At 67.7% G+C, this 57671-nt stretch carries 50 protein-coding genes; 36 read left to right on the top strand and 14 right to left on the bottom strand.

The genetic code is table 11. The features are described from left to right. Window positions 1-54 precede the first annotated feature (54 nt). The 3 genes from EON91_RS00250 to EON91_RS00240 all read left to right on the top strand — a co-directional run bounded on the left by EON91_RS00250 (window position 55) and on the right by EON91_RS00240 (window position 3574). Window positions 55-1269 carry an MFS transporter gene (locus EON91_RS00250; RefSeq protein WP_292090833.1) on the top strand — a complete coding sequence of 405 codons (1215 nt, stop codon included), beginning with the start codon at window positions 55-57 and terminating at the stop codon, window positions 1267-1269. 69 nt (window positions 1270-1338) lie between these two features. Continuing rightward, the gene (locus tag EON91_RS00245; RefSeq protein ID WP_292090790.1) at window positions 1339-2922 is read left to right on the top strand and encodes a carboxylesterase/lipase family protein; all 1584 of its coding nucleotides are present in this window, start codon (window positions 1339-1341) and stop codon (window positions 2920-2922) included. Between the two features lie 79 nt (window positions 2923-3001). Then, window positions 3002-3574, top strand: a complete 573-nt coding sequence (locus tag EON91_RS00240) for an NADPH-dependent FMN reductase (RefSeq protein WP_292090788.1) — start codon at window positions 3002-3004, stop codon at window positions 3572-3574. A gap of 1 nt (window position 3575) precedes the next feature. Here EON91_RS00240 and EON91_RS00235 read toward each other — a convergent pair whose 3' ends face one another. Together EON91_RS00235 and EON91_RS00230 are read right to left on the bottom strand one after the other, a co-directional pair. Further along, entirely contained in the window at window positions 3576-4250 is a 675-nt protein-coding gene (locus EON91_RS00235) for a TetR/AcrR family transcriptional regulator (protein ID WP_292090786.1), read from the bottom strand. Continuing rightward, on the bottom strand, window positions 4247-5770 hold the full coding sequence (locus EON91_RS00230) for a carboxylesterase family protein (protein ID WP_292090785.1): 1524 nt from the start codon (window positions 5768-5770) through the stop codon (window positions 4247-4249). The genes EON91_RS00235 and EON91_RS00230 overlap by 4 nt, the downstream gene beginning before the upstream one ends. A gap of 193 nt (window positions 5771-5963) precedes the next feature. Between EON91_RS00230 and EON91_RS00225 the strand changes: the two genes are divergently transcribed. The 8 genes from EON91_RS00225 to EON91_RS00190 all read left to right on the top strand — a co-directional run bounded on the left by EON91_RS00225 (window position 5964) and on the right by EON91_RS00190 (window position 18676). Further along, window positions 5964-8216 carry a TonB-dependent receptor gene (locus EON91_RS00225; protein WP_292090783.1) on the top strand — a complete coding sequence of 751 codons (2253 nt, stop codon included), beginning with the start codon at window positions 5964-5966 and terminating at the stop codon, window positions 8214-8216. A gap of 110 nt (window positions 8217-8326) precedes the next feature. Next, on the top strand, window positions 8327-10084 hold the full coding sequence (locus EON91_RS00220; protein WP_292090781.1) for a DUF885 family protein: 1758 nt from the start codon (window positions 8327-8329) through the stop codon (window positions 10082-10084). 112 nt (window positions 10085-10196) lie between these two features. Further along, window positions 10197-10646, top strand: coding sequence for an Lrp/AsnC family transcriptional regulator (locus tag EON91_RS00215; protein WP_292090780.1), 450 nt, complete (start codon window positions 10197-10199; stop codon window positions 10644-10646). 162 nt (window positions 10647-10808) lie between these two features. Then, window positions 10809-11879, top strand: a complete 1071-nt coding sequence (locus EON91_RS00210) for a membrane dipeptidase (RefSeq protein ID WP_292090778.1) — start codon at window positions 10809-10811, stop codon at window positions 11877-11879. A 58-nt stretch (window positions 11880-11937) separates the two neighbouring features. Further along, window positions 11938-12918, top strand: coding sequence for a hypothetical protein (locus EON91_RS00205; protein WP_292090776.1), 981 nt, complete (start codon window positions 11938-11940; stop codon window positions 12916-12918). A gap of 80 nt (window positions 12919-12998) precedes the next feature. Then, window positions 12999-15833, top strand: a complete 2835-nt coding sequence (locus tag EON91_RS00200) for a TonB-dependent receptor (RefSeq protein ID WP_292090775.1) — start codon at window positions 12999-13001, stop codon at window positions 15831-15833. A 139-nt stretch (window positions 15834-15972) separates the two neighbouring features. Next, the gene (locus EON91_RS00195) at window positions 15973-17523 is read left to right on the top strand and encodes an aldehyde dehydrogenase family protein (RefSeq protein WP_292090774.1); all 1551 of its coding nucleotides are present in this window, start codon (window positions 15973-15975) and stop codon (window positions 17521-17523) included. Window positions 17524-17623: 100 nt separating this feature from the next. Next, window positions 17624-18676 (top strand): CaiB/BaiF CoA-transferase family protein, encoded by a 1053-nt coding sequence (locus EON91_RS00190; RefSeq protein ID WP_292090772.1) that lies wholly within the window; start codon window positions 17624-17626, stop codon window positions 18674-18676. Window positions 18677-18902: 226 nt separating this feature from the next. On the opposite strand, the gene EON91_RS00185 is transcribed toward EON91_RS00190, so the two are convergent. Continuing rightward, window positions 18903-19559 carry a response regulator transcription factor gene (locus tag EON91_RS00185; protein WP_292090771.1) on the bottom strand — a complete coding sequence of 219 codons (657 nt, stop codon included), beginning with the start codon at window positions 19557-19559 and terminating at the stop codon, window positions 18903-18905. Window positions 19560-19812: 253 nt separating this feature from the next. Between EON91_RS00185 and EON91_RS00180 the strand changes: the two genes are divergently transcribed. The 12 genes from EON91_RS00180 (at window position 19813) to EON91_RS00125 (ending at window position 31942) form a co-directional block, all read left to right on the top strand. Beyond that, window positions 19813-20334 carry a DUF4402 domain-containing protein gene (locus tag EON91_RS00180; RefSeq protein WP_292090770.1) on the top strand — a complete coding sequence of 174 codons (522 nt, stop codon included), beginning with the start codon at window positions 19813-19815 and terminating at the stop codon, window positions 20332-20334. 106 nt (window positions 20335-20440) lie between these two features. After that, window positions 20441-21277: a hypothetical protein gene (locus EON91_RS00175; protein ID WP_292090769.1), complete on the top strand. Its 837-nt coding sequence runs from the start codon at window positions 20441-20443 to the stop codon at window positions 21275-21277. After that, complete coding sequence (locus EON91_RS00170) at window positions 21274-23988, top strand: hypothetical protein (protein WP_292090768.1); 2715 nt, start codon at window positions 21274-21276, stop codon at window positions 23986-23988. Before EON91_RS00175 ends, EON91_RS00170 begins: the two co-directional genes overlap by 4 nt. Then, window positions 23985-24527: a hypothetical protein gene (locus tag EON91_RS00165; protein WP_292090767.1), complete on the top strand. Its 543-nt coding sequence runs from the start codon at window positions 23985-23987 to the stop codon at window positions 24525-24527. The genes EON91_RS00170 and EON91_RS00165 overlap by 4 nt, the downstream gene beginning before the upstream one ends. Then, window positions 24527-24988: a hypothetical protein gene (locus EON91_RS00160; RefSeq protein WP_292090766.1), complete on the top strand. Its 462-nt coding sequence runs from the start codon at window positions 24527-24529 to the stop codon at window positions 24986-24988. The genes EON91_RS00165 and EON91_RS00160 overlap by 1 nt, the downstream gene beginning before the upstream one ends. A 66-nt stretch (window positions 24989-25054) precedes the next feature. Next, entirely contained in the window at window positions 25055-27541 is a 2487-nt protein-coding gene (locus EON91_RS00155) for a CHASE3 domain-containing protein (protein ID WP_292090764.1), read from the top strand. After that, a complete protein-coding gene (locus EON91_RS00150; protein ID WP_292090763.1) occupies window positions 27541-27927 on the top strand; it encodes a response regulator in 387 nt (128 codons plus the stop codon). The genes EON91_RS00155 and EON91_RS00150 overlap by 1 nt, the downstream gene beginning before the upstream one ends. Next, window positions 27924-28208: an Hpt domain-containing protein gene (locus EON91_RS00145; RefSeq protein WP_292090762.1), complete on the top strand. Its 285-nt coding sequence runs from the start codon at window positions 27924-27926 to the stop codon at window positions 28206-28208. The genes EON91_RS00150 and EON91_RS00145 overlap by 4 nt, the downstream gene beginning before the upstream one ends. A gap of 58 nt (window positions 28209-28266) precedes the next feature. Beyond that, a complete protein-coding gene (locus EON91_RS00140) occupies window positions 28267-29187 on the top strand; it encodes a DUF4232 domain-containing protein (protein WP_292090760.1) in 921 nt (306 codons plus the stop codon). Between the two features lie 63 nt (window positions 29188-29250). Beyond that, the gene (locus tag EON91_RS00135; RefSeq protein WP_292090758.1) at window positions 29251-30444 is read left to right on the top strand and encodes a glycine C-acetyltransferase; all 1194 of its coding nucleotides are present in this window, start codon (window positions 29251-29253) and stop codon (window positions 30442-30444) included. An 8-nt stretch (window positions 30445-30452) separates the two neighbouring features. Continuing rightward, the gene (tdh, locus tag EON91_RS00130; RefSeq protein ID WP_366250125.1) at window positions 30453-31490 is read left to right on the top strand and encodes an L-threonine 3-dehydrogenase; all 1038 of its coding nucleotides are present in this window, start codon (window positions 30453-30455) and stop codon (window positions 31488-31490) included. A gap of 5 nt (window positions 31491-31495) precedes the next feature. Further along, window positions 31496-31942, top strand: coding sequence for an opioid growth factor receptor-related protein (locus tag EON91_RS00125; RefSeq protein ID WP_292090756.1), 447 nt, complete (start codon window positions 31496-31498; stop codon window positions 31940-31942). Here EON91_RS00125 and EON91_RS00120 read toward each other — a convergent pair. From EON91_RS00120 to EON91_RS00110, 3 genes are read right to left on the bottom strand one after another with little or no spacing between them, the layout of a single operon-like run. Continuing rightward, window positions 31924-32337 (bottom strand): hypothetical protein, encoded by a 414-nt coding sequence (locus EON91_RS00120; RefSeq protein WP_292090755.1) that lies wholly within the window; start codon window positions 32335-32337, stop codon window positions 31924-31926. The two genes, EON91_RS00125 and EON91_RS00120, sit on opposite strands and share 19 nt — an antisense overlap. A 52-nt stretch (window positions 32338-32389) precedes the next feature. Then, window positions 32390-33406, bottom strand: a complete 1017-nt coding sequence (locus EON91_RS00115; RefSeq protein WP_292090754.1) for a DNA topoisomerase IB — start codon at window positions 33404-33406, stop codon at window positions 32390-32392. Beyond that, window positions 33403-33762, bottom strand: a complete 360-nt coding sequence (locus EON91_RS00110; protein ID WP_292090753.1) for a hypothetical protein — start codon at window positions 33760-33762, stop codon at window positions 33403-33405. The genes EON91_RS00115 and EON91_RS00110 overlap by 4 nt, the downstream gene beginning before the upstream one ends. Window positions 33763-33873: 111 nt before the next feature. Here EON91_RS00110 and rlmJ point away from each other — a divergent pair, with 111 nt between their 5' ends. After that, window positions 33874-34695, top strand: a complete 822-nt coding sequence (gene rlmJ, locus EON91_RS00105; RefSeq protein ID WP_292090752.1) for a 23S rRNA (adenine(2030)-N(6))-methyltransferase RlmJ — start codon at window positions 33874-33876, stop codon at window positions 34693-34695. Window positions 34696-34928: 233 nt separating this feature from the next. Here the strand turns inward: rlmJ and EON91_RS00100 are convergent, their stop codons facing one another. Continuing rightward, window positions 34929-35294, bottom strand: a complete 366-nt coding sequence (locus EON91_RS00100) for an antibiotic biosynthesis monooxygenase family protein (protein WP_292090751.1) — start codon at window positions 35292-35294, stop codon at window positions 34929-34931. 105 nt (window positions 35295-35399) lie between these two features. Here EON91_RS00100 and EON91_RS00095 point away from each other — a divergent pair, with 105 nt between their 5' ends. Continuing rightward, window positions 35400-36134 (top strand): type 1 glutamine amidotransferase, encoded by a 735-nt coding sequence (locus EON91_RS00095; RefSeq protein WP_292090750.1) that lies wholly within the window; start codon window positions 35400-35402, stop codon window positions 36132-36134. Between the two features lie 49 nt (window positions 36135-36183). Beyond that, window positions 36184-38715, top strand: coding sequence for an ATP-binding protein (locus EON91_RS00090; RefSeq protein ID WP_292090749.1), 2532 nt, complete (start codon window positions 36184-36186; stop codon window positions 38713-38715). A gap of 4 nt (window positions 38716-38719) precedes the next feature. On the opposite strand, the gene hemF is transcribed toward EON91_RS00090, so the two are convergent. Continuing rightward, window positions 38720-39595 carry an oxygen-dependent coproporphyrinogen oxidase gene (gene hemF, locus EON91_RS00085; RefSeq protein ID WP_292090748.1) on the bottom strand — a complete coding sequence of 292 codons (876 nt, stop codon included), beginning with the start codon at window positions 39593-39595 and terminating at the stop codon, window positions 38720-38722. A 124-nt stretch (window positions 39596-39719) separates the two neighbouring features. Between hemF and EON91_RS00080 the strand changes: the two genes are divergently transcribed. Beyond that, window positions 39720-40964, top strand: coding sequence for a dipeptidase (locus tag EON91_RS00080; RefSeq protein WP_292090747.1), 1245 nt, complete (start codon window positions 39720-39722; stop codon window positions 40962-40964). Window positions 40965-41035: 71 nt separating this feature from the next. Here EON91_RS00080 and EON91_RS00075 read toward each other — a convergent pair whose 3' ends face one another. Continuing rightward, window positions 41036-43081, bottom strand: coding sequence for a TonB-dependent receptor (locus EON91_RS00075; protein WP_292090745.1), 2046 nt, complete (start codon window positions 43079-43081; stop codon window positions 41036-41038). A 71-nt stretch (window positions 43082-43152) separates the two neighbouring features. On the opposite strand from EON91_RS00075, the gene EON91_RS00070 reads away from it, so the two are divergent. Next, window positions 43153-43419: a hypothetical protein gene (locus EON91_RS00070; RefSeq protein ID WP_292090744.1), complete on the top strand. Its 267-nt coding sequence runs from the start codon at window positions 43153-43155 to the stop codon at window positions 43417-43419. After that, a complete protein-coding gene (locus tag EON91_RS00065) occupies window positions 43416-44177 on the top strand; it encodes a hypothetical protein (protein WP_292090743.1) in 762 nt (253 codons plus the stop codon). The genes EON91_RS00070 and EON91_RS00065 overlap by 4 nt, the downstream gene beginning before the upstream one ends. Here the strand turns inward: EON91_RS00065 and EON91_RS00060 are convergent. After that, entirely contained in the window at window positions 44144-44626 is a 483-nt protein-coding gene (locus EON91_RS00060; RefSeq protein WP_292090741.1) for a tRNA (cytidine(34)-2'-O)-methyltransferase, read from the bottom strand. The two genes, EON91_RS00065 and EON91_RS00060, sit on opposite strands and share 34 nt — an antisense overlap. A gap of 195 nt (window positions 44627-44821) precedes the next feature. Between EON91_RS00060 and petA the strand changes: the two genes are divergently transcribed. The 7 genes from petA to EON91_RS00025 all read left to right on the top strand — a co-directional run bounded on the left by petA (window position 44822) and on the right by EON91_RS00025 (window position 52242). Further along, the gene (gene petA, locus EON91_RS00055; protein ID WP_292090740.1) at window positions 44822-45364 is read left to right on the top strand and encodes a ubiquinol-cytochrome c reductase iron-sulfur subunit; all 543 of its coding nucleotides are present in this window, start codon (window positions 44822-44824) and stop codon (window positions 45362-45364) included. Between the two features lie 16 nt (window positions 45365-45380). Further along, window positions 45381-46685, top strand: a complete 1305-nt coding sequence (locus tag EON91_RS00050) for a cytochrome b N-terminal domain-containing protein (protein ID WP_292090739.1) — start codon at window positions 45381-45383, stop codon at window positions 46683-46685. A 5-nt stretch (window positions 46686-46690) separates the two neighbouring features. Further along, on the top strand, window positions 46691-47548 hold the full coding sequence (locus EON91_RS00045) for a cytochrome c1 (protein ID WP_292090737.1): 858 nt from the start codon (window positions 46691-46693) through the stop codon (window positions 47546-47548). A gap of 122 nt (window positions 47549-47670) precedes the next feature. Beyond that, window positions 47671-48270, top strand: coding sequence for a DUF1579 domain-containing protein (locus tag EON91_RS00040; RefSeq protein ID WP_292090736.1), 600 nt, complete (start codon window positions 47671-47673; stop codon window positions 48268-48270). 81 nt (window positions 48271-48351) lie between these two features. Next, window positions 48352-49995 carry a M28 family metallopeptidase gene (locus EON91_RS00035; RefSeq protein ID WP_292090735.1) on the top strand — a complete coding sequence of 548 codons (1644 nt, stop codon included), beginning with the start codon at window positions 48352-48354 and terminating at the stop codon, window positions 49993-49995. An 81-nt stretch (window positions 49996-50076) separates the two neighbouring features. Next, window positions 50077-51693, top strand: coding sequence for a M28 family peptidase (locus EON91_RS00030; protein ID WP_292090734.1), 1617 nt, complete (start codon window positions 50077-50079; stop codon window positions 51691-51693). 69 nt (window positions 51694-51762) lie between these two features. Then, complete coding sequence (locus tag EON91_RS00025) at window positions 51763-52242, top strand: hypothetical protein (protein ID WP_292090733.1); 480 nt, start codon at window positions 51763-51765, stop codon at window positions 52240-52242. Between the two features lie 156 nt (window positions 52243-52398). Here the strand turns inward: EON91_RS00025 and ychF are convergent, their stop codons facing one another. The 4 genes from ychF to EON91_RS00005 form a co-directional block, all read right to left on the bottom strand. After that, window positions 52399-53496, bottom strand: a complete 1098-nt coding sequence (ychF, locus tag EON91_RS00020; protein ID WP_292090732.1) for a redox-regulated ATPase YchF — start codon at window positions 53494-53496, stop codon at window positions 52399-52401. Window positions 53497-53599: 103 nt separating this feature from the next. Next, the gene (locus EON91_RS00015) at window positions 53600-54076 is read right to left on the bottom strand and encodes a copper chaperone PCu(A)C (protein WP_292090731.1); all 477 of its coding nucleotides are present in this window, start codon (window positions 54074-54076) and stop codon (window positions 53600-53602) included. 11 nt (window positions 54077-54087) lie between these two features. Then, complete coding sequence (locus EON91_RS00010) at window positions 54088-55428, bottom strand: PepSY domain-containing protein (RefSeq protein ID WP_292090730.1); 1341 nt, start codon at window positions 55426-55428, stop codon at window positions 54088-54090. 52 nt (window positions 55429-55480) lie between these two features. Beyond that, window positions 55481-57544 (bottom strand): TonB-dependent receptor, encoded by a 2064-nt coding sequence (locus EON91_RS00005; protein WP_292090729.1) that lies wholly within the window; start codon window positions 57542-57544, stop codon window positions 55481-55483. Window positions 57545-57671: the final 127 nt, after the last annotated feature.

Raw genomic sequence — 57671 nt, 5'->3', positions numbered from 1 at the left:
GGGCCGCCCATCACGGTGACGGCCCCGTCCCCCGGCAAATACCGCTGGCTGATCATGTGGCTGCTGTTCGCGGCCATGGTCATCAACTACGTCGATCGCCAGATGATCGGCGTGCTGAAGCCGACGCTCGAGGCCGAGTTCGGCTGGACCGAGATGCAGTATGCGGACCTGATCTTCTGGTTCCAGGCCGCCTATGCCGTTTCCTATCTGGCGTTCGGGCGGATCATCGACCGGGTGGGCGCGCGCTGGGGCTTCGGCGCGGCCTTCCTGATCTGGCACATCGGTCACATCTTCACCGCCGGCGCGCGCGAGATGAGCCACTTCATCGCCGCCCGTGTCGTCCTGGGTGTGGGCGAGGGCGGGGGCTTCCCCGGCGGCATCAAGGCCGTGACCGAGTGGTTCCCCAAGAAGGAACGCGCCCTGGCCACCGGGCTGTTCAACGCAGGCACCAATATCGGCGCCATCGTCACGCCGCTGATCGTGCCCGGCATCGTGCTGGCGTTCGGCTGGCAGATGGCCTTCATCATCACCGGCGTTCTGGGCCTGATCTGGCTGCCGATCTGGCTGCTGGTCTATCGCACCCCGCGTGAGCAGAAGCGCCTGAGCCCCACCGAACTGGCCTATATCGAACAGGATCCGGCCGACCCCGTCGAAAAGGTCAAATGGACCAAGCTGCTGACGGTCAAGGAGACCTGGGCCTACGCCCTGGGCAAATTCCTGATCGACCCGATCTGGTGGATGTTCCTGTTCTGGCTGCCGGACTTCCTGGGCCGCACGCACGGTCTGGATCTGCGCACCTTCGGCATCCCGCTGGTCATCATCTATCTGATGAGCGACGTCGGCTCGGTCGGCGGCGGCTGGCTGTCCTCGCGGCTGATGCACCGGGGCATGAGCGTCAACCGCGCGCGCAAGACCACCATGCTGATCTGCGCCCTTCTGGCGGTGCCGGTGATGTTCGCCGCCATGGCCAGCCAGCTGTGGGTCGCGGTTCTGATCATCGGTCTGGCGACGGCGGCGCACCAGGGCTTTTCGGCCAATCTGTACAGCCTGCCGGGCGATGTCTTCCCGCGTTCGGCCGTGGGTTCGGTGGTCGGGATCGGCGGCATGGTCGGCGCCATCGGCGGTATGGCGATGGCCAAATACGCCGGCTACGTGCTCGAAAGCATCGGCACCTACACGCCGATCTTCATCGTCGCCGGTTCGGCCTATCTGATCGCGCTGGTTGTGGTGCATTTCATCACGCCGGACTACGCCCCGGCCAAGGTCTAGGGACCGGTCGGCGGACTATGGGGGCGCTCGTTTCAGGCGGGCGCCCCTTTCCAATTCGGGAGCATAGCCATGCCCACACGCCGTCATGCTCTGTCCGGTCTGGCCGCCACGACAGCCCTGTTGTTGAGCGCCGGCGGCGTCCACGCCGATGCGGCCGCGCTCCGTGTCCGAACCGGCCATGGCCCGGTGATCGGCTTTCGCGACGGCGGCGTGTCGATCTTCAAAGGGGTTCGCTACGGCGCCGACACTGGCGCCCGCCGGTTCCAGCCGCCGGTCCCGCCGACGCCGTGGGATCGCCCGGTCCAGGCCCTGTCCTATGGCGCCGCCTGTCCCCAGAACGGGGATGAGCCGAACCAGGCCGAGGACTGCCTGTTCCTGAACGTCTGGACGCCAGGCGCCGATCGGGCGCGGCGGCCGGTGATGGTCTATATCCACGGCGGCGCCTATGCGACCGGCTCGGGTTCGGACCCGCTGTACGATGGAACGCGGCTGGCCCGGCGCGGCGACGTGGTGGTGGTGACGCTGAACCACCGGTTGAACCTGTTCGGCTACGCCTCGCTGGCGCGGCTGACGCCGGGGTTCGAGGCGTCGGGCAATGTCGGTCAGCTGGACCTGATCCTGGCGCTGCAATGGGTGCGCGACAACATTGCGGCTTTCGGCGGCGATCCCGGCCGGGTCATGCTGTTCGGCCAGTCAGGCGGCGGGGCCAAGATCGCCACCCTGATGGCTACACCCGCCGCGGGCGGCCTGTTCCACGCCGTCGCAACCATGAGCGGCCAGCAGGTCACGGCCTCCGGCCCCGTCAACGCCGAGCGCCGCACCCGCGCCTGGTTGGACGCGCTGAACCTGACGCCTGATCGCGCGGCCGAGGCGGCGGCCCTGCCGGTCGAACGCCTGCTGGAGGCCGCGAAAATACAGGACCCGGTACTGGGCTATGGCGGTTTGTATTTCGGCCCAGTGCTGGATGACCAGGTGCTGCATCGCCATCCCTTCTATCCGGACGCTCCCCCGCAGTCGGCGCATATCCCGATGATCATCGGTAATACGCGGGAAGAGACCCTGGCCTTCATGGGGAACGATCCCCGCAACGCCGGCCTGACCTGGGACACGCTACCCGCGCGCCTGACGCCCGACATCCTGCGCATCGACGTGTCGCCCCAGGCGGTGATCGCCGAGTACCGGCGGCTGCATCCCGACTGGTCTCCTGATCAGGTGCTGATCCACGCCACCACCGCCGCCCGGTCATGGCGCGGCGCGATCATCGAGGCCGAGACCCGGGCCGCGTCTGTCGCCTTGGTCGGGGGCGCGCCGACCTGGGTCTATCAACTGGACTTCCCCGGCGAACTGGCCAACGGCCGTCGCGGCGCCTTTCACACGGCGGACATCCCGCTAGTGTTCGACAATGTCGCGGCCGAGGGCTCGCGGACGCGCGGGCCGGGCGCACAGGAGGTCGCCGACCGGATGGCCGACGCTTTCATCGCCTTGGCGCGGTCGGGCGATCCGAACCATCCGGGCCTGCCGCGCTGGGCGCCCTATGGGCTGGAGCGTCGCCAGACGATGCTGTTCGACGTCGACAGCCGCATGGCCGACGATCCGCGCAGGGACGAGCGCCGCTTCTTCGCGCGCATCCCCTACGTCCAGCCGGGGACTTAGGCCGACGGGGCGCTACCGCCGCCGCAACCTGGACCCTCCGGCGCACGTTTGAGCGCCAGACGCGGAAAGGCGCACCGTCATGACAACCTACAAGGTCGGCTATCTGATCGGCTCACTGGCGAAGGAATCGATCAACCGAAAACTGACGCGCGCCCTGATCAAGCTGGCGCCGGAAAAGCTGCAGTTCCACGAGATCGGCTTTGGTGACCTGCCGATCTACAGCTACGACTACGACGCGGATTTCCCACCCGAGGCGCGGGCGTTCAAGGCCGACATCCAGAAGTCGGACGCCGTCCTGTTCGTGACGCCGGAATACAATCGCTCCATCCCGGGCGGGCTCAAGAACGCGATCGACTGGGCCAGCCGCCCGTATGGCTCCAACGCCTTTGCGCGCAAGCCGGCGGCGGTGATCGGAACCTCGCCGGGCGCCATCGGCACCGCCATCGCCCAGCAGAGCCTGCGCAGCGTGCTGGGGTTCCTCAACGCGCCCCAGATGAATGCGCCCGAGGCCTACATCCAGTTCAAGCCCGGCCTGATCACCGACGACGGCGACGTCACCGTGCCCGCGACCGAGGAATTCCTTCGTCAGTATATGGAGGCGTTCCACCTGTTCATCGCCCGGGTGACCTCGGTCTTGCCGCGCGACGCCTGATCTAGCCGCGGATCGCCTCGAAACCGCCGGCGAAGACGGCCTCCATCGCGTCGCAGATGGCCGCCATCTCTGACGATTTGCACAGGCCGCCGGACAGCACGTCGATCCGTCCCGTCTGCGCCAGCGACAGGGTCAGCGACCCCGACAGCAGGTGATAGAACCAATAGAGCTGCCGGTCCGGCGTCTCGGGCGAAATCCGCTTCAGCACGGCGATGAACCGGTGGATCACCGGGTCGAAATGCTGGTGCATGGTGTCGCCGCCCCAGACCGGCGTGTTGTTCACCTGGGCCACAAGGGCCGCATAGTTCAGCCAGCTGCGATCGCCGCCCTCGAACAGCACGAACAGCGGGCGCAGGAAGGCGTCGATGGCGCCGCCCACCGTCATGGCGTCGCCCCGCTCGCGTTCATAGCGATCCAGGCTGTCCAGCCGCAGCCGGTTCACCACCTCGGCCCGCCGGCCAAAGACGGTCGAGAACAGCCGGTTCTTGTCATCGAAATAATAGTGCAGCAGCGCCGTATCGACGCCCGCTTCCTTGGCCACAGCCTTCAAGGTCACGCCATGCAGGCCGTGGCGCGCGAACAGGCCCTCGGCCACGTCCAGAATGCGGGCGGTGGTCTCTTCGCGGCGCTGGGCCTTGGGCTTGGTGACGCGGGGTTTCGACGCGGTGTCGCTCATCGCCCCTGCATAGCCGAGAATACCCGCCGGGCGCGATCCCGCAAACGCAGTATCGGGATCAACAGGTTCGCCTTGCGCGCGTGGTGGTCCAGCGACGATTTCCACCAGCCCCGCCGCGCCTCGCCGCCGGGCCTGGCGCCGAACACCATCCAGTCGTCAGCCGGGCCCCAGGCGGGCCAGTCCGTGCCCGGATCCCCATCACGGGCGAAGGCGATCCAGCGCGCGTGCAGGGCCGTCGCGACGGCGCGGTCGGCTTTGGTCGCGGGCGGCGGGGCGCCGGGCCTGTCGTCCAGGGTGTCGAAGACAAAGGCGATCTCGGCCCCGTGGTCGGCGCGCCGCACATCCGGATGACGGGCTTCCTCGACGTAGTCGAAGGCGTAGAGCCAGGCCTTCGACCGGCGCGGGCGACCGACCACCCAGCGCGCCGGCGCCGCAAAGCCGAAGTCCCGGAATCCCAGCCGGATCAGGCTCTCTTCGTCGCCCTCCGCTTCGGGATACAGCCGGGCCAGGGCGGCGTTCGGCCTGATCATCTGGCCAAAACGCTTCAGCCCGCCGCCGTAGTTCAGCAGCGAGTCTTCGCCGCTGTTCACGCCCATGATGAAGGGGATGTCGGCGAAGCGGCCGGCGGCGAAGGCGCTGATCGGGTCGCGGTCCAGCAACCTCCCGTCGATCACCGGTCCGAACGCGCCCTCGATCCCGGTCAGGCGTTCGGCCGGCAGGGCGCGCAGCGCCGCCGCGTCGGCGTTCCCCAGCCCCAGCGCCGCAGCGACGGCCACGCCGCGCGCCTCGGCGACCTTAAGCGGGGTTGCGGGCAGCCATCCGCCGCCCGACTGCACGATGGCCTTGTGGAACAGGCCGCGTGCTCGCGGCGCGGTCATCAGCGCCTGAATGTCGATACCGCCCGCCGACTCGCCGAACAGGGTGACGTTCGCGGGATCGCCGCCAAAGGCCGCGATGTTGTCGCGCACCCATTCCAGCGCCGCGATCTGATCCAGCAGGCCGTGGTTGCCCAGCGGCTCGCCGGGCGCCGCCTCGGCCGTCAGGGCAGGGTGGGCGAAGAAACCCAGGTGCCCCAGCCGATAGTTGACGGTGACCAGCAGCACGCCGTCACGCGCAAAGGCCTGACCATTATAAAAGGGCAGGGATCCCGCCCCCATCCGGTTCGATCCGCCGTGCAGCCAAACCATGACCGGCGCGGCCTCGGCGGCATTGCGCGGCGCCCAGACGTTCAGCGTCAGGCAATCCTCGGACGTCGGCTCAGGCGCGCCGCCGATGGCCACGATGTCGGGCACGTCGGCGGGCCCGGCCTGGGGCGGGGCGGGCCCGAAGGCGGCGGCCTCTCGCACGCCTTGCCATGCAGGATAGGGCCGGGGCGCGCGCCAGCGCAGATCACCGACCGGCGGCGCGGCATAGGGCAGGCCCCGGAACACCTTTGCCTCGCCCTCGATGCGTCCGCGCACCTCGCCGCACACGGTGCGCGCCAGTGGATGGTCGCCTGTCGCTGCCGTCGATATGGCCATGACACCCCTCCCGGGGCGATGGCGCCCTCGTTATCGTTCATCAAAGAATGAACAACCTCATCGAGCCTGTCGAGCCGTCGAGGGCAATGATCATTCATGCTTGAATGAATGATGTTGACAGGCGTCGCCATTCGACACACCGTCCGCCCTAACAGTGATCAGCGGCGACCTAACGACCGCGCGGGAGGATGAGATGACCAAGACCACAGGACAGTTGCGTCGTGTTTTGATGGCTGGCGCCATGCTGGTCACGCCGATGGCCGCCGCGCCGGCGTTCGCCCAGGAGGCCCAGCCCACTCAGGCGGACGCGCTTCAGGCCTATGCCGTCGATGAAATCGTCGTCACGGCGCGTCGCCGCGAGGAATCGCTGAAGGACGTGCCGGTCGCCGTCACCGCCGTCAGCAGCGAGCGTCTGGAACAGACCGGCGCGGCCGACATCACCGCCCTGCAGCAACAAACGCCGAACGCCACGGTCCAGATCGCGCGCGGCACCAACTCGACCCTGACCAGCTTCATCCGCGGCGTGGGCCAGCAGGACCCGCTGTGGGGCTTTGAGCCGGGCGTGGGCCTGTACGTCGATGACGTCTATGTGGCCCGTCCTCAGGGCGCGGTGCTGGACATCTTCGACATTGAGCGGCTGGAGGTCCTGCGCGGCCCGCAAGGCACGCTGTATGGCCGCAACACCATCGGTGGCGCGATCAAATACGTCACCAAACGTCTGGCCCAGGATCCGGAGCTGACCCTCAAGGGCGCCTATGGCAGCTACAACCAGATCGACCTGATCGCCTCGGGCTCGGCCCCGATCACCGAGGCGCTGCGCATCGGCGGCGCAGTGGCCCGTTATACCCGCGACGGCTATGGTCAGAACCTGAACACCGGCGCCGAACACTACAACAAGGATGTCACGGCGGCCCGCGTCAGCGTCGAATGGACCCCGAACGACGACCTGTTCTTCCGTCTGTCGGGCGACATCACCCAGGACGATTCCAACGCCCGTCACGGCTACCGGATTCTGGCCCCCAGCCCGGCCGACGTCTATGACACCAACGCCGGGATCGGCGACGACTCCAGCGTCCGCACGCGCGGTCTGTCCTTCACCGGCGAATGGCGGATGAACGACATCGTGACCTTCAAGTCGGTCACCGCCTGGCGCGACGGCGACACCTCGGGCGCGGGCATCGACTTCGACGGCCTGCCCCAGCCGATCCTCGACATCCCCGGCTACTACGCCGACGAACAGCTGACCCAGGAATTCCAGCTGCTGTTCCAGGGCGAGCGCTGGCAGGGCGTGGCTGGCCTGTTCTACATGGACGCCTCGGCCGAGGGCGCCTTTGACACCGTGCTGGGGCTTGTGACCCTGGCCGCGCCGCCGGCCCCGGCGGGCATGACGACCTTTACCGGCGGCAGCGTGGACACGCGCAGCATCGCCGCCTTCGCTGACTTCAGCTACGACGTGACCGATCAGTTCTCGGTCTCGGTCGGCGGCCGCTGGACCCGCGACAAGAAGACGGTCGACCAGCTGCGTCAGGTCTATCTGGGCATCAAGAGCCCGTTCTTCGGCAACGCCGGCGCCATCGCGGCGGGCCCGCCGAATACCGACTACACCGCGTCGGACACCTATGAAGAGTTCACGCCCCGGGTCAGCGCCAGCTACAAATTCACCCCGGACCTGACCGGCTACGCCTCGTACGGGCGCGGGTTCAAGTCGGGCGGTTTCGACATGCGCGGCGACGCCTCGCTGTATCCCGAAACCGTCAACGGTTACGCCCCGGAACTGGTCGACACCTACGAACTGGGCTTGAAGGGCTCGCTGGCCGACGGTCGCATCAACTTCGCCACCGCCCTGTTCAAGTCGGAATACACCGACCAGCAGATCACCTCGCAGATCTTCGTGCCGCCGGCCTCGGTCGCCAGCTTCGTCGACAATGCGGGCTCCAGCGAAATCTGGGGCTGGGAGCTGGAGGCCCAGGCCTGGATCACCCGGAACCTGGCCGCCCGCCTGACGCTCGGTTACCTGGACGCCCGGTTCAACGAGTTCGTCACCCTGAACACCACGACCGGCGTCCGCGAGGACCTGGCCGACGAGCGCGATTTCCAGAACACACCCGACTGGACCGCCAACCTGGCCCTGCCTTACAGCGTCGATCTGGGTCAGGGCCGCGGCTCGGTGATCTTCACCCCGTCCGCCTCGTATCGCGGCGCGACCCAGATGTTCGAGCAGGCCCTGCCGTTGCTCGATCAGGGGGCCTATTGGCTGTACGACGCCACCCTGCTGTGGACCGCCGAAAGCGGGCGCTATCGCATCGGACTGAGCGGTCGCAACCTGTCCGACGAACGCTATCGCGCGGGCGGCTATAATTTCGCAGGCGCGATCACGGGTAACTCGGTGATCGGCTTCTATGGCGCGCCGCGCACGGTGACGCTGAACCTGACGGCCAATTTCTGACTTCCGGCCACTGGCGGAGATGGAGCCCCGGCTTCATCTCCGCCGTCTTTATCGACATTCCACCCCCAAGCGGGCAATCCATCCTTTCGGAGACTGCGAAGGGGTGAGCGATGACCAAGACAATCTGGCGCGGCGGCGCCGCCTGCGTGGCGGCCCTGATGCTGGCCACAGCCGCCCCGACGTCGGCCCAACCCTCTGATCCAGGCCTGACCTCGGCCGTCGCGGCCTATGAGGCCATCGCCCTGCCGCTGGAGGATCCGGCCTCTGTCGGCGCCCAGTGGACTTTGCCGGATGTCACCCCCGCCGCCATCGCCGCGCGCCAGGCCGGCTACGCCCGCGTCCGCGCCGATCTGGACCGCGTCGACCCCGCCGCCCTGTCGGCCTCCGAGCGGCTGACCCGCGAACTCCTGATCTGGACGCTGGACGAAAAGCTGGCCGGCGCCGCCTTCGATGAGGAGCGCCTGCCGTTCAGCAGCGACGGCGGTTTCGACACCACCCTGCTGTACCGCGCCGACGCCGCCCGTATCGCGAACGAAGCGGACGCCCGCCGCTGGATCGCTCTGCTGGATCAGGTGCCGGCCTGGTACGCCGCCAATATCGCCAATGCCAGGCGCGGGGTTCAGACCGGCTTCGTCCAGCCGATGGTGACGACCAAGGGCGTGCTGGCCCGCGCCCGCCGCGCCGCCGAAACGCCGATGGCCGACGATCCCCTGCTGGCCCCGCTGAAAGCCTTGCCCGCCGGCATTCCCGCCGCCCGCCAGGCCACGCTGTTGCAAGAGGGGCAGGCCGCTATCGCCCGCTCCGTGGCCCCCGCCCGCGCATCCTTCGTCACCTTCCTGGAGGGGGAATATCTGCCCCGCGCCGGCGCCTCGCTGGCCGTATCCGACCTGCCGGGCGGCGAGGCCTATTACGCCTGGCTGGTGCGCAGCCACACCACCACCGACATGACCCCGGACCAGGTGCACGAACTGGGCCTGCGCGAGGTCGCGCGCATCCGCGCCGCGATGGAGACGGTCAAGGTCGAGGCCGGCTTCACCGGCGACATGGCCGCCTTCCGCGCCTTCCTGCGCACCGACGACCGGTTCTACGCCACGACCCGCCAGCAGCTTCTGGAAAAGGCCAGCGAGATCGCCAAGCGGGTGGACGACCGGCTGCCCGCCCATTTCCGCACCCTGCCGCGCCTCAGCTATGGCGTTCGCCCCGTGCCCGCCGCGATCGAAGAGGGCTACACCACCGGCCGCTATTTCGAGGGCAGTCAGGAACAGGGCCGCGCCGGCGGGCTGATGATCAACACCTCGGCCCTGCGTGAGCGGCCGCTGTACGAACTGCCCGCCCTGGTGCTGCACGAAGGCGCGCCGGGCCACCACATCCAGATTTCGCTGGCCCAGGAGCAGGCGGCCGTCCCGACCTTCCGCCGCTCGCTCTACGTCAACGCCTTTGGCGAGGGATGGGGCCTGTATTCGGAATGGCTGGGCGAGGGGATGGGCCTGTACCGCGACCCTTATGAGAAGTTCGGCCGTCTGTCCTACGAGATGTGGCGCGCCTGCCGGCTGGTGGCCGACACCGGCCTGCACGCCCGGCGCTGGACCATGGAGCAGGCCCGCGCCTGCTTCGCCGAGAACACCGCCCTGTCGCCGGTCAACATCGAGGTCGAGTTGCAGCGCTACGTTTCCTGGCCCGGCCAGGCCCTGTCGTACAAGGTGGGCGAGCTGAAGCTGATCGAACTGCGCCGCCGGGCCGAGGCGGCCCTTGGCGACCGGTTTGACGAGCGGGATTTCCACGACGCCGTCCTGCTGAACGGCTCATTGCCGCTGGCGGTGCTGGAGCGCGAGATCGACATCTGGATCGCCGCGCAGCAGGCCGGCTGAACGGCCAAGGTTGCAAAACGTAAAACGCGCTTTTCAATACGGCCGGATACGTGCACACAGGACCGAACGCCATACCCGCGCCGGACCGGCTGCGGACAGCCGAAAGATCGTCATGGGCCCGACCCTTACCGAGAAGGAGCATGCGCTTCTTAACCTGCTGCGCCAGGACGCCCGCCAGACCGTCACCGCCCTGGCGGCGCAACTGAAGGTAAGCCGTCCCACGCTGCAGAACATGATGGACAAGCTGGAGCAGGTGGCCATCGCCCGCTACACCGTCGAACTGCAACCGACGTTCGCCAACGCCCAGATCCGGGCCTTTGTCCTGCTGACTCGCGATCCCAAGAAATCCACCGAGATCGTGGACGTCCTGCGGCGCTTTCCGCACGTCAAATACGTCTGCACCGTCACCGGCCAATTCGATGTTCTGGTGGAGCTGGAGGCCGAGAGCTACGACGATCTGGAAGGCATCCTGAACGGGATCGAGGTCATCGACGGCGTGGTCCGCACCCAGACCTATATGGTCCTGGCCGAGAAACACTCCCAGATGCGCGGCGCCGCCTGAATCCTGCGACAAATTCAAAGCGTTCCGTGCCAAGACGTAAAAGAATTCGTCAGCGACTTGCCAAAATATAAAATCAGACTACAAAACGGAAAGCGCAGCACCGCTTCCGTTTAAGAAGCGAAAGGCCTCTCTCCAGAGGCGGCGGTGTCGCCGGGGGGAGTCATGTCGCTGTTTCTGGACCGTCGTTCGTTCCTGGCCGTATCCGCCGCCGCCATGGCGTCGGGCTGCGCCGCCGGTCGCGCCGATGCGGCGGGGCAGGGGCTGGTGTTCGACGCCCTGGGCGAGATGCGCACCACCTATGACATGGCTCTGGTGGACCAGATCATCGCCGCCGGCACCCGCGCCCTCGCCGTCACTCTGACCGATCCCAAGGTTGCGGAAGCGCAAGCGTTCGACGCCTTCCTGAAGGACCATCAGGCCTACGAAAGCTACTACGCGGCCAACGCCGACCGCTTCATCCGCGCCCGCGCCGTCGCCGACATCGACCGCGCCGTGGCCGGAAACAAGATCGCCGTCTTTTACAATTTGCAGGACAGCGCCCCGGCGGGTCGCGATCCCGACGGCGTGGCCCGGCTCAAGGCTCTGGGCGTCACCAGCATCCAGCTGACCTACAACACGCTGAACGCCGCGGGCGCCGGCTGTTTCGAGGCGGTCGATCCCGGCGTCACCCCCTTCGGCCGCGAACTGATCGCCCGGATGGAGGCCGAGCGCGTCCTGCTGGACCTGTCGCACGCGGGCATGAAGACCATGGCCGACGCCATCGCCGTCTCCACGCGGCCGATGATCATCTCGCACACCGCCTGCAAGGCGCTGCGCGACCATCGTCGCAACACCACCGACGACAATATGCGCGCCGTCGCCGACAAGGGCGGACTGGTCGGGATCACCCAGATCCGGACATTCCTGACGGATGCGAAGACCGACAATCTCGGCGTCTATTTCCAGCACATCGCCCACGCGGTGAAGCGGATCGGCGCCGATCACGTCTGCATAGGCAGCGACCGCGACCACCGCGTGGTGCCCGACACACCCGAGGAGTTGCGCGTCCTGCTGCAGGAGGAGGGATCCCAGATCCAGCCCGACGACTGGCCGCTCTATCTGGACGGGCTGAACGGTCCGCGCCGGATGGAGACGGTCCGTCAGGGGCTGGAGGGGCTGGGGCTCTCCGCAACGGACATCGACAAGATCATGGGCGGCAATCTGCGCCGCCTCTACCAGGACGTCGTCGGCTGAGGCGCGGCGAACGACAACGACAACCAGAAACGAAAGCGAACTCTCGATGAATATGAGGATGTATCTCGTCTCCGGCGCCGCCGCCCTGTCGCTGCTTTGCGCCGGCGCCGCGACGGCCCAGGAACAAAGCTATCAGGGCCGCACCCTGTTCGGCGATCCGATGCACACCACCATCGGCTCGAACCCGGTCAACGCCGCCCCGTCCGACGCCCTGGAGCGCGCCACGCGTGAGGCCAAGGCCGCCTACGAAGCCGATCCCTCGATCGACAACGTCACCTGGTATGGTCGTCTGCTGGGCTACAACGGCCTGATGCGCGAGGCGACCGAGGTCTATACCGCCGGCCTGCGTCGCTATCCGAACTCGGCCAAGCTGCTGCGTCACCGCGCGCACCGCTATTTCAGCCTGCGCATGTTCGACGAATCCATCGCCGACGGCCTGAAGTCGGCTCAGCTGTATGAAGGCATGCCGCTGGAGCGCGAGCGTCTGGGCCCCGACTACTTCCCCAGCACCCGCGACGTGGTCCAGTTCTACGCCTACTACCACCTGGGCCAAGCCTATTTCGCCAAGCACGACTACGCCAACGCCGCTAAGTGGTTCGGCCAGTCGCGCGAAGTGGCGCTGGGCATCCAGGGCGCGTCGGACGAAACGGCCGCGACCTACTGGCTCTACCTCTCGCTGGCCCGCGGCGGCCGTTACGAGGAAGGTCAGAAGCTGCTGAAGGACTTCGACATCACGCTGCTGGACCTCGTGAACAACATCGAGTCGAACTACTATTTCGACGGCATCCAGCTGTTCAAGAACCTGCGTGATCCGGCCGACGTCTATTCGGAAGTCGACGGCGGCAAGGCCTTCAGCACGGCCGACGGCATCAAGGCGTCCACCGCCTACAGCCTGGCCAACTACTACCTGCTGATCGGTGATCGCGAGAAGGCGCGCGAGAACCTGGCCCGGTCCCTGAACACCGACACCTGGAGCTATTTCGCCCGCATCCAGGCCGAGGCCGATTGGGTCCACCTGTTCGGACGTCAGCGTCCCTGATCCGACCCTGAGTTCAAGCGTCCCATAGCGGGCGCGTCACCCGGCGCGCCCGATCCTCCAGAACGATACGGAGAACACTCATGCGAGTGAACGCATCCCTGCGCCTTGCGCTGACCGCGACCGCGGCAGCCAGCGCCCTCATCGTCGCCGCCCCTGAACTGGCCATGGCCCAGGAGCAGACCTCTGCCGTTTCGGTCGACGACGTCGTCGTCACCGGCTCGCGCATCCGCCGCCAGGACCTGGTCTCGTCCAGCCCGGTGACCACCGTCACCAGCGAGGATCTGAAGATCGCCTCGGCCGGTACGGTCGAGGAATATCTGAACACCCTGCCGCAACTGGTCGCCGGCTCGACCAAGGGCACCAACGTCACCGGCGAATCCGACGCCACCGCCAGCCTGAACCTGCGCGGCCTGGGCCCGCAGCGGACCCTGGTCCTGGTCAACGGTCGCCGCTTCATGGCCTCGAACCAGAAGGGCATCGTCGACGTCAACAACATCCCGGCCTCGCTGGTCGAGCGGGTCGAACTGGTCACCGGCGGCGCCTCGGCCGTCTATGGCTCGGACGCCATGGCTGGCGTCGTCAACTTCATCCTGCGCGACCGTTTCGACGGCGCCCTGATCGAGAGCCGCTACGGCATCTCGGGCGAAGGCGACGGCCAGACCTGGAGCGTCGCGGGCACCATCGGCGCCAGCACCGACAACGCCGGCGCCTGGCTGCACGTCAACTACGAGACCCGCGACACCGTTCGCGCCAACTCGCGCGACCTGACCCGCTACGGCCTGACCGACACCGGCTCGGGCTTCGTCCGCACCGGCACGCTCAGCCGTCTGGGCGGCACGCTGATCGGTATTCCGACCTCGGACGGCGCCGGCGGTTTCGTCAACACCAACTACGCGCTCGACAACGGCGTGCCGCGTCTGTTCAACGCTGCCACGGACACCAATTTCGACCTGACCGGCGACTATGCCATCCAGATCCCGCTGGACCGCACCAACGTGTTCGGTCGCGGCTTCTATGACTTCAACAACGGCGTCCGCGCCTTCGCCGAGGTCAGCTTCAACCACATCGAGTCGGCGGCGGTCCTGTCGCGCACGGCGGTCAACGCCCGCCAGACGACCAACGTCCCGGGCGTTCCCTACAACGCCTCGTTCGTGACCCCGCAAATGGCCGCCCTGCTGGCCCAGCGCCCGGACCCGACCGCGCCGTTCGCCGTGCGTGTCGCCTCGCCGATGGAGTTCCCGGAACGCGAGATCGCCTACAGCCGCGACATGTACCGCATCCTGACGGGTCTGGAAGGCAAGCTGGGCGACAACTGGGAATGGGCCGCCAGCTACAGCTACAGCCACCTGTCCACGACCGAAGTCCAGCGCGGCGACATCTCGCGCCGCACCTTCGTCGAAGCCTCGACCCCCAGCATCACCGACCCGACGCGCTGCGCCAGCGGCAACCCGCAGTGCGTGCTGATCACCAGCCTGGACACCTGGTCGCCCGAACTGATCGACTTCCTGCGCGTCGACAACATCAGCTCGACCAACATCACGGAAAAGATCGCTGCGGCCCAGATCACCGGTGACCTGTTCACCCTGCCGGCCGGCGTCGTCGGCTTCGCGGCGGGCGCGGAATACCGCTCGGTCGAAAGCGCCGACAACCCGGCCCCGGTCCTGCTGGACTTCGCCTCCGCCGGCTTTGGCGAGCGCAACGCCACGCGCGGCGAATATGACGTCAGCGAAGTCTATGCCGAGGCCATCGTTCCGCTGCTCAGCAACGTCGGGTTCGCCGAATATGTCGGCCTGGAACTGGCCGCCCGCTATTCGGACTATTCGTCGGCGGGTCAGGTCTGGACCTACAAGGCCGGCGGCGAGGCCAAGCTGAACAGCGACTGGCGTCTGCGCGCCCTGTATCAACGCGCCGCCCGCGCCCCGAACATCTATGAGCTGTTCGGCGGCCTGGTGAACACCTATCCGGCGATGATCGATCCCTGCTCGGCCACCGCCAACCCGACCGGCGCGGTCGCGGACCTGTGTATCGCCCAAGGCATCCCGGCCGGCGTCATCGGTTCGTATCAACAGAACGGCGCCGCGCTTGAGGCCCGCCTGGTGTCGAACCCGAACCTGAACCCGGAAACCTCGGACACCATGACCCTGGGCTTCGTGTTCACGCCCTCGGCCATTCCGGGCTTCAACCTGACCGTCGACTACTATGACATCAAGATCGACGACGCGATCGAGCGTCTGTCGGGCGGTCCGGGCGGCGTGCTGAACGCCTGCTTCCAGAGCAACGACGTCAACAGCGTCTACTGCCAGACCTTCACCCGCTCGCCCACGACCTACGAGATCATCGACTGGGGCGTGCCGCTGGCCAATGTGGCTCAGCTGCACACCGCGGGCGTCGATTTCGCGGCCAACTATCGCTGGGACATGGACAACCTGGGCTGGGGTGGCGACACCGCGCGCATGACCGCCAGCCTGCTGGGCACCTGGGTGCAGAAGAACACCCTGCAGCCCAACCCCCAGTCGCGTGAAGTCGACCGCGTGGGCACTGTCGGCGGCGACACACCGGCGATCCCGGAATGGCGTCTGACCAGCAGCCTGGGCTGGGCCAGCAACAACCTGAGCGTCACCTGGCGCACCGAGTTCATCTCGGAGCTCAAGGACCGGAAATACGCCACGGCCATCCTGAACGGCTCGGCCAATCCGACCGCGGGCATCACCCATCCGACGGTGGACGCCTATTTCTATCACCACCTGCACGCCGCCTATAACTTCGGCGAGCGCTACCAGGTCTTCGGCGGGGTCCAGAACCTGTTCGACAAGGAGGCGCCCCTCCTGACCTCGCCTATCGAGTCGAACACGGATCCGAACACCTATGATACGATCGGTCGGTATTTCTACGCCGGTCTGTCGGTTCGGTTCTGATCCCCGGATGAAGACGGGAGGGCGGGCCTGTGGCTCGCCCTCCCATTCTCTCCGCATTTCGGGCCCCGGCGCGTGACGGCGCGACGGCTTCCCTTTCTGTTGCCTCGTTTCGGACGACGGCGCTCAAGGTTTTGTATTCATGAATGACTTGTCGGGCATTGACCGCCTTTCGGCCCGGGGTGGCCGAGCCTCGGTGGCGGATCGGGTGCTGAACGCCTTTGACCTGCACCGGCATATTGCGGTCAGCGGCGACATCCCGGTCGGCAGCCCCATCGACGGCTCGATCCTGGGCGGCCTGAAAGCGGCCCGTCCCGCCGAGATTCAGACCGCCATCGCCGCCGCCTCGGACGCCTTCCCCCAATGGCGCGATACGCCCGCCCCGGTGCGCGGCGAACTGGTCCGCCTGCTGGGCGAAGAACTGCGCGCTCACAAGGAAGAGCTGGGCGCCCTGGTCAGCCTGGAGGCCGGCAAGGTCACCTCCGAGGGCCTGGGCGAGGTCCAGGAGATGATCGACATCTGCGACTTCGCCGTCGGCCTGTCGCGTCAGCTGCACGGCCTGACCATCGCCTCGGAACGGCCCGGCCACCACATGACCGAGACCTGGCATCCGCTGGGTCCGGTCGGCGTCATCTCGGCCTTCAACTTCCCCGTCGCGGTCTGGTCGTGGAACACGGCCCTGGCGCTGGTCTGCGGCGATCCGGTGATCTGGAAGCCGTCGGAAAAGACCCCCCTGTGCGGCCTGGCCTGCCAGTATCTGTTCGAGCGGGCGGCGGCCCGGTTCGGCGCTGCGCCCAAGGGCCTGCATCAGATCCTGATCGGCGGCCGTGAGGTGGGCGAGGCCCTGGCCGACAGCCCGGCCATCAAACTGGTCAGCGCGACCGGCAGCACCCGCATGGGCCGCGTGCTGGGCCCGCGTGTCGCGGCCCGCTTCGGCCGCACTATCCTGGAACTGGGCGGCAACAACGCCGTCATCGTCGCCCCCAGCGCCGATCTGGAGCTGGCCATCCGCGGCATCCTGTTCGGCGCGGCCGGCACGGCGGGCCAGCGCTGCACCACCACGCGCCGCCTGTTCGTCCACGACAGCGTCTATGACGCCCTGGTTCCCCGTCTCAAGTCCGCCTATGCCGCCATCACCATCGGCGATCCGATGCAGGCCGGTGTTCTGGTCGGCCCCCTGATCGACGAGGCGGCTCGCGACGGCATGGTCGCCACGCTGGACAAGGCGCGCGCATCCGGCGCCGTCGTCTCGGGCGGCGAGCGCGTCGAACTGCTGGAACTGGCTGGCGGATTCTATATGCGCCCGGCCCTGGTCGAGCATCCGGCCGACGTGACCAATGTGATGGAGGAGACCTTCGCCCCCATTCTGCACGTCTTCCGCTACACCGATTTCGAGGATGCGGTTCGCCGCAACAACGACGTGCCCCAGGGCCTGTCGTCGGCCATCTTCACCACCGATCTGCGCGAGGCGGGCCGCTTCATCTCGGCGGCAGGCAGCGACTGCGGCATCGCCAACGTCAATCTGGGCACCTCGGGCGCCGAGATCGGTGGGGCCTTCGGCGGCGAAAAGGAAACCGGGGGCGGCCGCGAATCCGGCTCCGACTCGTGGAAGGCCTATATGCGCCGCCAGACGCACACGATGAACTATTCGTCCGAGTTGCCGCTGGCCCAGGGCGTCGACTTCCCCATCTGAGCGGTCCTCCGATCAGGCTCCCCGAGGGGCGGTCGCCGCTGGACGCGGCGGCCGCTTCGGGCTCAACTGATCGTCAATCAGACGAACGGGGAGGGCGACTTTGGCCGGACCGCTGGCGGGCATCCGCATCATCGAGATCGCGGGCATCGGCCCCGGCCCCTTCTGCGGCATGATGCTGGCGGATCAGGGGGCCGAGGTCATCCAGGTCCATCGCCCCGGCGCCGCGCCCGATCCGCGCGACCCGCTCTCCAGATCCCGCAAGCTGGTTGAGGCGGACCTGAAGACGCCGCAGGGCGTGGCGCGCGTGCGCGAGCTCGCCGCCGGCGCCGATGGATTGTTCGAGGGCTTTCGACCGGGGGTGATGGAGCGGCTGGGTCTGGGCCCGGACGTGCTACTGGCCGACAATCCGCGCCTGGTTTACGGCCGTATGACCGGCTGGGGCCAGACCGGGCCGCTGGCCCAGGCTCCGGGACACGACATCGACTACATCGCCATCTCCGGCGCCCTGCACGCCTTCGGCCGGGCAGGGGACAAGCCCACACCGCCGCTGAATCTGGTGGGCGATTTCGGCGGGGGCGGCATGCTGCTGGCCTTCGGCATGGTCAGCGCCCTGCTGGGCGCGCGCCGCACCGGCCGGGGCGAGGTCATCGACTGCGCCATGACCGAGGGCTCGGCCCTGTTGATGAGCATGATCTGGGGCTTCCGCCAGACCCTGGGCTGGCGCGACCAGCGCGGGGTCAATCTGCTGGATACCGGCGCCCATTTCTACGACACCTATGAAACGGCGGACGGCGGCCATATCGCGGTCGGCGCGATCGAACCCCTGTTCTACGCCGCCCTGCGCGCCGTCGCCGGGGTCGCAGACGATCCCGCCTTTGACGCCCAGTTCGACCCGGCGGCGTGGCCGGCGCTCAAGGACAAGCTGACGGCCATCTTCCTGACCCGCACCCGCGACGACTGGTGCGCCATGGCCGGGGCGCATGACGCCTGCATCGCGCCGGTCCTGTCGATGGCCGAGGCGCCGGACCATCCCCACAATGTCGCGCGCGGCGCCTTCATCGAGCGGCAGGGTGTAATCCAGCCCGCCCCCGCGCCCCGCTATCGCAACGAGCCGCCGGCTGCGCCCCGCGCGCCCGCGCCGCTCGAAGAGTAAGGGCCGGGCGCCGGTCCGACCCGATCGGCCATCATTCCCAACCCTGACAACGTCGATGTTTGCGGGCCGAATCGCGCATTCGGCCACCCGCGCCGGGGACCGCGCTATGATGGGCGCTGATCTTTCCCATCGTCGGCCCCGCACACCGCAACTCCGACGCCGCCGGGAGTGTACGGTTGCACGACTTGCACTGTTTTTTTCTGGGGATGCAGTGCAACGGCGGCGATCAGGCCGCCGACTCGTCCTTGCCGATCAGATCCTGCAGATAGGGGCGGGCCGCGACGATGGCCTGACTGCGATTGGTCACCGCCAGCTTCTTCAGGATGGCCGAGACGTGCTGCTTCACCGTCCCCTCGGTCAGCTTCATGTCCCCGGCGATCTGCTTGTTCAACTTCCCGTCCGACAGGGCGGTCAGTACGCGCAGTTGCGCGGCGGACAACGAGGCCAGTCGGCGATGGAACTCGCCCACGTCCGGCGCCGGGGCCTGGGTCTGCGCCGGGAACACCGTCTCGCCCCGCATAAGGGCGCCGACAGAGTTGACCAGCGTATCGACCGCCGCGCCCTTGCCCAGATAGCCCGAAACCCCGAAAGCCCGCGCCATCGACACCGAATGGGCGTCGGTGCGAGCCGAAACGATGGCGATCCTGGCGTCCGGCAACAGCTGCTGCAGACGCAGCAAGGCGGCGAATCCCGTCACGTCCGGCAACATCAGATCCAGCATGACGACCTTGATCCGCGAGGCGTGGGCCCGCGCATAGGCCTCGGCCTCGGCGGCGGTGGTCACGCGTCCCACATCCAGATGGGGATAGGCCGCACGGATGGACAGCTCGAAAGCCTGTCCGACCAGCGGATGGTCATCAACGATCAGGACGATCCAGCGCACGTCCGCATACCCAAATCAACGACGGACCGGGGGCTCCGCCAAACGCTACTTTTGTCTAACGTCACTAGGGACGAATTCCGTTCCAACGGGCAAGCGTGGCCGTATTGAACCCTGTGGGCGGAACTTTGTTCGATCCGAACCTATAACTTTGGTTCGATTTAGCCCTTTCTGGCGGTCGGTCTGGTCGACTTTGCCCGGAACGTGGATGATTTGGACGCCAACGACGCAACCCACCCCTCGTTGGAGAAAACAAATGTTCCTCAAGACCCTCACCGCCGCCGCCGCCTTCGCCGCTGTCGCCATCGCCGCTCCGGCCTTCGCCCAGTCCGCCTCGACCACCGGTACCGGCTCGATCACCATCGTTCGCCCGCTGACCGTGACCAAGAACTCGGACCTGCAGTTCGGCACCGTCGTCCGCCCGGCCTCGGGCAACGGCACGGTCGTCATCAGCAATGCCGGCGCACGTTCCTTCACCGGCGGCATCACCGGTCTGGCGACCGGCGCCACCCCGGGCGCCGCCCAGTTCACCGTCGAAGGTGAAGGCGGCCAGTCGGTCTCGGTCACCGTGCCGCAAACCTTCCAGCTGGTGAACGGCTCGGACAGCCTGCAGGTCACGACCTCGAACAACCTGTCGGGCTCCACCCAGACCCTGAGCAACGGCCTGGGCTCCTCGGGCAACATGACCTTCAAGGTCGGCGGCACGGTGCCGGTGTCGAACGGCACCCCGCTGGGCGTCTACACCGGAACCTTCACTGTCTCGGCTGCTTACAACTAGGCCGGGATCGTCTTCCAGGCTGATCGGGGCGTCGTAAACCTTGCCGGTTAACCCGGCGGGAGCGCGGCGCCCCTAGTCTGGTTCGCAGTAGTTTTCGGGTGAGTGTATGTTCAAGCGTCTGATTGTCCCCGCCATCGCCCTGGCGCTCTCGGCCGCCGGCGCGGCGCACGCCCAGGTCGGCGCGGATCTGAACATCTCGCCAAAGCGTGTCGTCTTCGATCAGGGCGAACGTTCCGCCACCGTCTACATCTTCAACCAGGGTGACCGCGAGGCGACCTATACGGTCGAACTGGTCGACCGGGTCATGCTGCCCTCGGGCGAGATTGTCGCTGCCGCCGATCGCGCGGACATCGCCTTCAACTCGGCGACCGATTTCGTCCAGTACACGCCCCGCCGCATCACCCTGGCGCCCCGCGCCAGCCAGGCGATCCGCGTCCGCGCCCGTCCGGCCGGTCAGGGGCAGGGCGAATACCGCACCCATCTGACCGTCACGGCCCTGCCGGCCGAAACCACCGGCTTCACCGCCGAACAGGCCGCCGCCATGGGCGACGAAGGCCTGTCGATTCAGGTCGTGGCCCTGTTCAGCATCTCCATTCCGGTCATCCTGCGCGAAGGGGCCGTCGACGCCCATGCGGGGATCGAGAACCTGACCGTCGTGCCGTCCAGCGAAACGGGCGGCCGTCCGGCCCTGTCGCTGGATCTGGTGCGTCTGGGCGCCAACTCCGTCTATGGCGATGTCGAGGTTCACGCCGGTCAGGGCTCCTCCGACCGTCTGGTCGCCGCCGTGCGCGGGGTCGCCGTCTATCCGGAAACGCCGCGCCGCACCGTGCTGATCCCGCTGCCCGACACCGTCACGCGCGGCGAGCCGGTGCGGATCGTCTATCGCGACGACGACGCGAACAAGGGGGCGGAGCTGGCCACGGCGACGCTTCTGGCCCCGTGACGCGCCGCCCCTGGTCTGCCGGCGTCGCCTGGGGCGCACTGGCCGCCCTGGCCTTCACCACCCCCGCCGACGCTCAGGAGGTCGTTCGCAACCTCGTCGCCTCGGCCCAGCCTGACCCCTTCACCGCCGATGACCTGCTGTGGATGGAGGTCAAGGCCGACGCCTTCGAGCTGACGGAATCCATGAACGTCTATTCGTCCCGCCGGGGCGTTTACGTGCCGCTGGGCGAGTTCGCGCGCGTGCTGGATCTGGCCGTCGGCGTCTTTCCGGCCCAGCGCCGGGCCGAAGGCTGGGTCCTGTCGCCTGACCGCACCCTGGCCGTAGATCTGAACAGCCGCACCGCCACCCTGGCGGGCCGCTCCTTTACCCTGGGACCGGACCAGGCCGTCATCTATGACGACGAGCTTTACGTTCGCACCGACCTGCTTGAGCAGCTTCTGCCGGTTCGTATCCGCACGGACATCAGCGCCCAGATCATGTCGGTCACCCCGACCGAGCCTCTGCCGTTCCAGCAGCGCATCGCCCGCGAGCAGCGTCGCACCGGCGTCGGTCAGGGCCCCGGCCTGCCGCCCGCCGAAAGGCGCGAGACCCCCTACCGCCTGTTCACCCCGCCCGCCTTCGATGTGAACATCGGCGCTCAGGCCGCCCGCGACGGCAGCCAGCAGTCGCACCGGTTCGATATCCGCGCAGCCGGCGACCTGCTGTTCTCGGGGATGGAGGCCTATGTCGGTTCTGACGATGACGGTCAGGTTACGGACGCCCGCCTGACCCTGACGCGCAAGGATCCGAACGGCCGCGCTCTGGGCCCGCTGGGCGGCACCCGCGCCGCGATCGGCGATGTCTATACGCCGTCCATGCCCATCGGCGCGGCGGGTTTCGGCGGTCGCGGCGTCTTCTACAGCTCCGCCCCGCTGGAAGCGCTGGATCTGGCCACGCCCCTGAACCTGCGCGGCGAACTGGCCGTGGGGGAAGAGGTCGAGCTTTACGTCAACGAAGTGCTGCAGGCCGCCCAGGTGTCGCCCCTTCAGGGACGATATGAGTTCCTCGACGTGCCGCTGACCTATGGGCTGAACACCATCCGTCTGGTTTTCTACGGCTCGCATGGCCAGACCCGTGAAGAGGTCCGCCGGATCAATTTCGGCTCGGGCCAGATCGAGCAGGGCAAGGTGGTCGTCCGTCTGGGCGCGGTCGAGCAGGGGCGTCCCCTGATCGACGTCGGCGGCCCCGTGCTGGACGCCGAGGCGGGCGAGCCGCGCCTGACGGCCATGATCGACTACGGCCTGACCTCGCGCCTGACCCTCAGCGCCGGCGCCGCCCGCTATACGCCCCAGGGCCAGGACGCGCGCAGCCTGCTGACCGCCGGCCTGCGGGGTTCGCTGGGTCCTGCCGCGACCCAGGTCGACGTCGCCTATGACGATCAGGGCGGGCGCGGTGTGACGCTGGGCCTGGCCGCGCGCCCGTTCGACATGGGGCTGGTCCTGCGCCACTCTGAATACACTGGCGGCTTCATCGACGAGACACGGCAGCTGGGCGTTGTCGGCGACGCGGCCCTGCAGCGCGCCACGGACATGCGCCTGGATGGCCAGTTCTCGGGACCCAGCAGCCTGAACATCCCCTTCTCGCTGGACCTGCGCCGGCTTGAGCGCACCGACGGCTCGCGCCTGACCACGGCCGAGGCCCGCGCCTCGGCGCCGGTCAATCGCTTCTATGTCTCCAGCAGCGTGGCGATGGAGGATGACAAGCGGGTCGACTATCACCGCCGCCGCTTCGTCGGCGCCACCGACATCGCCACCATCGTCGCCGCCCGCGCCCAGTTGCGCGCCGGGGTGACCTACGAAATCTCGCCGGACGCCAAGGTTCAGACCGCCTACGCCACCGCCGATGTCCAGCTGTCGGACGTCAACACCCTGCGCTTCGGCGCGGTGAAGGCGCTGGACACCGGCGAGACCGCGCTTCAGGTCTCGGCCCTGCACCGGGCGGAACAGTTCGATGTGGCCCTGAACGCCGCTTACGAGACCCGCTCGGGTGAATGGCGGCTGGGCGTCCAGCTGGGCTTCGGCTTTGGGTATGATCCGTTCGACCGGCGCTATCGCATGGTCCGCCCCGGCGCGGCCCAGGGCGGCGCCGTCGCCGTCAACGCCTGGGTCGACGAGAACGCCGATGGCGTCCGTCAGGCAGACGAACCCGCCGTTCCCAACCTGGTGGTCGAGACTCCGGGCGGCGCCGCCCCCACAGACTCGCGCGGCCGAGTCCGCCTGGGCAATCTGGGCGACGGCGCCCAGGCGCTGGTCCGGCTGAACGCCGAGGCGATCGACGATCCCTTCCTGACGGCTGGCGCGCCCGTGATCGAGATCACGCCGCGCCCGGGGCGCACCGCCGTCATCGACTATCCGATGCGCCGAGCCGCCGAGGTCGAGGTCAGTGTAGCGCTGGAGCGTCCGTCGGGCCCCGCGCGCCCGCTGGCGGCCCTGGGCGTGCGGCTGGTTCCGATCAAGGGCGGTGAAGTGTTCAGCGCTCGCAGCGACCACGCCGGGATGGCCTTCTTCGAAGGCGTGCCCCCCGGCGAATACGAGGTCATGGTCGACGCCGAACAGGAACGCGTGCTGGGCCTGACCCTGGCGCGCTCGCAGCGCGTCGTCGTTCCGGCCCAGGGCGGCTTCGTACGCGTTGACGATGTGGTGGTGAAACTGACGAAGGCGTTGCCGCAATGATGATCCGGACATTCCTCGCCGCAGCGTTGGCCGTGCTCGCCCTGTCTGTAATGAGTGCGCCCGCCGCACAGGCCCAGGTGACCGTAACCCGCTCGCCCTCGACCGCGCCCACCCTGGGATCGACCATCCGTGGCTCGTCGTCGACGACCTTCTCCATCTCCACCTCAGGCGTGGTGACGCGCACCAGCGGGGACGCGATCCGTATGTCCTCCAGTACGGTGACTATCCCCACGATCAACCTCGACTGCGGGCTGCTGAACCTGAAGGATCTCTGCGCCCTGCGTTACATTCGGGTGCGGATCCAGCCCGCCGGCGGATCGGGTCCCGCGACCATCACCCGGTTCCGGGTCGGCACGCTGTACGGCACCAGCTTCCGCAGCTCTCGCCCGACCGAAGGGGGCTCGGTGACCTTTGATCTGCTGCCCATCGGCATCCTGGGCGGCGCCAGCTTCACTCTGGGCATGGATGTGGTCCTGCAGGCGGGGGCGACCAGCGGCGAACATACCTTCAACTATATCGTCACGGCGGAGCTTCTCTGATGCGTGGAATGATCTCGCTGGCGCTTCTGGCGCTCACGGCAGGCGCTTCGGCCGCGCAGGCGCAGCAGGCGACAGCGAACGCCAGCCTGCGCGTGGTGGACAGTTACGCCGTATCCGCCACCCAGCCGATGCGTCTGGCCCGAACGGCCAGCCTGCGTCCGTCGCCGACCGCGCCCGTCAGCCAGCCCGACGCCCCCGCCGTGATTCAGGTCACGGGCGACGCCGGTCAATCCTATCGCGTGCGGGTCCCTCGCTTCGTGCCGGCGTCGCAAGATGCGACCGTGGTCGAGGGCGTCAGCGTCTGGAGCGCGAACGCCGGCGACGTGTCGGACACGGGAATGGCGCGCATGGACGCCGAGGGGCGGGATACGCTTCGGGTGGTGGGGCGGCTCAGCCTGCTGGGTCTGGACGGCGTTTCGAATGCGGTAACAGCCCTGCCTCTAAGCATCGACTACGAATGACGCCCGGACCCTGACGGAACCAAACGGCTCCGCACCCGTCTGTCGCATCGGTATCGGAGATCGACGTTGAAGCCGCCGAACAGTGACGACCGCCGTCTGCGCCTGGTTGCCTTCGTCGCCATGGTCGTCACGCCGCTGCTGCTGGCGCTTATCGGCTTCGAACTGCTGCATGAGTTCCGCAGTATCCGCGAGACCCGCCGTCAGGTGGAGCAGTCGTATGAGACACGATCGCAGATCCAGAGCGTCTTCCGTCTGCTTCAGGATGCCGAAACGGGAATGCGAGGCTACGTCATCACCGGCCAGCCCCGCTATCTGGAGCCCTATGATCGAGCCCGACGCGACCTCGACGATCATCTGACGCGGTTGGAGACCCTGTTCGATTCACGTCAGGATCAGAAGGAAGCCCTACGTTCGCTGAACGCACTGGCGGGGCTGCGTATCGCCACCCTGGGTGAACCCGTCGAGGCGCGCCGTATCCAAGGGGCGGAGGCGGCGGCGCGCCTGGTGTCCAGCGGGGAAGGTAAGGCGGTGATGGATCAAATCCGCATCGTCATCGACCGGATGAGCCTTAACGAGGCCGCCGCCCTGCGATACCGCACTGAACGGGCCGAGGCGCGATCCGACCGCACCGAACAGCTGGTCGCCGGCATGTTCATGATGCTGGTCGTCGGCGCTCTGACGGTGGGGTTCCTGGTGTGGCGCTACCTTCGCACGCGGCGCAGCCTGTTGGGCGAACTCGAGGCGATCGCTGCGCGACAGCAGGCAGTGTTCGACAGCGCCATTGACGGCATCGTCACCTTCAGTCCGGACGGCACGATCGAGACCGTCAATCCGGCGGCGGAGCGCATGTTCGGCTATTCCGCAGACGAGCTGAAACAGACCGACGTCAACATGCTGGTGACATCCCCCCAGGGCACGCCCCTGGCCGAACTCAGCAAGGCCGCGGTCAAGGAAGGCGGCATGGTGCGCGAGTTGACGGCGCATCGCCGCGACGGGGTGACCTTCCCGATCGATGTGGCGCTGACGGCGATGCGCCTGTCGGGCGGATGGCACACCGTGACGGTGGTGCGTGACATTTCAGAACGCCGCCGGGTCGAGGAGATGAAGACCGAGTTCGTCTCGACGGTCAGTCACGAACTGCGTACGCCCATGACCTCGATCGCCGGCTCGCTGGGTCTGCTGGCCGGCGGGGCGGCGGGTGAGTTGCCGGAAAAGGCGGCCCGCCTGATCAGCATCGCCCAGGCCAACAGCCAGCGGCTGGTGCGGCTGATCAACGACATTCTGGACATTGAAAAGATCGAGTCGGGCCAGCTGCGTCTGGTTCTAGAGCCGCTGGATCTGCGTCAGATCGCCGAGCGGTCGATCGAGGGCGTGCGCGGTCTGGCGGACAGCCTGAACGTTACGGTGAGTTTGCAGGAGGGGGCTTCGGCGCCGGTGCGCGGCGATGCGGACCGGCTGATCCAGGTGGTGACGAACCTGCTGTCTAACGCGGCCAAATTCTCGTCTACGGGCGGAGAGGTGATGGTCGTGGTTCAACCGGAACAGCGGATCGCCCGTCTCAGTGTCTGTGATCGCGGACCGGGTATCCCTGAGGCGTTCCGGTCGCGCATTTTCAGCCGGTTCGCCCAGGCGGACAGTTCGGACACCCGCGCCAAAGGCGGCACGGGTCTGGGTCTGGTCATCTCGCGCGAGATAGCCGAGCGACACGGAGGGCGTCTGTGGTTCGAATCCGATCCGGGCGACGGCGCCACCTTCCATCTGGACCTGCCGCTGCTGGATGCGCCCGTCGTCACCGCGACGGACGGACCCCGCCTGTTGATCTGCGAAGACGACGCCGACGCCGCCGAACTGTTGCGTGAGGTTCTTGAGCGCGACGGATATCGCGCCGACATCGCCCCCACGGCGCGCGAAGCCCTGAACGCGGCGCGCAGTGGTGAATACCGGGCCGTGCTGGTCGATCTGAATCTGCCCGACGCCGACGGCATCAGCCTGATCCGCGCGCTGCGGGCAGGAGCTGAGACCCGCCACCTGCCGGTGGTCGTGATCTCTGGCGATACGGCGCGAGGTCGTGCGCGGGGGCGGACGCTGGAGGTGGTGGACTGGCTGGAAAAGCCGTTCGACGAGGTGCGCCTGCGCGAGGCGGTCGCTTCCATGCTGGAGGCGCCGGGCCGGGCCAAGCCGCACATCCTGCACGTCGATGACGATGCGGATATTCTGGAAGTCACGGCCTCGGCCCTGTCGGGGACGGCGATCATCACCGGGGTCGGCAGTCTGGCCGAGGCGCGAGCCGCCCTGGCCCGGGACTGGCCGGACCTGGTGATCCTGGATCTGGGCCTGCCGGATGGCTCGGGTCTGGAGTTGCTGGCCGATCTGGGCGACGAGACGGGGCGGACACTGCCCGTCGTCGTTTACTCTGCCCAGGAAGGGGACGCTGCCCTGGCGCATCAGGTCGAGGCCGTGCTGACCAAGTCGCGCACGTCACTGGCGGGTCTTGCGCGCACCGTTCGGCGCCTGACCGCCGTGGTCGGGCAATCAAGTAAGGAGGGCGCGTAATGGCCCCGTTGAACATTCTGCATGTCGATGACGAGGCCGATATCCGCGAGGTGACGGCCCTGTCGCTGGAGCTGGACCCCGAAATGGCGGTGCAAAGCGCCGTCTCCGGCCAGGACGCCCTGGATATTCTGACGGGCGGATACCGCCCCGACGTGATCCTGCTGGATGTCATGATGCCCGATCTGGATGGACCCGGTACGCTGGAGCGGTTGCGTCGGTTGCCGGGCTGCGAAGCGACGCCGGTGATTTTCATGACCGCCCGCACCCGCAAGGAAGAGCGTGACGCCTATATCGCGCTGGGCGCCGTGTCGGTCATAACCAAGCCATTCGATCCCATGACCCTGGGCGCGCACGTCCGTGACGTGCTGGCCGAGAGCCGCGCGTGACCGAGGATGTGCTGGCCCCGCTTCGGGCCATGTTCAGGGAGCGGTCGAGGCATGACCTGATCATACTGCGTAAGGCTCTGATGACCCGGCCGCCCGCCGACCCGGAACTGGAGCGTACGGTGCATGGTCTGGCCGGGTCCGCCGGGATATTCGGCCACGCCGATATCGGGGCGGCGGCATTGGCGCTGGACGCCGATTTCGCGGCCGGGCGCCCACCCGATGAGCATCGTTTGCAGGCGCTGGTCGCCCTGCTGGAGGCCTTGCCGGGCATGACCGGCTGATCGCCAAGCGGAGCCTTTAAGCGCCTGCCGCGTTGGCTGGGTGACAAGGAGCGCCCCCATGATCGCAAGCCCCGTTCGCGCCGCCGCGGCCACGATGGCCATCGCCGCATTGATGGCAGCCTGTTCGCCCCCGGCCGACGAGCCTGTACCGGCGCCCGAACCGTATGTGACCCCTGTGCCGACGACGGCGGATAGCCAGGCCGTCAGCTATGCCTGCGAAAGCGGCCGCACCGTCGCCGTGCGGTATCCGGACGCCCGGAGTGCTGTGCTGACCTATGACGGGCGAGCGGTGACGCTGAAGACGGCGACATCAGCCAGCGGCGCGCGCTATGCGGGCGAGGGGCTGGAATGGTGGACAGCCAATCGCGACGGTCAGGAGACGGCCACCTTGCGTCGCCTCGGCCCCAATCAGGATGTCGGCGTGGCCGTGCTGGAGCGATGCGCCCGCCCGGCCTCGTCCCCGGCGCAGCCGCTGCCCGGTCCGGGGACGCCCACGCCGGCGCCCGGCAGCGTTATGCCGGTCTCGGCGCCCTGCAAGGGCGGACAATTGCGCCTGACCAATGAGGGCGGCGACGCCGGCATGGGCAATCGTGTCGCTGTCCTGGGTATTCAGAACACCGGGGCCCAACCCTGCAGCCTGACGGGCTACCCGACTGTCACCTTGCTGGATTCGAAGGGGCAGGCGCTGGCCGTCCGCGCCGATCAGAATCCGGGCAACTATTTCCACAGCAATACCGCTCCTGAGCCTGTGGAGCTCCGCCCCCAGACGCGGGCCTATTTCGATCTGGCCTGGAACGTCGTGCCGCATGAAGGGCAGGGCGAGACGATCTGTCCGTCGACCGCACGTGTGCGCCTGACCGTGCCGGGTGACGCCGCGCCGGTGTCGCTTGCCCAGACCTTCACCCCGTGCGGCGGACGCGTGCGCGTCAGTCCGTTCCGGCCGGTGGAAGCGGATACGCCGCCGTCTGCGGCGCTGTAGAACGGCGCTGGAAACGACCTGGGATTCGGCGTAACCCCGCACTGAAACTGCAGCCGAGGCCCCATGCCGGACAATTTCTATGATCGCGTCACCCGTGAGCTGGCCGATATCGACGCCCAGGGCCTGACCAAGCCCGAGCGGGTCATCGCCTCGCGCCAGGGGCCGGTGATCGAGGTCGCGGGCCGCAAGGTGCTGAACTTCTGCGCCAACAACTATCTGGGTCTCGCCGGTGACGAGCGCGTCGTTCAGGCAGGTATCCGCGCGCAGGAGAAGTGGGGCGCGGGCACGGCCTCGGTCCGTTTCATCTGCGGCACGCTGGAGATCCACAAGGAGCTGGAACGGGCTATCGCCGACTATCTGGGCTTTGAGGACACCATCCTGTTCGCCGCCGCCTTTGACGCCAACGGCGGCATCTTCGAGCCGCTGTTCGGGGAAGAGGACGCCATCGTGTCCGACAGCCTGAACCACGCCTCGATCATCGACGGGGTCCGGCTGTGCAAGGCGAAACGCTATCGTTTCGCCAACTCGGACATGGCCGAGCTGGAGGCGCAGCTGAAGGCGGCGCGCGAGGCCGGCGCCCGCAACATCATCATCGCCACCGACGGCGCCTTCTCGATGGACGGCTATATCGCGAAGCTGAAGGAAATCCGCGCGCTGGCCGACGCCTATGACGCGCTGATCATGGTCGACGACTGCCATGCGACCGGCTTCTTGGGTGACAAGGGGCGCGGCTCGTTCGCGCACAATGGCGTGGCGGTGGATTTCGTCACCGGCACCTTCGGCAAGGCGCTGGGCGGCGCCATGGGCGGCTTCATCTGCGCCCGCAAGCCGGTGGTTGAGCTGCTGAAGCAGCGGGCCCGGCCCTATCTGTTCTCGAACGCCCTGGCGCCTGCCGTCTGCGGCTCGTCGCTGGAGGCCATCCGCATCGCGGCAGGCGATGAGGGCGACGCCTTGCGCGACCAGCTTTTCGCCAACGCCGCGCGCTTCCGCTCTGCCATGACCGGAGCCGGTTTCGACCTGCAGCCGGGCGAGCACCCGATCATCCCCGTCATGCTGGGCGACGCCAAGCTGGCGCAGGACATGGCGGCGCGGATGCTGGAGCTGGGTGTCTATGTCATCGGCTTCAGCTTCCCCGTCGTTCCGCGCGGCCTGGCCCGCATCCGCACCCAGATGTCGGCGGCGCATACCTTTGAGCAGATTGATCAAGCGGTCGCGGCGTTCACGACGGCCGGCAAGGAATTGGGAGTGATCCGTTGAGCGACACCATGAAGGCCCTGGCCAAGACTCAACCCGGCGTCGGGCTGGAGCTGATCGACGCGCCGATCCCGGTGGCGGGCGACGAGGACGTGCTGATCAAGGTGCGCCGCACCGCCGTCTGCGGCACCGACATCCACATCTGGAACTGGGACGAGTGGTCCCAGAAAAACGTACCGGTCCCCATGATCACCGGCCACGAATTCGCTGGCGAGATCGTCGCCATCGGCAAGGATGTGGATCGTCGCCTGAGGGTCGGTCAGCGCGTCTCGGCCGAAGGGCACGTGATCGACCTGAACTCCGAGGCGGCCCGGGCCGGGCATTTCCATCTGGACCCGGCCACGCGCGGCATCGGCGTGAACCGCCAAGGCGCGTTCGCCGAGTTCGTGGTGGCGCCGGCCTTCAACGTCATCGAGCTGCCGGACGAGGTGCCGTTCGAGATCGGGTCGATCCTGGATCCGTTCGGCAATGCGGTGCACACGGCGCAGCAGTTCGACCTGCTGGGCGAGGATGTGCTGGTCACCGGCGCGGGGCCCATCGGCATCATGGCCGCCGCCGTGGCGCGTCATGCGGGCGCGCGGACCGTGGTCCTGACGGACATCAACGACTATCGCCTGGAGCTGGCGCAAAAGGTCGCGCCGGGTGTCCGCACGGTGAACACGACGCGGGAAGACCTGCACGACGTCATGAAGGAACTGGGCCTGAAGGTCGGGTTCGATGTGGCGCTGGAGATGTCGGGTTCGCCCATCGCCTTCAAGCAATGCGTCGACACCCTGATCATGGGGGGTGGGCTGGCGCTGTTGGGCATTCCGTCGAAGCCGACCGAGACCGACTGGGGCGCGATCATCCTGAAGGCTCTGACCATCAAGGGCGTGTACGGGCGCGAGATGTTCACCACCTGGCGCAAGATGCTGGGCCTGCTGAAGGCAGGGCTGGATCTGCAGCCGCTGATCACCCACCAGATGTCGTTCGAAAACTACCGCGAGGGGTTCGAGGCGATGAAGTCCGGCAAGTCGGGCAAGGTCGTGCTGAACTGGGATCAGGCCTGAACGAGGTGACGGCCGTTCTGGCGTTTCTGGAGGGGCAGGGGACCGACGGCGCGGGTCGGACGGTGTTCGACGTGCTGGCCCTGAACGACGCCGCGCTGGAGCATACGCACGACTTTATCCAGTGGCTGTTCCCGCTGATGGAGCCGTCGCAGGCGGTGCCGGGTTCGCCTGTGGTGACCGAAGAAGAGGCGACCGCCATCCGGGAGTCGATGCTGGCCCAGTGCGCGCTGGCGGCGGCGACGGACCGGATGGTCGCCTTTTATGGCGCGACCAAGGACTGGCTGCGGCCCAGCGACCACAACCACCTGCGGATCACGCGGATCATCCGGTCGCTGCGCCTGTTGCGCGACGATGCGACGGCGGACGGGTTCCGCGATGCGGTGCTGAACCACGTCGAGGCGATGCGGGCTCCGGTCAGCGCCCGCAGCCAGGGTTACTGGCTGACCGCCTGAGCGGACGTCTTGCCGGTGGCCTTGAACACCACAACGGCGAACAGCAGCATCGCCAGCAGGACCACCACGCCCGACAGGGCCAGCAGCGGCTGGGCCACGGCCAGGCCGGGCTGATACTGGGTCAGGACGATGGCCAGGGCGGGGATCATCATGACCACGCCGACCAAGCTGAGCCCCAGATGCGCCTTGGGCATGACGCCGACGGCGGCCTGGGGCATGACGCGGTAGAACAGGCCATAGATCGCCATCGACACCCAACCCAGCAGGTTCAGGTGGGCGTGGGCGCTGGAGGCCAGATGGTTGTGGGTCGCGCCCATGACATTGCCCCAGATCATGCCGATCAGCGCCGCCACGACGGCGAGCCGCAGGAAGGTGTTGGACAGGCCGTGGGTCATGACGCGCTCTTGTGAAGAAGAGGGCGCGTCATAAGGGAATAACGCCGGTCTTTCAAACGACAGGTTTGTAATTGTTCAGCGCCCGGATCAGAGCGGTCTCGAACCCGGCCGCCTGGGCGCCGGGGAGGTCCAGCAGGGCGCCGCTCTCGAACAGGGCGAACACCGCCGGGTGGACGTAGGACGACCGGCACACGGTGGGGGTGTTGCCCAGCAGGCCGGCCACGGCCTTGACGCAGACCGTCACCTTGCGTTTCGCATCGGTGGGCGAAGTCGGCGGCTCCATGTCGCGCAGGGCGCGGGCGGCGGAGACGGTGCCGGCCCAGGTGCGGAAATCCTTGGCCGAGAAGTCATCCCCCATGGCGGCGCGGATATAGGCGTTCACGTCGTCCGAGGTGACGACACACAGGTCGCCCGCCGGATCCCGGTATTTGAACAACTGCTGGCCCGGAAGCTCGCGCAGGGCCCGGATCACGGCGGCCAGACGGCGGTCGCGGACGCTGACCCGGTGCTCGACCCCGCTCTTGCCCTTGAAGGCGAAGGTCAGGGCGGCGCCGTCCATGTCCAGATGCCGCTTGTTCAGGGTGGTCAGGCCGTAGCTGCGGTTCTGGCGGGCGTACTGGGCGTTGCCGACGCGGATCAGGGTCAGCTCCAGCAGGCGCACGGCGGTGGCCAGCACTTTCTCCCGGCAGGGGCCGCGCCGGTCCAGATCGGCCTCGACCTGACGCCGCAGCCGCGGCAGGGCGCGGGCGAAGGCGGGCAGGCGGTCGAACTTTCCCGAGGCCGCATGGGCGGTCCAGTCGGCGTGATAGCGATACTGCTTGCGCCCCTTCACGTCGCGGCCGGTCGCCTGGATATGGCCGGTGGCGCGCGGGCAGATCCAGACGTCTGTCCAGGCAGGCGGGATGACCAGGGCGCGGATGCGGTCCAGTGTCCGGGCGTCCGTCACGGCCGCGCCCCTGGCGTCGACATAGCGGAAGCCCCGGCCCGAGCGGCGGCGATACAGACCGGGCTGGTCGTCGCTGCACCAGGTCAGCCCTTCGGGCGGCGCCTCGGGCGGAAGGGCGGTCACACCCCGACCTCGCGCAGCCGGGCGCGCAGATCGTCGATCCAGGCTTTGGCGTCGTCGCCGCCCCACAGAAGCCAGGCGATATAGCCGGTCGAGGGCTTGTCAGGATCGGCCCAGGCGCGGGCGCGCTTGTCCACCGCGTGGCGGGCGAAATAGCTGTACATCGACTTGATGTCCCGGTCGCTGACCAGGTCGCGATCCATCAGCTGGGTCGCGCGGCGGACCCCAACCTCGGTGCCGCCCCGGCCATGCTTTTTGCGCAGGGCCAGCCCCTGTTCCGCCGCCCGGGCCACCGCAGGGGGCGGGGTGCGCTGGTCGTCGTCGAGAACAGGGTGGTCGAACTGGGCGTCGGCGAACACGGGCGGCTCCGGGCGGGACGGGATGGGCAAACGGCGGATGGAGGGGGCGGTTCCGCGCGTCAGGCCGCGAGCGCCCTTGACCTTCTACGGTGTGGAGGCGACGAGCGGATCATGAACTATCGCCACAGCTTCCACGCCGGGAATTTCGCGGACCTGGTCAAGCACGCCCTGTTGCTGTGGCTGCTGGCGCAGCGACGCGCGGCGGGGCCGATCACGGTGATCGACACCCATGCCGGGGCGGGCCTGTACGACCTGACCGGCGACGCAGTGCGCTCGAAAGAAGCCGAAGCCGGGGTGGCGCGCCTGATGGCGGCGGAGGCGCGGCCGCCGCTGATCGCCGCCCTGGCGGATCAGGTGGCGGCGCTGAACCCGGACGGCGGGGTCCGTTTCTATCCCGGATCGCCGTTGCTGGTCGCGCGGTCGATGCGGCCCGGCGACCGCTATGTCGGGTTCGAGTTGAACCCGCCGATCCACGAGCTGCTGGCTGAAACCCTGACCCGATGGCCCGCGGCCGAGGCGCGGGCCGGCGACGGCTATGAGGCCGCGGTGGCGGAGACCCGCCGGAGCAAGGGCGCACTGGTGCTGATCGATCCGCCTTTTGAACGGCCCGACGATTATCTGCGTGCGGCTGAGACGGCGGCGGCGGTGGTGCGCGTCGATCCGGCGGCGACGGTGGCGATCTGGACCCCGCTGAAGGATATGGAGACGCTGGACGGCTTCATCCGGCGGCTGGAGCAGGCGCGCGCCGGATCGGTGCTGGTGGCCGAGGCGCGACTGCGGCCGCTGAACAATCCGATGAAGATGAACGGCTGCGCCATGGTGGTGGTCAATCCGCCCCCGGGGACCGAGGCGGCCGCGTCCGAAATCTGTGACTGGGTGGCTGCGACCCTGGGCGACGCCGGGGGGCGGGCCGAGGTGTGGTGGACGGGCTGAGGGCGCCGCCGTTGCACTGCACTGCATTCGAAAAAAACAGTGCATGCAGTGCAACAGTGCAATGCCGGGGCGTCGTGAAATCGAGGGCAAGGCGCGGCGGCTGTGACATGTCGCGAGCATGCGTCACCCGCGGACCGAGGCGGGTCGATGGGATCGAGCGAGGGGTCGGCCCCCGCAAAAACAGAACCTTGTGACGCGCAGCCATCGTATCAGGCGCGCTCGGTTCGGCGCCGTCAGGGCTCGATCACTTCGCCCGGTTCATACAGGTGAGGCTCGAAGGTTGCGACGGCCAGGATCGGCCCCATGGCCTGAACCACCGCCGGGTGCCGGGTCATCGCCTTCCAGTCGTCGGCCGAGCGCCAGACCGCGTGATTGGCGACCGTGCGCCCGTTCAGGCCCCGATGCAGGGTGGCGGAGATGAAGCCGGGCAAGGTCGTCTGGGCACGCGCCAGAACGGTCAGATGCTCCATCAGGGCGTCCTGACGCCGGGGCTCGCACTTGAAGATGTTGATCAGGACCACGACGGAATCGTCGATGGAGTCAGACGCCCGGTCGAAAGCCTGATCGGGGGTTTGTTCGGAGGTCGAAGTCTCTGCCATGGCGATCTCTCCGACGCTTGCCGCTTTGCGTCGGAGCCTGTTGTATCCCAAACCGGAAGGCGGCGCCGCTCCCCATCATCGCTTTTCCCGGCGCCGGAGCCCGACATGACGCGTATCGCCATTCTGGAGACCGGCCAGCCGCCCGAGGGGCTGCGCGACAGGTTCGACGACTATCCCGCGCGGTTTCGCGCCCTGCTGGGCGAAGGCGTGCCGACGGTGCGGTTCGACGTGCAGGCGGGACATCTGCCGGAAGACCCGATGGCCTTCACCGGCGCCATCGTCACCGGGTCGGCGGCGGGGGTCTATGACGATCACCTGCCGTGGATTGGCGCCCTGACCGACTGGCTGCGCACGGCGCGGGGTCGGGTGCGGTTGCTGGGCATCTGTTTCGGCCACCAGATCATGGCCCACGCCTTTGGCGGGCGGGTCGAGAAGTCGGACAAGGGGTGGGGCGTCGGCTTGCACGCCTATGACGTCGTCGGAGACGAGCCGTGGATGCACCCACGCGCGACGCGACTGGCCATTCCGGTGTCGCACCAGGATCAGGTGGTGGCGCCGCCGCCGGACGCGCGGGTGATCGCGGCCAGCGCCTTTACGCCCTATGCCGGACTGGCCTGGGGGCAGGACGCCGTCAGTTTCCAGTGCCATCCGGAGTTCCAACCGGACTATGCGGCCGCCCTGATTGAGGCGCGGCGCGGGCATCGCATCCCGGAGGGTGTGGCCGAGGCGGCGATCGAGAGCCTGAATCGTCCAAACGACCGGGCGGTGCTGACGGCCTGGATCCGCGCCTTCCTGCTGCTGACCTCGCCGCCCGTGGAGGGAGAGGGCAGCGGTATATGACCGCTGTTCCGTCAAGGCTTGCTCAATAACTGCAAGCTAGGCTGCCGGGATGGTTCGGCCCGTCCTGCTGGCGTTTTTCGTCGCCGTCGTCGCTTTCTCGCTGGTCGGCCAAGGCGGCGCGGCGGCGATGACGACGCGCGTGGAGCCCACGGCGGCCCGGGCGTTGACCTCGGCCGAGCTGGCGTCCGCCGTTGAGCGCCGTGCCCAGGCCGCCAGCTTTACGTCACTGGACATCTTTGGCCAGGCGGCCCTGCAACGGGATGATCGGGAAGGGCTGAGCCGGCTGGATCACGTGGTCTGGCTGCGATCCAACCAGGGGGATTTCGACGCCGCCCGACGCTGGAACGCCACTCTGACCGAACGTGCCAGGCAGCAGGGCGACGCCCGATATGCGCAGATCGCGCGCCTGAACGCCTTGGAGATCATGCGCCGGACCGGTGATGTCCCCGCCCGCGAGATCATCGCCGCCGAGGCGGCCAAGCCTCGGGAAGACTGGTTCGTTCATACCCGCGCGGTCAGCGTCCATGCGATGCTGCAGGTCGAGGACAGCCGCATCAACGATGCGCTGAGGGCGCTGGCGGACATCGAAACCACCGTTCCGTCGCGGGATCCCTATGCCCGCATCGCCATGACCCGACTGTGGGAAGCGGCCAGCCTGGCGTCCATGGCCCTGATCGATATCGAAGGGGCGACGCGCGCGTTCCAGCGGTACGAGCTGGACTACGCCATGCCGGGCTATCCGCGCCCGGACTTCGACAGCCTGTTCAACCTGGCTTACCTGTCGTTGCAGGTCGGGCGTCCGGACGATGCCCAGCGATACGCCGACGCGCACCACCGGATGACGACCACGAGCGAAAGCGACGGCGTGGCGGTTTTCGACGCTCACCTGTGCGCCATGATGGCGGACCACCGGGGACAGTCGAAAGAGGTCATGGCGTGCCTGGCCCCGCTGGGCGAAGATCTGGGCGAGGGGCGGTTCTGGGCGCAGTATCTGCTGCCGTTGCGAGCGGTGGCGCAGGCCCGCCTGGGCCAGATTGAAGGCGCGCGTCGCGACATGGCGGACATCCGCAGCATGGTGGCCACCGGCGCCTTCAGCGAGGAGGAGGCGATCCGTCTGCCGACCGTGGAGGCCGAGCTTCTGTTCGCCGAGGGCCGCAGCCATGAGGCGTTCGGCGTCCTGAGGGACTTTGAACGCGATCAGTCCGTCATCGCCGCGCGGCGCTTTTCAGCCGGGGTCGGCCAGATCACCGACCAGATGCAGCACAAGCTGGATGAGCGTCGCCAGCAACTGGATATCCAGCGGGCCAATGTGCAGCTGCAACAGGGCGTCATCGGCATCGGCATCGTCTTCCTGAGTTTCGCCCTGGGGGCGTTGGCCTGGTTCTGGATGCAGTCGCAGCGGCTGCGCGCCGCGCGGGAACGGGCCGAGGAGGCCAACCGGGCCAAGAGTGAATTCCTGGCCAATATGAGCCACGAGATCCGGACGCCGCTGAACGGCGTGGTGGCGATGGCCGACACGCTGCGCCGCCGCGATCTGGCGCCGGCAGACCGAGACATGGTGGAGATCATCCGGTCATCGGGGGCGACGCTGGAGCGAATCCTGTCCGACATCCTGGACAGCGCCCGCATCGAGTCGGGCCAACTGACGCTCGAGAAGACTGCGGCGCCGCTGGGCGCGCTGGTGCGCGAGACCGTCGCCCTGTGGCGTGAACGGGCCGAAGCCGAGGGCGTGGGTCTGATTCTGAACCTGGATCCGACACTGGATCGCACGGTCGAATGCGACGGCGTGCGGCTGCGGCAGGTGCTGACGAACCTGATCAGCAACGGCCTGAAATTCACCGAGGCGGGGTCCGTCAACGTGACCGTGGTTCCGGCCGGCGGCGATGGCGTCCGCTTCATGGTGTCGGACACGGGCGTGGGCTTTGACGCCGCGAACAAGGACAGGGTCTTCGGGCGTTTCCAGCAGGCCGACGGGTCGATCACCCGGCGGTTCGGCGGGACCGGGCTGGGGCTGGCCATTTCGCGCGAACTGGTCGAGCTGATGGGCGGGGCGTTGGACTGCGACAGCGCGCCGGGGGTGGGCTCGACCTTCTGGTTCGAAATCGATCTGCCAGCGGTCAAGGAAGCGGTCGCCGAGCAGCCCGCAGGCGACGAGGCCGTGTCGGTCGAGGGTGGCTTCAGCGTCCTGCTGGCCGACGATCATCCGGCCAACCGACGGGTCATGGAGATCATGCTGACGCCCGCGGGCGCGCGACTAACCATGGTGGAGGACGGGGCGCAGGCCGTGGCGGCCTTTGCAGGCGGGTCGTTCGACCTGGTGCTGATGGATGTGCAGATGCCGGTGATGGACGGCCTGACCGCCACCGCCGAGATCCGGGCGCTGGAGGCGCGCGCGGGCCAGGCGCGGACGCCGATCCTGATGCTGACCGCCAACGCCATGGCCGAACACGTTGAGGCCGGGCGCGCGGCCGGCGCCGACGGTCACCTGAGCAAGCCGATCACCAGCGCGCGGCTGTTCGAGGCGATCGCCGGCGCGTTGCGCGGTCAGCCGGCCGCCGATGCGGCGCAGGTGGACGCCTGAGGCCCTAGGGCCACTTCACCACGGGCGGCATGGAGCTTAGGATCGAGTCGACATTGCCGCCGGTCTTGAGCCCGAACATGGTGCCCCGGTCGTACAGCAGGTTGAACTCGACATAGCGGCCGCGACGAACCAGCTGCTCCTCGCGCTCGTCCGTCGTCCAGGCTTCGGTCATCCGCCGGGCGACGATGCGCGAATAGATGTCCAGAAACGCCGTGCCGACATCCCGGGTGAAGGCGAAGTCGCGGGCGTGGTCGCCGCTGTCGTGGTGGTCATAGAAGATGCCGCCGGTGCCGCGCGGCTCGTTCCGATGGGGCAGGTAGAAATACTCGTCGCACCAGGCCTTGTATTTCGCGTGCCAGTCGGGGTGATGGGCGTCGCAGGCGGCCTGCATGGCGGCGTGGAAGTCGAGCGTGTCGGGGTGATCCTGACGCCGATCCGCATCCAGCACGGGCGTCAGGTCGCCGCCGCCGCCGAACCAGCTCTGGGTCGTGGCGATGAAGCGGGTGTTCATGTGCACGGCCGGCACGCGCGGGCTGACCGGATGGCAGATCAGGCTGACGCCCGTAGCGAAGAAGCGCGGATCTTCGGAGGCTCCGGGCACAGTGCGGGCGTAGTCGGCCGGGAATTCGCCGAAGACGGTCGAGACGTGGACGCCCACTTTCTCGAACAGGCGGCCGTGCATCATGCCCATGACGCCGCCGCCGCCTTCCGAGCGGTCCCACGGCGTGCGCACGAAGCGGCCCGGCTCGCCCGGAAACAGTTCGGCGGGCGCCGCGTCCTCCAGCGCCTCGAACCCGGCGTGGATGCGGTCGCGCAGGGTCTCGAACCAGGCGCGGGCCTGAGTCTTCTTCTGGTCCAGCGTGGGGGCGGCGTCGGTCATGGTCGGCTTGAACCATATCGCCGGGCTCGCCGCCACATCAGCGGTCACATGGCGCTTTGGTAACTTGATCCCGCGCGCGGATCGGTCACTGTCACGCCGTCTGATTTGTCAGGGGGACTCGTCCATGATCCGCAATGCTCTTCTCACCGCCGTCGCGCTGGCTGCGCTGGCCGCTCCGGTCGCCGCACAGGACCGGGCTGCCGTTCTCGAAATCCTCAAGACCACGCCGCTGATCGACGGGCACAACGACCTGCCGTGGGCGCTGCGCCAGACCTATAATTCCGACCCCTATGCCATCGACCTGACCGGTGACCGGTCGCACGACACCAAACTGCACACCGACATCCCGCGTCTGCGGGAAGGCGGCGTCGGCGGCCAGTTCTGGTCGGTCTATGTCCCCGCCAGCCTGGAGCCGGTCGAGGCGGCCAAGGCGACGTTCGAACAGATCGACGTGGTCCGCCGCCTGGTCGCCGCCCATCCCGATGTCTTTGAGCTGGCGGCCACCGCCGACGACGTCGAACGCATCCACAAGGCGGGCAAGATCGCCAGCCTGATCGGCATCGAGGGCGGCTATTCGATCGACGATTCGCTGGGCCTGCTGCGCGAGTTCCACGAGGCGGGCGTGCGCTACATGACGCTGACCCACTCCAAGACCACCAGCTGGGCGGACTCGGCGACCGACGCGCCGAAATGGGGCGGGCTGAACCCGTTCGGCGAGACGGTGGTCAAGGAGATGAACCGCCTGGGCATGATGGTGGACCTGAGCCACGTCTCGCCCGAGACCATGGCGGACGCCATCCGCGTGACCGAGGCGCCGGTGATCTTTTCCCACTCCTCGGCGCGAGCTGTCACTGACCATCCCCGCAACGTGCCTGACGACATCCTGCGCCTGATGCCGGCCAACGGCGGCGTGGTGATGGTGACCTTCGTGCCCGGCTTCGTCAGCGCCGCCCAGGGCGAGTGGATCAAGGCCGCCCAGGCCGAGGCCGCCCGCCTGGGCGTCAGCGCGAACACCGGGACCCCCGACCCGCGCCTGACCGCCTGGGCCGAGGCCAATCCGCGTCCGAAGGCGACCATGGATGACGTGATCGCCCACATCCAGCACGTCCGCGACGTGGCCGGAATCGATCACGTGGGCCTGGGCGGCGACTATGACGGCGTGGACAGCCTGCCGGTCGGACTGGAAGGCGTGGACGGCTATTCCGCCCTGCTGGCCGAGCTGATGAAGCGCGGCTGGACCGAGGCGGACATCCGCAAGATCTCGGGCGAGAACATTCTGCGCGCCATGCGCCGGGTCGAAACCGTCGCCGCCGCCAAGGCCGCCGAACGCCCCTCGCTGGCACGCCTGCCGGACGGCGCGCCGGAGTAAGCTGCGATTGACGCAAAAAGGGGCGCGGATGGTTGTCGTCCGCGCCCCTTTGTTTCTGGCCGCTCGGCCGATCAGAACCGGACGCGGACGCCCAGCGTCAGGTTGCGGCCGCGCAGGGGGGCCAGGTCGCTGATGAACGAGGCGTGGTTCAGCGCCCGGATGTCCAGCAGGTTGGCGCCGCGCACGAAGATCTGGCCGTCGAAGTCGCCGACGGTCACGTCGTGGGCCAGCGTGCCGTTGATCATGTTGTAGCCGGGGGTGACGCTTTCGAAGTCGGCGATGCGGTCCTGCTTGAACACGCGGACATACTCCAGATTCCCGGACCACGGCCCTTGCTGGAAGTCGCCACGCGCGCCAAGGCGGCCCGCCGGAATGCGGGGCAGGTCGCCGCCGTCGCCGGTCAGTTCGGCCTGGACATAATCGCCGAAGACGGTGGCCGACAGACCTGGCCTGACATCATGCGTGACTTGGCCCTCAATACCGGTGAAGCGGGCGTCGGACTGGCTGTATCGGATCAGGCGGAAGTCCTCGAACTGGTCCAGCGTGCGGGCGTAGATGTAGCCGTCGTAGCCGTAGTGATAGAGGCTGGCGGCGAAGGTTGTGGCGCCGTCGGTCTTCTTCAGACCCAGCTCGATTGAGGTTGCAGTCTCGACATCGAGGTCCGCGGAGCCGATCTCATAGGTGTTGGTCGCCAGGTGGACACCGCGCGCATAGAGCTCCTGGGCCGTAGGGGCGCGTTGTGATCTGGCCACCGACAGTGAGGCCACGTAGCCGGGTGTGAAGCTCCAGTTGGCGGCGGCGGAGACCGACAGCGGATCGTGGCTGGCGTCAGCGCGACCCAGAGCCTCGGCGTCCTGCCATTCCTGACGCAATGCGCCCTCGAAGCGCCAGTCGCCGGCCACATACTCTTCGACCACGAACAAGGCGCGGGTCTCGGTGCGGCTTTCGGGAATGAAGGATTCCGTTCCTACGGCGGCGAAGTCGCTGCGGCTGACCTGGGCGCCGACCACGCCGCGTACGCCGCCGATGGGCGCATGTTGCGCTTCGATGCGGGCGTCATAACCTTCGTTGGTGAAGGTGGTGGCGATTTCGCCGTCGTCGATTTCGTCGTGGCGATAGTCGGTGAAGCCGCCCCGAAAGCGCACGCGCTCGATGCCCGCGAAGGGGTTCTCCAGTTCGCCGCGCACATCGACCCGCTTGCTGATCAGGTCGACGGTGGGGACGTGGTCATGATCGTGGTCGTGATCGTGGTCATGATCATGGTCGTCATGGCCGTGACCGCCGCAGTGCAGGCTGGAGCCGTGCGGGTGGCAGTCTTCGTATTCGTGGTTGTGGCCCGGCAGACCGTATTCGCTGCGCTGCTGGGTGTAGGCGGCGCCAAGATAGCCGCGCGAGCCAATCCACGACAGGCCCAGGGTGGCGGTCGAGCCACGATTGTAAGAGCCGTCCAGCACGTCCTCGTCGAAGTCTGGAACCTGATAGTCGTCGGTGCGACGGCCGGCGGCCTCGACGCGCATGGCGAACGATCCGGCGCCGACGGTCAGGCCGATCACGCCGGCCTCTTCGTTGTCGGCCGAGCCGATGCGAATTTCCGCAACCCCTTCGCCGCCGTCGACGGGAACGCGGGTGGGGATCTTCTTGTCGATCAGGTTGACTGCGCCGCCGATGGCGCCGCCGCCGTAAAGCAGGGCTGACGGACCGCGCAGGATCTCGATCCCTTCGAGCAGCAGCGGCTCGCCCGACACCGCATGGTCAGGCGACACTTCGGAAGCGTCCATCAGCGCGGAGCCGTCGGTCAGCACCTTCACGCGCGGGGCCGTCTGGCCCCGAATGACCGGGCGGCTGGCGCCGCCGCCGAAGGTGTCGGAGTTGACGCCGGGCAGGCCGCTGAGGGTTTCGCCCAGGGTCGACTGGCGTCGCTGGATCAGTTCGTCGCCGCGCAGCACCGCCACGTTCGAGATCACATCCTGACCCGACCGGCCCAACGGATCGGCGACGACGATGATGTCGTCCAGTCGTGTCGTCGCGGGCCCTGATTGCGGCAGGGTGGCGGCCCATGCGCCGCTGGAAATGGCCGACAGACTCGCAGCGGCGAGCAGGATTTTTCTTGAGTGCATAGCGCTCCCCGTTCATGAAGAGTGCTTCCATTATGTTATAGCATAACATCTATCAAGAGCAGTGAGACGGAATGAAGATGGACAGCGCGCCGGCCCCTGCGGCCGATCTGTTGCAGCATCGGCTGTGGGTCCTGGTTCGGGCGGCGGTCGAACGTCAGGGTCTGAATCAGTCGGCCATCGCCCGCCGACTTGGGGTCCCCCGCGGTCTGGTGTGCTATTGGCTGGCCCGCCCCGAACGCATGACGCTGAAGGCGGCGGCGCGACTGCTGGACGTCATCGACTGCAGGCTGGATTTACGCGTGGTGGCCTGCGAGTCCGAGTCAGGCAGCGCCGCGTGACCTCCAGCCTTTTCACCCATATCGCGACTCTCCAGGGCGATACGCCGTGGGGCGATTTCCTGGACGCGGGCACGGGGGTGAACTCCAGCCTGTGGGCGACCGGACTGATGACAGAACGGTGGACCGGCGTCACTGCAGCGGTCGGACACGCCGATCAGGTGCGGACCGCCGTCGGGGATCGCCTGCGATCGCAGGACCGGCTGCTGGTCGGCAATTGGGTTGATCCCGCCCTGTTGGAGGGTCAGGTGTATGACACCGTCCTGGCGGACTATCTGATCGGCGCTGTCGAGGGCTTCTCACCCTATTTCCAGTCGCAGATGTTGCGTCGTTTGCGCCCGCTGGTGCGCCGGCGCCTCTATGTCGTCGGCCTGGATCCGTATGTGATCGGCCCGGCCGATACGGCCGAAGGGCGGCTGGTCCGGGAGATCGGACGCTTGAGGGACGCTGTGCTGCTGCTGGCCGACGAGACGCCCTATCGCGAGTTTCCGGCGGAATGGACGGTCAACGTCCTGAACGAGGCCGGCTTCCGGGTGATCTCGGCGCGGCGGTTCCCCAACCGCTATCGAGCCCGGTGGGTGAACGGCCAACTGGATATGGCCACGCGGCGGTTGGAGCGGCTGGCTGATCGCGCTCTGGCCGGCCGTCTTGCGGATACGGTCGAGGAGATCCGCACGCGAGGATTGGCGCTGTGCCATGAGCGTGGCGGCCTGCGCCACGGCTCGGACTATGTCATTGCGGCAGAGCCGACAGCGCTGTGAACCGGCAGACCGCCCGTCTGTCGCAGCCCTTCGAACAGGGCGATGCCCGCTGTAACGGACAGGTTCAGCGAGCGCGCCTCGGGGCGCAGCGGAATCACGACACGGGCGTCGGCGGCAGCGTGAACGTAATCGGGCGCGCCGGCGCTCTCCTTGCCGAACAGCAACACATCATCCGGACGGAAGGCGAAGTCGGGCAGGGACGTCGCCCCCTTCGTCGTGAACAGCACCAGCCGCCCCGGGGGCCGGTCGCGCGTGAAGGCGTCCCAGTCCGCGTGCCGCGTCATATGACCCAGCGGCCCGTAATCCAGCGCCGCGCGCTTCATCGCGCGGTCGTCGAAACGGAAGCCGGTGGGCTCGATCACATGCAGTTCGACGCCGAAACAGGCGCTGAGCCGGATGCAGGCGCCGACGTTTTGCGGGATGTCCGGTTGAAAAAGGGCGAGACGCATTCTAAGGCCCTCATACGCGCGGCTTGAGGGCTTGTCGCGGCCTGAATTGCGACCGTTTCGCAAGAAGCGTCAGCAGCTTGCGGCCATCAGCCGCAAAGCCAGGCCGGGGCGAACCTCGCAAGGGTCGGCTAAAGGATCGTGCCGAAAGAGTCGGCGCCCGCCCGGGCGTCGTACGCGGCGTTCGAGAGGTGAGACGTGGCCGAATCGGTCGTGACAGCTGAAGGTGAGGGCCAAGAGGCCACTCGCCGCGACTTCATTCACATTGCGGCTGGGGCCGCCGCCGTGGGCGCGGGCGTGATGGTGGCATGGCCGCTCATCAACCAGATGAACCCGTCTGCCGACACCCTGGCCCTGGCGTCGATCGAATTCGATCTGACCAAGGTGCAGGAAGGCCAGCAGGTCGTCATCAAGTGGCAGGGCAAGCCGGTCTTCGTCCGCTACCGCACCCCCAAGGAAGTCCAGGAAGCGGTGAACACCCCTCTTTCGGACCTGAAGGATCCGCAGCCCGACGCCGAGCGCGTCAAGGAAGGCCACAGCCAGTTCCTGGTCGTCGTCGGTTCGTGCACCCACCTGGGCTGCGTTCCCACCTTCGGCGCGGGCGATTTCGGCGGCTGGTTCTGCCCCTGCCACGGCTCGCACTACGACACCTCGGGACGTATTCGTAAGGGCCCGGCCCCGATCAACCTCGTGGTGCCGACCTATGAATACCTGTCCGACACCCGCGTGAAGATCGGCTGAGGACGGACCGAGAACCATGAGCGATCACGAATCCACATACGTCCCCAAGACCGGCGTCGAGAAGTGGCTGGACAGCCGCCTGCCGATCATCCGCTTCGGCGCTGACTATATGTCGCTGCCGACCCCGAAGAACCTGAACTACTGGTGGACCTTCGGCGGCATCCTGGCGCTGTGCCTGGTCACCCAGATCGTGACCGGCATCGTGCTGGCCATGCACTATACGCCGAACGTCGACCTGGCCTTCGCCTCGGTCGAGCGCATCATGCGCGACGTCAACGGCGGCTGGCTGATCCGCTATGTGCACGCCAACGGCGCGTCGATGTTCTTCATCGCGGTTTATCTGCACATGCTGCGGGGGCTCTACTACGGCTCTTATAAAGCGCCGCGCGAGATGATCTGGATCGTCGGCTGCGTGATCTTCTTCCTGATGATCGCCACTGCCTTCCTGGGCTACGTCCTGCCGTGGGGCCAGATGTCCTTCTGGGGCGCCGAGGTCATCACCAACCTGATCGGGGCCATCCCGGTCATCGGCGAGCCGATCCTGATCTGGCTGCGCGGCGGCCCGGCCATCGACAACGCCACGCTGAACCGCTTCTTCTCGCTGCACTATCTGCTGCCGTTCGTCATCGCCGGCTGCGTGGTGCTGCACCTGTGGGCCCTGCACCACGCGGGTCAGAACAACCCCGTCGGCATCCTGATCCCCAAGGATCGGGCCAAGAAGGACCTGGTGCCGTTCCACCCGTATTTCACGGTCAAGGACGGCTTCGCCATCATCCTGTTCCTGATGCTGTTCGCGCTGTTCGTCTTCTTCATGCCGAACGCCCTGGGCCACGCCGACAACTACATCCCGGCCAACCCGCTGCAGACGCCCGCGCACATCGTGCCCGAATGGTACATGCTGCCCTTCTACGCGATCCTGCGCGCCATTCCGGACAAGTTCGGCGGCGTGGTGGCGATGTTCGGCGCCATCGGCGTGCTGTTCGTCCTGCCGTGGCTGGATACGTCCAAGGTGCGCTCTATGCGCTATCGCCCGACCATGCGGACCTTCTTCATCATCTTCCTGGTGGTGGGCGTGGGTCTGGGCTGGTGCGGCGCGCAACTGCCGGACGCCCAGGTCATCCCGGGCATGCCCAGCTTCACCGTGGCTGATGGGCAACTGAACAGCTACCTGTGGCTGACGCGTCTGCTCACCGCCTACTACTTCATCTTCTTCATCGTCATCATGCCGGTGCTGGGGCTGAAGGAAACGCCGCTGCCGATCCCGGCGACGATCTCCGAACCGGTTCTGCCGGGCGTCGAAACCCAAGCCGAGAAGGGCTGATCGCGATGTCGCTTTCCATTCGCACCACCCTGACCTCCATCGCCGCGGCGGTGGGCCTGCTGGCCGTCGCCGCTCCGGCGCTGGCCGCCGGCGGCGCGGCGCACCCCCGTTCGGGCGGCTTCAGCTTCGAAGGGCCGTTCGGCACGTTCGACCAGGGCCAGTTGCAGCGCGGCTACAAGGTCTATCGGGAAGTCTGCGCCTCGTGCCACAGCATGAGCCTGATGCACTTCCGGAACCTGGGCGACCAGAACGGGCCGTTCTACAATCCGAAATACCCGAACCCGAACGACAACCCGGTCGTGAAGGCGCTGGCCAAGGAAATCCAGGTCGCGGACATCGACAGCGAGACCGGCGAGTCGCTGATGCGCGACGCCGTTCCGGCCGACCGTTTCCCGTCGCCGTATCCGAACGCCACGGCCGGAGCGGCTGCCAACGGCGGGGCGTTCCCGCCGGATCTGTCGGTCATGGCCAAGGCCCGTCACGACGGCGCCAACTACATCTATTCGCTGCTGTCGGGTTATCGCGCCCCGCCGGCTGGCCTGAAGATGACGTCGACCCAGCACTACAACCCCTATATGGCGGGCGATCTGACCCCGTTCTGGGAAGGCGAGGGGCATGCCCCTCCCGGCGGCTTCATCGCCATGCCGCCGCCCCTGCAGAACGGCCAGGTGACCTATGACGACGGCACCGAGGCGACGGTGGATCAGATGTCCAAGGACGTCGCCGCCTTCATCGCCTGGACGTCCGAGCCGAAGATGGTCGAACGCAAACAGGCCGGTCTGGGCGTGATGATCTTCCTGGCGCTGTTCGCGGGCGTGACCTACGCCAGCTATCGCCGCATCTGGAAGGGCGTCGCCCACTAAGGGACCGCCGTTCGGACGGAAATGATTGACCCGCCGGAGCGTCGCTTCGGCGGGTTTTTCGTGTGCGGTTTGTCGGCGCCTCCGCATCGGCGTATCGTCGGTCATCCAGCAGGAGGATCGAGATGACGCTCGTCGCCGCCTTTGCCGCCCCTATCATGACCCTGGCGCTGATCGCCGCCGCGCCAACCGCTATCGCCACCCCCGCCGCCGGGCAGGCCCTGCATCCCCAGGGCACCGAGGCCCAGCGCAAGGCGATGGAGGCCTTTGCCTGGATGGACGGGGAATGGCGCGGAACCGCCGAGGCCATGACCGGGCCGGGCCAGACGCACACCGTGGTCCATACCGAGCGGATCGGCCCGATGCTGGGCGGATCGATCAAGATCATCGAGGGGCGCAGCTATAACGCCGACGGCAGCGTCGCCTTCAACGCCTTCGCCGTGCTGTCGTGGGACGAGGCGAACAGCCGCTATGTCATGCGGTCTTATGCCAATGGCCAGGCCCAGGACTTTCCGCTGGAAGGCGGAGCCGACGGTTTCCGCTGGACGGTGCCCAGCCGGGGTGGCGAAATCCGGTATGTGGCGACCTTCAAGGACGGGGAGTGGAGCGAACTGGGCCATTTCGTCGCCGAGGGGCGCGAGCCGATGCAGGTGGTCAAGCTGACCCTGCGCCGGGTCGGCGACACCGGCTGGCCAGCCGCGAACCCCGTGCCGCCCACGCCCTGATCCGGCGACGGATCGCCGTCGACAGCGGCGCGCGACGACCTTAGGGTCGCGGCTTCGTCGTTCCACGGGGAGTCCTTCCGTATGCGTGCTGTTTCGTTCGTCGCCGTCCTGCTGGCGTCCGCCTCCCTGTCGACCCTGGCCGTCGGTCAGGACAGCGGCTTTGACGCCGCCCGCCTGAACGAGCATGTGCGGGTGCTGTCGGACGACAGCTTCGAGGGACGCGGCATCGCCACCCCGGCCGAAGACAAGGTCATCGCCTATCTGAGCGAACAGTATGCGGCCGCAGGATTCCAGCCGGGCGGCGAAAACGGCGGCTGGACCCAGGCGGTGACGCTGAACCGCTTCACCACCTCGAACGTCGCCGGCGCTCTGAAGGGCGACGGCTGGAGCGTGCCGCTGACCCAAGGTCAGCAGATCGTCGCCTCTACCCGGCTGCCGGGCTCGTCGGTTGACCTCAACGACGCTCCGCTGGTCTTCGTCGGCTATGGCATCAAGGCGCCCGAGCGGAACTGGGACGACTTCAAGGGCCAGGACATGAAGGGCAAGATCCTGGTCGTGCTGGTCAATGACGCCGACTTCGAAGAGCCGGCGCTGGACACATTCGGCGGCAAGGCCATGACCTATTACGGCCGCTGGACCTACAAGTATGAAGAGGCGGCGCGTCAGGGCGCGGCGGGCGTCATCATCGTGCACGAGACGGCCCCGGCCTCGTACGGCTGGGCCACCGTCACCAACTCCTGGACCACGCCCCAGTTCGACATCGTCCGCGCCGATGCGGCGGCCGAGCGCGTGCCGCTGGAAAGCTGGGTCCAGCGCGACGTGGCGGTGGACATGTTCCGCCGTGCCGGCCTGGATTTCGAGGCGCTGAAGGTTCAGGCCCGCAGCCCCGACTTCCAGCCGACGCCGCTGGCCGGCGTGACGCTGGACATGACGTTCGACGTGGCGACCTCGCAGATCACGACGCACAACGTCATCGCGCGCCTGCCGGGCTCGACCCATCCGGACGAGACGATCCTCTACACCGGCCACTGGGATCACCTGGGCACGGCCGAGCCGACCGAGACCAGCGACGGGATCTTCAACGGCGCCGTGGACAACGCCACCGGCACGGCGGGCCTGATCGAGATGGCGCGCCGCTTCGGCGCCGGGCCCCGCCCGCAACGCTCGATCGTGATGGTGTCCTTCACCGCCGAGGAAAGCGGCCTGCTGGGCTCGGAATATTACGCCGCAAATCCCGTCTATCCGTTGGAAATGACGGTCGCTGGCTTCAACCAGGACGCGATGAACGTCTATGGCCGCGTTACCCGATTGGGCGTCACGGGCCACGGTCAGTCCGATCTGGACGAGCGCATGCAGGCGGTGGCCGAGGCGCAGGGTCGGACCATCGAGCCGGACCGCAACCCGGCGGCGGGCGGCTATTTCCGTTCGGACCACTTCCCGCTGGCCAAGCGCGGTGTGCCGATGGCCTATGCGGGTGGTGGCGGCGATTTCCGCGACGAGCCGGTGGCGCCTCGCCTGGCCATGCGCGAGGAATACGGCGCCAAACGCTATCACCAGGCCGATGACGAATGGTCGGCCGACTGGGACCTGCGCGGACAGATCGAGGACCTGGAGGTCTATTACCGGATCGGGCGCGAGCTGGCGAACAGCCGCGATTGGCCGGGCTGGAAGCCGGGATCGGAGTTCGGTCCGGTGCGCGCCGCCAGCGACGCCGTTCGTCGCTGATCGGCCGCATTACGAAAGCTTAATGCGCCGCGCCACGGCATGGCCTTAGGCTGAGAAAAACCTAAAGGGATGAGACACTTCATGATCCGCCGCCTTCTCGGCGCGACCGCCGCCGTCGCGCTGCTGCTTTCCGCCGGGGCCACCGTCGCCCAGGATATTTCCGCCGAACGCCTGTCCGATCACATCCGGACGCTGGCCGATGACAGCTTCCAGGGCCGGTTTCCGGGCAAGGTCGGCGAGGAGCTGACCCTCAAATACCTGCAGGCCCAGTATGAGGCGATGGGCTATCAGCCCGGCGGCCCGAACGGGTCATGGCTGCAGCCGGTCGATCTGGTGCGCTATACGCCCAGCCGCGCGCCGACCGTCAGCTGGAAGGGTCATGACGGCGTCTCGCACACCCTGACCTCGGCCACCGACATCACCCTGCGTCCCCTGACGGGCGAGGGCGCGATCCAGATCGCCGACGCCCCGGTCGTGTTCGCCGGTTTCGGCATCGTGGCCCCCGAACGGGGCTGGGATGACTATGGCGACATGGACCTGACCGGGAAGATCGTGGTCATCCTGCGCGGCCAGCCGACCGCGTTCGGCGAAGACCCGAACTTCTATGGCGCGGCCGAGCACAAGCAGGCCGAGGCGTTCAAGCGCGGCGCCCTGGGCGTGCTGACCCTGGTCGAGGGCGAGGGCGCCGAGGGACGCTGGCGCCGGGCCGCGTTCGGCGCAGGCCGTGCGCGCATGACCATCGCCGGAGCCCAGACCGTGGGCTTCAACGGCTCGCTGAACGGCACGGCGGCGCAGGCCATGGCCGCATCGCACGGTGGTCAACTGGCGGCCTTCGTCGAGAAGGCCAGGCTGGGCGGCGTCTTCAAGGCCATGGACACCGGCGTCAAGTTGAGCCTGGATATCGCCGAGAACCGCGAGGTCATCCATTCGTCCAACCTGCTGGCAAAGCTGCCGGGCACGACGCGTGCCGACGAGTACGTCGTTTATTCGGCGCACTGGGACCACGTCGGCGTCAATGACAAGCCGAACGACGCCGGCGACGCCATCAACAACGGCGCCTGGGACAATGCGTCAGGCACGGCGGGCGTACTGGAAGTGGCGCGCGCGCTGAAGGCGGGACCGGCCCCGGCGCGATCCATCGTCTTCCTGCACGTCACGGCGGAGGAGCAGGGCCTGCTGGGTTCGCAATGGTACGCGGAAAACCCGATCTACCCGCTGGCGACCACGGCGGCGAACATCAACATCGACATGCTGCCGTTTACCCCGGCCACGACGACGGTCGCCCTGTTCGGCATCGGCAAGTCGTCGCTGGAAGACGATCTGGCGGCACTCGCGGCCAGGCAGGGCGGACGCACCATCGTTGGCGACGGCGAGCCGGAGCAGGGCTTCTATTACCGCTCGGACCACTTCAACTTCGCCATGGGCGGGGTGCCGGCCATCATGCCGTGGACCAGCGTGGACTTCGTCGACGGTGGAGCCGCAGTGGGCAAGCCCTTCTATCTGAAGCAGATGGAGGACCTGTATCACAAGCCCACCGACGAATGGCGCGCGGACATCGACTACACCGCCGCCGTCCAGAACCTGCAACTGCTGGTTCAACTGGGTCAGCAGGTCGCCAACAGCGATGAGTGGCCGCAGTGGAAGCCGGACGCCGAATTCCGCGCCCTGCGCGAACAAACGGCCGATCAGCGCCAATAGGGCGTCGATCTGAGTGACTGCGACGGGGCCCGGCTGCAACCGGGCCCCGTTTGTTTGCGTTGCGGGCGGATGAGATACGCCGCCCTGCTGCTGATGGCCGGGCTTGCCGCCTGTGGGCGCGAGCCGGTCAACCCGCCCACCGAACCCGCTGCGCCCGTGGCCGAGACGCCGGGCGAACCCCTGCCGCCGCAGCCGGGGCTGACGCCGACCGTGCCGGGCACGGGTCCGGCCAGTTTCGTCGGGCGATGGGCGGCCGACGCCGCCTGGTGCGCCGCGCCGAAGGGGGCCGAGCGCCCCATCGAGATCACGCCGCAGCGTTTCGAAGGCTATGAGAACAGCTGCGCCATCGACGCCATCAATCAGACGGCCGGCGCCTATGACGCGACTCTGACATGTCAGTCGGAGGGCGGGACCCGGCGCGAACGGGTGCGCATGGCCGCGTCGGGCCAGAACATGACCCTGACCTGGCTGAATCGGCAGGGGGCGCAGGTCAGCCTGACCAAATGCACCACCCTGGCCGAAACGCCGGAGCTGACGGCGACCCCCTGATCCCTTCTCCCCTCGGGGGAGAAGGTGGGCGGCGGAGCCGCTCGGATGAGGGGGCGCTGTCAGCGGGCAGGCGGGTGATGTCGAGGGCCGGTCCGGCCACCCCCTCATCCGTCTTGCTTCGCAAGCCACCTTCTCCCCCGAGGGGAGAAGGGGTGATCAGTTGTTGAACAGGAAGTGCATCACGTCGCCGTCCTTGACGACGTAGGCCTTGCCCTCGGCCTTCATCTTGCCGGCGTCCTTGGCCCCGTTTTCGCCCTTGAGCGCGACATAGTCGTCGTAGGCGATGGTTTCGGCGCGGATGAAGCCTTTTTCGAAATCGGTGTGGATCACGCCCGCCGCTTGCGGTGCGGTGGCGCCGACGGGGATGGTCCAGGCGCGCGCCTCCTTGGGGCCGACGGTGAAATAGGTCTGCAGGCCCAGCAGATTGTAGGCCTCGCGGATCAGGCGGTTCAGGCCGGGCTCCGAAAGGCCCAGGGTTTCCAGGAACTCGGCCTGTTCCTCGTCATCCAGCACGGCGATTTCGGATTCGATCTGGGCCGAGATGACGACCGAGTTGGCGTGGTCGGCGGCGGCGCGTTCGGCGACGCGGGCCGACAACTCATTGCCCTTGTCGGCCGAGGCCTCCTCGACGTTCGAGACATAGAGGGCGGGCAGGGCGGTCAGCAGTTGCAGCATGTCCCAGGCCTTCTGGTCCTCCCTGGACACCTCGGCCAGACGCGCGGGCTTGCCGGCGTTCAACTGGATCAGCGCCAGGTCGATCAGCTTCAGCGTCAGCTGGCTTTCCTTGTCGCCGCCCTTGGCGCGCTTTTCGACACCGACCCGGCGACGCTCCAGGCTCTCCAGATCGGCCAGCATCAGTTCGGTCTCGATGATCTCGAGGTCGGCCAGCGGGTCGATGCGGTTCTCGACGTGGGTGATGTCGTCGTCGACGAAGCAGCGGGCGACGAAGGCGATGGCGTCGCAGTCGCGGATGTTGGCCAGGAACTGGTTGCCCAGGCCCTCGCCCTTGGACGCGCCGCGCACCAGGCCGGCGATGTCCACGAAGGTGATGCGCGACGGGATGATCTCCTTCGAGCCGGCAATGGCGGCCAGAACGTTCAGACGCGGCTCGGGCACGGCCACGTCGCCGGTGTTCGGCTCGATGGTGCAGAAGGGATAGTTCGCCGCCTGGGCCGCCGCCGTCTTGGTCAGGGCGTTGAACAGGGTGGACTTGCCGACGTTCGGCAGGCCGACGATCGCGACTTTCAGGGCCATGGGCTTTTCGGGATTCCTATTGAGCGCGAGCCTTTAGCCGGTTCGGGGCGGTTTGTCAGGAGCGCGCGCGAGATGCCCCTCCCCACAGGGCGGAGGGGCACGTTTACATCGCGGGTTGACGGATCGGCGCATGCACGCCCAGCGGCGCCGCCTTCTCGAAGGTCAGTGTCAGCGATGCGACCCCGCCGTCGGCCAGAGGCTCTTTCAGGTCCATCAGCATCAGGTGGGTCGAGCCGGGTTTCAGCGCGACCGCCTGACCGGCGGGCAGGGGCAGGCCGTCCGGCAGTTCGGCCATGCTCATCATGCCGTCCGCCATCGTCATCTCGTGGATCTGGACGCTGCCGGCCAGTGCACTGGAGACCGACACCAGCCGGTCGTCCCCGCCGTCGGCCGTCAGGGTCAGATAGCAGGCGCCGACCTTTGCCCCGTTCGGGGTCGGGCGGCACCACGGATCATCGATGCGGATGCCGGTGACGACGCCGTTGACGCTGGTGCGCGAGCTGGCCGTCACCTTGCCATCGCCGCTGTCGCAGGCGGCGAGCAGCGCGAGGGCCGAAAGGGAAAGAGCGATCTTCTTCATGGCGAGGACCTTCAGTTCGAGGCGGCGGGACGGCGCATCACGCGAAACGCGCGATCCGCCAGAATGGCGACCAGCAGGCTGCCGCCCGTCAGGGGAAACAGGATGGCGAGGGGCAGGACGATGCCCAGGACGGCGAAGCGGACGCGGGCGCCGGGCAGGGCCGAGGGCGCCCCCAGGCCGCGCAACAGGCCGGGTGGGCGGCGCTTCCACCACATCATCAGGCCGCTGATCGCCAGAACCCACACGCCGATGCAGCCCAGCAGCATGACGATGCGGTTGATCTGGCCGTACTGCATGCCCTGGTGGACGGCGATGCCCCATTCGAAGGCCTTGGCCCCCACGCCGAACTGATCCCAGCGGATATCGGCCTTCACGTCGCCGGTCTGGCCATCAATATACAGGCTGCGCGCGTCCTGGGCGCGACGGGTCTGGGCCGCCAGGGTCCAGGCCAGATCGTTGGTATGGGGGATGTTGACGACGTAGGGGCGGGGCAGGTCATGGGCCTGGGCGACGCCCATCACGCGAGCAAGGCTGGGGTCGGTCACGGGGCTGGCGCGGGTCACAGCGTGCTCCATGGTCCAGCCCACGCCAGCGGGCGTGTCGTGCGGTTTGGCGTGACTCCACGGGCTGGCGGCGGGCGGGGCGGCGGGGCGGCCAATGCCGCTGTCGCGGACCACGGCCATGAAGCGATCGCCCCAGACGGCGGCCCAGGGCATGCCGGTCAGCGCCAGGAACAGGATCACCCCACCGACATATAAGCCCGTCAGCGCATGCAGGTCGCGCCAGAACGGCCTGCGTCGGGCGTCCGCCGTGACCGGCGCAAACACGGCGCCCGCTCGTCTGCGTGGCCACCACAGATACAGGCCCGTCGCGAACAAGATGATCGCCCAGCCGGCGACGATCTCGACGATCAGATTCATCGCCGGGCCGAACAGCGACAGGGAATGGATCTGCTTGATCGTCTCCATCACCCCGCCATAGGCGGTGACGCCGGTGACCCGCGCGGTGTGCGGATCGACGAAGACGGTTTTCTGAGATCCGTCGGCGCGGTCGATGCGGAAACGCACCGCCTCGTCGGTCGAGGCCGGGATCAGGACGTTGGCGGCGGTCCCGCCGCCCGCGCGTTCGGCGGCCGAGAGCCAGGCGTCGGGCGCGGCGGTCGCTGGCGAAGTCTGGACCTGGATCATGGGCCGATAGACCGCGCGGTCTATCTCGTCCTTGAACAGATACAGGCCGCCGGTCAGGGCCAACAGCATCAGGAAGGGCATGACCAGCACGCCCGCATAGAAATGCCATCGCCATACGGCGCGGTAGGCGCCGGACAGGGGGGCTTGGGTCTCGATCTGGCGCATGCCGATCTCCAGAACGGCGGAGGCGACGCGAGGCCGCCTCCGCCTGAGGGGGTCAGTAGGCCATCCGCAGGCCGACGAACAGCGAGCGACCCTCGCCAGGATTGAACACGGCGGTCGAGGCCGTGCGCGCGTCGGTGACGGCCGAAAACTCGTTCACGTGCCGCTCGTCCGTCAGGTTTCGGGCGTCGGCGAAGACGGTCAGGCCGTCCGCGACCTGCCAACTGGCGTTCAGGCCCAGCAGGGCATAGCCCGGCGCCTTCATCGTGTTGGCGTAGTCGACCCAGACATCGCTGATGCGCCATTCGACCGAGGGTGTCAGGGACAGGCCCGACGGGTGACGCCAGCTCAGTTCTGCGCGGTACGCATGCTCGGGCGCGACCGGCAGGCGGTTGTCGCCCCAGCGCGGGTCGCCGACGAAATTGAAGTCGTTCCAGGCATAGGTCTGGCGCAGCAGCAGCGTGCCTTGGGCCAGTTCGGTCGGCAGGCGCCAGTCCAGCCCCGCCTCGATCCCCTGATGCACCGTTTCGTCGGCGTTGAAGGTGGCGGCGGGAATGTCGGGCCCGGTGATGAAGTTCAGGATCTCGCCGTCGATCCGGCTGCGATAGGCGGTCACGTCCCAGGCGAAGGGGCCCCGGCGCCCACGCGTGCCGATCTCGGCCGTCCATGCATCCTGAACCCTCACCGGGGTGAAGCCGACCGCCGGCGCCTGCACCAGCGCGCCATAGGTCGGCGGTTCGACCGAGCGGGTGACGTTGGCGAACACCTGGGCGCCGCCATCCGCCGCCCACAACAGGCCCAGCCGGGGCGAGAACCACTCATAGTCAATGGCGTCGTCGTTGGCCGGGTTCAGCCGGTCGGCATAGTCGCGCGTGGCCCGGCCGAACGAGCCGCCCGCGACCAGCGCCAGCCGATCGGTGACGAACAGCCGCCCTTCGGCGAAGATGTCCAGACCGGTCGCCTTTTGCAGGTTGTCGGCCATCAGGGCGCCCGCCCGGCCGCCCAGGTTCAGGTAGCGCTGGCTGTCGATCTGGCCGTCACGATAGTTGAGGCCATAGAACAGGTCGGCGCGCAGGCCGGCGACCTGACCGGTCCAGTCGAAGCGGCCGAACAGGCCGGCGGTCTGGCTGTCGGTGTGCAGCACCTGGAAGATCGGGTGCCACAGTTCCTTTTCCCAGCCCCAGACGGCGCCCTCGAACACGGTGGAGTCGTGCAGGCGCCAGCGGGTTTGCAGCGTCAGTCGCTTCAGTGTCAGGTCCCGGGCCTGGTCGCCGGTGATCGCGCCGGGATTGGCCCTTTCCGGATGGGCCAGGGCGTCGGTCAGCGATAGCGAGCCGGGGATATCCTGTTTGATGTCGGCGGCCTGATAGATCAGCCGCACCTCGCGGTTCTGACCGAATGACCGGCCGCCGTTCAGGGTGATGCGCGACTGGCCCTGTTCGCTGTGGTCGCGATAGCCGTCCGACTGCATCGCCGACACGGCGGCGAACACGTCCCAGTCGCCATGCTCGCGCGCCAACTGGACACCGCCCCGGAGGCTGCCGAATGACCCGCCTTCCAGTTGCAGCACCGTTTCGTCGGCGGCGGTGCGGCCGGTCGGCGTGACCTGGTTGATCGCCCCGCCCAGCTGCGCCCCGCCGAAGCGCAGGGTGTTGGCGCCCTTGTAGACCTCGATATAGCGGGCGCTCATCGGATCGACGCCCTGGAAGTCGGAAAACCCGTCGGCGTCGGCGAAGGGCACGCCGTCCTGGGCGAACAGCACGCCGCGCTGGTGAAAGCCCTGGGCCAGACCCGAGCCCCGAATCGACAGACGGCTTTCCTCGCCATAGCGCTTTTGCGCCAGCACGCCGGGCACGTTGCGCAGGGTGTCGGCGAACCCTTGGGCGAAGCGATTGGCGTAGCTTTCGGCCGAGACCACGGCCACGGCGCCGGGCGTGCGGCTGAGGCGGTCGCGGGCGTCGGCGACGACGGTCGGATCCTCGGCGTCGCGGCGCGCGGTGACGATGACGCTGTCCAGGATGGTGGGGTCCTGCGCCGGGTTCTCGGCGGCGTGGGCGGGAAGGCCTGCGAATGCAGCCAGCAGCAGCGCACACGGCGCCGCGGTGGTCTTGAGAGACATGGTTTGTCCTGAAAATCAGATAGGCATGGGCGCGCGGGCGTCGGCTCGCGCGCGGCTCAAAGGTCTGAAATCAGGCGTGGGGCGGGGCGGTGGATGGCGGGCGCGGCGGCGCGCGGTGACGATGACG

This window comes from Brevundimonas sp., from assembly GCF_004210735.1.
Classification (GTDB): domain Bacteria; phylum Pseudomonadota; class Alphaproteobacteria; order Caulobacterales; family Caulobacteraceae; genus Brevundimonas.
The sequence above is the reverse complement of the archived record's forward strand: the minus strand, read 5'-3'. Positions and strand labels throughout refer to the sequence as shown.

Excerpts from the sequence above, each read along its gene's own strand:
- EON91_RS00205 (WP_292090776.1), top strand. The coding sequence starts at position 11,938 with ATGTATCTCGTCTCCGGCGCCGCCGCCCTGTCGCTGCTTTGCGCCGGC.
- EON91_RS00180 (WP_292090770.1), top strand. The coding sequence starts at position 19,813 with ATGTTCCTCAAGACCCTCACCGCCGCCGCCGCCTTCGCCGCTGTCGCC.
- EON91_RS00010 (WP_292090730.1), bottom strand. The coding sequence starts at position 55,428 with ATGCGCCAGATCGAGACCCAAGCCCCCCTGTCCGGCGCCTACCGCGCC.
- EON91_RS00075 (WP_292090745.1), bottom strand. The coding sequence starts at position 43,081 with ATGCACTCAAGAAAAATCCTGCTCGCCGCTGCGAGTCTGTCGGCCATT.
- EON91_RS00220 (WP_292090781.1), top strand. The coding sequence starts at position 8,327 with ATGACCAAGACAATCTGGCGCGGCGGCGCCGCCTGCGTGGCGGCCCTG.
- EON91_RS00080 (WP_292090747.1), top strand. The coding sequence starts at position 39,720 with ATGATCCGCAATGCTCTTCTCACCGCCGTCGCGCTGGCTGCGCTGGCC.
- EON91_RS00165 (WP_292090767.1), top strand. The coding sequence starts at position 23,985 with ATGATGATCCGGACATTCCTCGCCGCAGCGTTGGCCGTGCTCGCCCTG.
- EON91_RS00235 (WP_292090786.1), bottom strand. The coding sequence starts at position 4,250 with ATGAGCGACACCGCGTCGAAACCCCGCGTCACCAAGCCCAAGGCCCAG.
- EON91_RS00030 (WP_292090734.1), top strand. The coding sequence starts at position 50,077 with ATGATCCGCCGCCTTCTCGGCGCGACCGCCGCCGTCGCGCTGCTGCTT.
- EON91_RS00070 (WP_292090744.1), top strand. The coding sequence starts at position 43,153 with ATGAAGATGGACAGCGCGCCGGCCCCTGCGGCCGATCTGTTGCAGCAT.
- EON91_RS00250 (WP_292090833.1), top strand. The coding sequence starts at position 55 with ATGTGGCTGCTGTTCGCGGCCATGGTCATCAACTACGTCGATCGCCAG.
- EON91_RS00060 (WP_292090741.1), bottom strand. The coding sequence starts at position 44,626 with ATGCGTCTCGCCCTTTTTCAACCGGACATCCCGCAAAACGTCGGCGCC.
- EON91_RS00035 (WP_292090735.1), top strand. The coding sequence starts at position 48,352 with ATGCGTGCTGTTTCGTTCGTCGCCGTCCTGCTGGCGTCCGCCTCCCTG.
- EON91_RS00200 (WP_292090775.1), top strand. The coding sequence starts at position 12,999 with ATGCGAGTGAACGCATCCCTGCGCCTTGCGCTGACCGCGACCGCGGCA.
- rlmJ (WP_292090752.1), top strand. The coding sequence starts at position 33,874 with ATGAACTATCGCCACAGCTTCCACGCCGGGAATTTCGCGGACCTGGTC.
- EON91_RS00005 (WP_292090729.1), bottom strand. The coding sequence starts at position 57,544 with ATGTCTCTCAAGACCACCGCGGCGCCGTGTGCGCTGCTGCTGGCTGCA.
- EON91_RS00195 (WP_292090774.1), top strand. The coding sequence starts at position 15,973 with ATGAATGACTTGTCGGGCATTGACCGCCTTTCGGCCCGGGGTGGCCGA.
- ychF (WP_292090732.1), bottom strand. The coding sequence starts at position 53,496 with ATGGCCCTGAAAGTCGCGATCGTCGGCCTGCCGAACGTCGGCAAGTCC.
- EON91_RS00240 (WP_292090788.1), top strand. The coding sequence starts at position 3,002 with ATGACAACCTACAAGGTCGGCTATCTGATCGGCTCACTGGCGAAGGAA.
- EON91_RS00120 (WP_292090755.1), bottom strand. The coding sequence starts at position 32,337 with ATGACCCACGGCCTGTCCAACACCTTCCTGCGGCTCGCCGTCGTGGCG.
- EON91_RS00040 (WP_292090736.1), top strand. The coding sequence starts at position 47,671 with ATGACGCTCGTCGCCGCCTTTGCCGCCCCTATCATGACCCTGGCGCTG.
- tdh (WP_366250125.1), top strand. The coding sequence starts at position 30,453 with ATGAAGGCCCTGGCCAAGACTCAACCCGGCGTCGGGCTGGAGCTGATC.
- EON91_RS00230 (WP_292090785.1), bottom strand. The coding sequence starts at position 5,770 with ATGGCCATATCGACGGCAGCGACAGGCGACCATCCACTGGCGCGCACC.
- EON91_RS00050 (WP_292090739.1), top strand. The coding sequence starts at position 45,381 with ATGAGCGATCACGAATCCACATACGTCCCCAAGACCGGCGTCGAGAAG.
- EON91_RS00225 (WP_292090783.1), top strand. The coding sequence starts at position 5,964 with ATGACCAAGACCACAGGACAGTTGCGTCGTGTTTTGATGGCTGGCGCC.
- EON91_RS00095 (WP_292090750.1), top strand. The coding sequence starts at position 35,400 with ATGACGCGTATCGCCATTCTGGAGACCGGCCAGCCGCCCGAGGGGCTG.
- EON91_RS00160 (WP_292090766.1), top strand. The coding sequence starts at position 24,527 with ATGCGTGGAATGATCTCGCTGGCGCTTCTGGCGCTCACGGCAGGCGCT.
- EON91_RS00175 (WP_292090769.1), top strand. The coding sequence starts at position 20,441 with ATGTTCAAGCGTCTGATTGTCCCCGCCATCGCCCTGGCGCTCTCGGCC.
- EON91_RS00245 (WP_292090790.1), top strand. The coding sequence starts at position 1,339 with ATGCCCACACGCCGTCATGCTCTGTCCGGTCTGGCCGCCACGACAGCC.
- EON91_RS00045 (WP_292090737.1), top strand. The coding sequence starts at position 46,691 with ATGTCGCTTTCCATTCGCACCACCCTGACCTCCATCGCCGCGGCGGTG.
- EON91_RS00025 (WP_292090733.1), top strand. The coding sequence starts at position 51,763 with ATGAGATACGCCGCCCTGCTGCTGATGGCCGGGCTTGCCGCCTGTGGG.
- EON91_RS00015 (WP_292090731.1), bottom strand. The coding sequence starts at position 54,076 with ATGAAGAAGATCGCTCTTTCCCTTTCGGCCCTCGCGCTGCTCGCCGCC.
- EON91_RS00090 (WP_292090749.1), top strand. The coding sequence starts at position 36,184 with ATGGTTCGGCCCGTCCTGCTGGCGTTTTTCGTCGCCGTCGTCGCTTTC.
- EON91_RS00140 (WP_292090760.1), top strand. The coding sequence starts at position 28,267 with ATGATCGCAAGCCCCGTTCGCGCCGCCGCGGCCACGATGGCCATCGCC.
- EON91_RS00210 (WP_292090778.1), top strand. The coding sequence starts at position 10,809 with ATGTCGCTGTTTCTGGACCGTCGTTCGTTCCTGGCCGTATCCGCCGCC.
- EON91_RS00215 (WP_292090780.1), top strand. The coding sequence starts at position 10,197 with ATGGGCCCGACCCTTACCGAGAAGGAGCATGCGCTTCTTAACCTGCTG.
- EON91_RS00100 (WP_292090751.1), bottom strand. The coding sequence starts at position 35,294 with ATGGCAGAGACTTCGACCTCCGAACAAACCCCCGATCAGGCTTTCGAC.
- EON91_RS00135 (WP_292090758.1), top strand. The coding sequence starts at position 29,251 with ATGCCGGACAATTTCTATGATCGCGTCACCCGTGAGCTGGCCGATATC.
- EON91_RS00150 (WP_292090763.1), top strand. The coding sequence starts at position 27,541 with ATGGCCCCGTTGAACATTCTGCATGTCGATGACGAGGCCGATATCCGC.
- hemF (WP_292090748.1), bottom strand. The coding sequence starts at position 39,595 with ATGACCGACGCCGCCCCCACGCTGGACCAGAAGAAGACTCAGGCCCGC.